Here is a 53314-nt window from a genome sequence, read left to right on the forward strand (position 1 = left end):
TCCCCTATTAGGCTGACAATCTTGTTCAAGACTATCTTGCCTTTAGGTGAAAAGCTGCCGCTGAATACTAAAATATCTCCATCCTTAACAATATCTCTTAACTTTCCGTTTGAATCGAAATAGGTATTGTAGTTATCTTCAGTTACCTGATAAACTGTACCATCTCCCCATTCAGGGGAATAGTCAGTTGCAATAGGATTGATGATGGATTTATCTCCAATACTATTGTTTTCACATAACCATCTTTCAGTGGATGACTGGGCAATATTTATAGCATAATCATTTGAAGTGTAGATAGTGTTATTGTAAATGGAAATGTTATAAGGCCTGTTGGATCTTGATTGGTAAATGGATAAAATACCGATTCCCAATCCTGAACCTTGATTTGCACCGATATTGGATAATGAGTTTACAATGTTGTCATAGACTTCAGTATCTTGAGGAGTACCCTTTATGCTTATTCCAGTACCTGATAAGAAGTCTATTGTGTTGTTGTGAACCCTTGAATTGTGACCTCCTTCAACATCTCCGATTCTAATACCGTCTCCACTGCTGTTTATCTGAATATAATTTCCATAAACATCACTGTTGGAACCTACAAGAATACCGGCACCAATCACATCTGCATTGTAAATGGAGTTATTTGCAATTAAGGTGTCATTACCACCGTAAATACCATAGTCTCCACCAATACCGTTATTTTCATCAAGACCATTTATATCATAAATCTTGTTTCCAATGATATAATTATGCGCATAGCTTGAATGGATACCACGGTACATGCGTATAATGGTATTGTTCTCTATATGATTATAGTTTCCAGTCAAGTAAACACCGTAAGACCAGAATGAAGGAGTTTCGGAAGTTGCCCTAATGGTATTGTTTGCTATAATATTATTGCTTGATGTTGAAGTACCATAACAAAGGTATACTCCATAGGAATTTTCAACTGTGATGTCATTGTTAACAATTGAATTGCCATGTGCATCCCTTAAGCTAATACCAGAATGTTGCCAACTGCTATTGTCTCCTGAATTCTCTTCATCAGGATTGACTTGTGATGAGTCTATTGCAGTGTTTACCGGAACAACTGTCTTGATAATGTTATTTTCTACAATACAATTATAGGTGAAGCCATCAAGGGAAATAGGATAGCCGTTATGTCCTGTAGTGAAAATATCATTATTTAAAATCCTTATGTTTTTAGATCCAATTACCCAAACTGCAGATATGTCTGGAAGGTTTGATTCAATCTTCAAGTTAGAAACGATTGCATCATATGAAAAATTCTCATTTGATACGTTATAGTAGTATATAGGAGAATTCTTCAATATTGCATTGTTTTCAGTACTTGTAATTGTCAAAGGAATATTTATTATAAATTTCTTATTAGAAAAATTACCGGACAAATTAATAGTATCATTAGCTTTCACTAATGAATTGATTAAATTACCATCAGAATCAAAATAACTTGAATAATTTGCTTCTGTAATAGTGTGGATTCTTTTTTCACCATCACCAAGCTTGGATTCAGACTGTGGATTTTCATTTGATGTTTCTTCATTGGAATTATCTGCATTAGATATGATATCATCATCAATTGCATCAGAAATGGAATTAGATTCAGAACCCTCTGAAGCGCCGAGATTATCGATATCTAGGGCATTGGAAACTGGACTGGATTCAAAACTATCTGATAAATTTTGATCTGAATCTATATTTGATGCACTTGCAGTGTTTAATCCGATTAGAAGAAAAGCCATAATGAATATTAAGCTAAATCCGATTATTCTTTTACTTCTCATCAAACACCTCCAGCAATTTTCTTAAGTTCAACAACTATTTTCATATAACTTAAACCTAGATAAAAGTTTTTAAACTAAGTTAAAGTTATTCTTTCATAAATATTTTATAATTAAAGTTTCTTTATAAAATATAAAATATATTTGAAATATATTTAATACATTATTAATTTATAATTGTTAATATTTATAAATATATCCCATTAGTAATGAAAATAAAAAACCAAAAAAGCAGTTCAAAAGTGGAAATGAAAAATTGAAAGCAATACAAGCGTTTTTGATAATATTAAAAAAATAGCATTATATAACATTGTTATATAAATGTTCAATAAAAAATAGCAGGGCCTAGATTTGAACTAGGGCTCTCGGGGTTATGAGCCCCGCGGGATCACCAGACTACCCCACCCTGCTAAACAAATAAACAAGGATAAGTTCCTTTAACATTATAATATTAGACACCATCATATATAAATATTTGCATAAAAAAGGATAATAGTCCTTTCTATTGAAGCTATGATAATGGGAAAATAATTAAAATAACTAAAATAATGAAAATAAGCAATGATAAAATAAGCAATAAGTTAAAGTAAAATAAAAATAGCTAATAAAATAACTAATAAAATAGTTAATATAGCTAATAAAATAGCTAATAAAAATAAAAAAAGTAAAAAAAAGAATAAATATTATTCTTTTTCAGCTTCAACTGCAACTTCTTCTGCTTCATCTAAATCTTTTTCTGCCTCTTCTAAAGCTTTGAGACGTTTATCAAGATCTTCGATTTTAGCATCGGTTGCATTGGTGAACTCACTGAACCTTTTCTCTAAAGCTTCAATGCTGTCACAAGCAGTGGTATACCTTTCTTCTAAGGAGGATAAATCATCAGTAGTCACTAAGGACCAGCTTTCAATCAATTCTTCACTTCTTTCATCCAAGAAGGAATCCAATCTTTTTGAAAATGCATCTGTAGTGTTAGCATAGGATTTATCGATGTCCTTAAAGGTATATTTAATCTTATCACCCATAGATTTCTTTTCTTGAATTTCCTCATCTACAAGAGAATTGAGATTGTCATCTTTTTTAGGTGAAAACTTAAGAATTTCCTTAATGTCGATATTGCCATCATTTGCTGATTTAATGTAATAGTACACTAAAAATACAATAGCAGCAACTAAAATAATGACAGCAATCAATTCAATAATATCCATAATAAAACCTCATTATAAAAATTATTCATTAATCTAAAAAACTTAATAAAATTGAATATATCTATTTCTTGTTAAGTTTTTTCTCTTTTTCTTCAATTTCCTTAAGCATTTTTTCAAGCTTTTTAAGTTCGGTTTGAGCTTCAAGACGAGCCAAACGTTCATTGATTTCACTGTGCAAGTATCCTACATTGCTCATGACTTCAGCAGTGGAATCTCTGATTTGAGTGAGCTGTTCTTGTTGTTCAGCAGGCAATTGAATTGGATTTTCCATAATGCGTTTATTTTCTAAATCCTTTTCAACCATAGCTATTTTCTTAAGTTCAATTTCTTTTTCCATTAATTTTAAAGTATTATTGGATTGACTTACCTTTTTCCATTGGCTTACAACAATGATAACAACAACAGCCAATATAATTACTAAAATAAGCATAAAGATTTGATCTGGAATAAGTTCAGCAGCCATATTTTTTCCTCCATAACATCATATAAATCATATTTTAAAAAATCATTAAAACCGATTAATATAAAAAATTATTCAAATATAAATTAAAGATATTTAAATAAGAATAAGTATATTATATAATTAAGAGTATATAAAAATTTTTATAAAAATGATTAAAAATTTATGAATATTCTGACATCTTATGATTAACTAATACTAAAGATATGAAAAAATTAATTAAAAAATATACTTAAAACCAAAGTGATAATATGGTTGATGAAATTAAATCTTATGAAGAAGCTGGAAAAATCGTGTCAAAAGTAAGATCAGACGCTTCAAAAATGATTCAAAACGGTCTGCCAATTCTTGAACTGGTAGAATTTGTAGAAAGCGAAATACTAAAGTCCGGTGCAGGTATTGCATTTCCTTGCAATGTTTCAATAAATGAAATCACAGCACATTACACCTCTCCTGCAGGAGACACCAATAAAATGGTTACAGGAGACTTGGTAAAGCTTGACCTTGGAGCTGAAGTGAATGGTTATATTGCAGATTCCGCTGTGACAATAATGGTTCCTGGAGACAACCTCGAAGAGCTCTTCGATGAAGAGACATTAGAGCTCAACCAAAGAATCATTGATGCCTCAGCAGCAGGACTTGAAGCTGCAATCAGCACTGTAAGAGCAGGAGTGAAGGTTTGTGATGTTGGAAGAGCAGTTGAAGAGGCAATTGCAGAATACAATCTTAATCCTGTAAGAAACCTTACAGGCCATAGCCTTGAACACTGGAACTTGCATGCAGGAATTTCTGTTCCAAATTATGACAACAATGATCCGACAATTCTTGAGGAAGGACAAGCTGTAGCAATCGAACCTTTTGCAACAAATGGCGAAGGTATCGTAAATGACTGTCCACAGATGTATATCTTTTCATTTTTACAGTCAAAACCATTTAGGATGAAAAATACTCAAAGGATGCTTCAATATATTGAAAAGAATTATCGCTACTTGCCATTTAGTGGACGCTGGCTTACAGAAAACTTCAATGAACATAGAGTGAACTCAGGCCTTAAGCAATTAGGGGATGCTATGGCAATTTATCCATATGCTGCACTTAAGGAAAGAACAGGTGCATGGGTATCACAAAAAGAGCATACTTTGATTGTTGAAAGTGATGGTTGTAATATTACCACACTTTAAATTTCTTTTTTTAATTATTTTTTTATTAAATTTTAATGTCTTTTTTTCATTTATAAAAACAGTGAAATAAATAATATTTAAAATAATCTCTTTTTAAAAATAGTTATCAATTTTAAAAATTAGACAAAAATAGAATCAACAAATGATTTTAAAAAAATAAAAAAAGATCTAGGATTTGAGCATAAGCTCAAACACTAGATAAAATAAACAAACTTATTTTATTTTAATTTTACCAGTCTTTTTAACTGCTTTGTATTGAGTGTCACCTGCAAATTTAACTGTGTACTTAAAGGTTCCTTTTTTAGTTAATTTAACTTTAAAGGTTGCTTTACCTTTTGAGTTGGTTTTTACAGTGTATTTTTTCTTATTAACAGTTAAGGTAATTTTCTTCTTAGCAACAGCTTTACCTTTAGAGTTCTTAAGAGTAATTACAACTTTTTTGGTTTTTGCAGTACGTTTGAAAGTCTTAGTAGGAGCAGTTATTTTGGTTTTCTCCTTGTTAAGTTTTACTTTAGCTGAAACAGTTGATGCAGCGTAAACACTGTCACCTGCAAACTTAATGGTTACAGTATAGGTTTTTGCAGCAGTTAAAGCTAATTTAACAGTTGCAACACCTTTAGCGTTGGTATTTGCAGTGTAAGTTTTACCGTTTACAGTGAAAGTAACTTTCTTGTTAGCAAGGATATTGCCGTTTGCATCTTTCAAGGTTGCAGTGAAAGATTTGGTTTTTGCAGTAGCAAGGTAAGTTTTTGCGGATGCAGTTAAACCAGTTTTGATTGGATCAATAGTGATAGTTGCAGTTGCAAAAGCACCTTTATGTTCCTTATCACCAAGGAATGCAATACTTACAGGATATTTGCCTTTTTTATTAAGGTCAAATGAAAACTCTGCTACACCATTAGCGTCAGTAGTTACTTTTATAACTTCATTATTAAATGAGATAGAAATTTCTCTATTTGCTAAAGGTTGACCTTCAACATCTTTTAAAGTTATTATATAAGTGCCTTGTCCACTAGGAGCAGCAGTCACATTTAAATCAGAACATTCTAATTTAACTCCATTGAATTCAGAAATTGTATTTCCTTCAGTTTGAACATTAGTGTTTCCTTCACCTTCTAATATAGCTGCGTTTGCAGTACCTAAACTATCTGAAGAAGTAATGGAAGTATAATCTCCACCTTCAATATGAATTTCGTTGTTTTCAATAGTGACTCCATTTTGGTTATTGATGCCTATACCTACAGCACCAGTACCCTTAGCGTCAATTTCATTTGCACGGATAATGGTATCAGTACCTGAAGTGGTTGCAGTGATACCGTAAGCTTGGGTAGCAGCATCTACTTTAATATCGTTAGATGCAATTACTGCATCACTTAATTGGTCAGTTGCAACACCATAAGCTGCACCATTGGAAGTGGAATCGATTTCATTTCCATCAATGATGACATCATCACAAGCACTTACATAAATTGCCTCAGCCATTCTTGACCCACCATTAAGGTAGACATAGTTTTCAAAGATGTTTACATTAGTAATTCTAGGTTGTTGAGTTGGATAAGAATTAGCAAATACATCAATACCATAAAGGTATCTGCAAGATCCTTCAATAAAAATCTTGTTATTATTTATACAGATATCTTTACAACCTAAAGCACCACTTTCTACTTCAATAGCGTAGACAGAGGAACCATATTTTGAACCAGTTTTGTCAACAAAGTCAGGAACAACTATCTTGTTGTTTTGAATGGTAACATTAGTTACTTCTTTAATGTAAATAATACCAATGGAACCAGTAGTATCATCACCAGTGAATTCCATATCTAAATCTTCAATTACAGAATTGTCTGCACCTTGAACAAGATTGATTGTAGTGTTGACTAATTTTTTATTAGGAACTCCTCTAATTGTTAATGGGGTATCGATGACTAATTTTTTGCCAGTTAAATCACCTAAAGCAATTACATCTCCAGCACTTATAGGAGCATCATCTTTAATAGTGCCATCATCATTGAAAAAGGTAGAATAAGTAAAATCATCGATTACTTTAGCATTGTTTTCAAAGCTTACATACTCTCTGTAACTTTCACTGTTTATCTCTTCAGCCAAAACATTAGTTGTTACAGTGTTATCTTTAACTACGATGTAATAGTCATCTTCAGCACTAGCAGCATTGAATTGCACACAAAGTGCAGAAGTGTGATTACCTAAAGCATCACCAGTAGTCATATCAGCAGCAGAAGTACCGATAGCAGTTACATCATTGCCTTCAACAGTCATGTTGTAAATTTGACCACCAATACCCATAACACCTTTCTTAGAGACAGCAACCACAGTGTTATTAGCAATAGTAGTATTTAACTCAAATTGATAATAAGCAGGCATAGTGTAATCACCAAATGACATATCAGGATCATAACCATCAACACCAAAGTTTAAAACAGTTATACCATAAACCATAAAGTCACTGCTAACATCCACATTATTGTCTTTAATTAAAACATTCTTAGCAGAAGTAAGAGTACCCTCATAACCTGAAGAAAAGAAAACATACTGTGCATCATCAGCTACTTGAATACCATACGCACAATAATCACCGGTATTGGCCACAGTAATGTTATTAGCTTCAATTAATGCATTTACAGGATTATCCAAATAAATAGCCTCAGGCATACAGCCTTTAACATCTACATTGATATTATTATTAGAAATAACAATATCCTCAGGGTTAGCTAAAGCACCATAAGAACCTAACTGAATACCATAGGAATAAGGAGCATTGCCAGTTACAAAAATATCATTGCCCTCAATGTTCAATCCAGAAATGAATCCATTAGCATTTACACCATAAACACTGAAATAAGGATTATCTTCAGGAGCAACACCTTCAATATTCATAGTATTGTCCTTAATGGTAATCTTAGTAGATAAATCAGTAATCTCCACTGCATTCTTATTAGTATTAGTGAAAGTTAAACCAGAAATAGTAATAGAACCAGCCATACCAGTATAATCACCAATGGTAATAGTACCATTATTAATAATACCTGCACCTTCTTTACCAGTTATATTAATATTAGAACCAGAACTAATCTTAATGTCCTTATTGGTTAAAGTACCAATATTTAAAGAATAATCTCCATCAGCACTTAGAGTATCTTTAGCAGTACCATCATCATTGAAATAAGTAGAATAACTATCATCATCAAGGTCATAACTATTTGTACCTTCACCGATAACAGCACCGCCATCATCATTTACAATCTCATCTGCATTATCTGCAGTACTTAAATCATCTGCAGTGTCTGTAACTTCGACAGATTCCTGAATGTCACCATCTGCGACAGCGACAATTCCTGCATCGTCTACAGACTCCGCACTTACAGCCCCAATAGCTAATATTGAAACCAATAAAACAGCTAAAACGACTGTGAATTTACTAAGCTTCATAATATAAAACCTCTTCATAAATTCGTAATACATATAATAATTTTCTAAAAATTCTTTTACAAAATAATCAAAATACTTGATAAATTTTGATTATTAATATATATCTATATAATTATTAAAAAGGTTTTCTATTATAATTTATAAAATATAAAATATATTTGAAATAAAAATAAAAAAAATTAAAAATAGATATTAGTTTAAAAATTATAAAGATAAAATAATAAGAAAATAAAGAAATTAAAAAGAAGAACAAAGAAAATTTAAAAAAGAAATAATCTAATAAAACTATTTTATTTTAAGTTTAGCTTTTTTAGTGGTCTTTAAATAAGTGCCGTCTCCAGCAAACTTAACTGTGAATTTATAAGTTTTCTTCTTGGATACCTTAACTTTCACAGTTGCGACACCTTTCTTATTTGTTTTTGCTGTGTATTTCTTCCCATTTACAACAAAAGTCAATTTCTTTTTGGCAATAGCCTTTCCACTTTTTGTCTTTAAAGTAGCAGTTAATTTTTTAATCTTTTTAGACTTCTTATAAGATTTGTTTTTCACAATCAATTTTGTAGGGACCTTCTTGACATAAAGCTTTAAGGTTTTGCTCAAAGGACTGTAAACATTATCTCCTCCAAACTTAACTGTCACTGTATAAGTTTTAGCCACTTTAACATTTACTTTAACCTTAGCAACTCCCTTTGAATTTGTGTAAGCAGTATAAGTTTTGCCGCTTATGATGAAACTGATCTTTCTATTTTTAATCAATTTTCCATTGATATCCTTAAATGTTGCTGTCAAATACTTATTGACATTAACATAATAAGACTTGTTTGGAGCGCTTAAACTTGCCTTTTGCTTGTTGACAGTTACTTTTCCTGGTGCAAATGATGCACTATAATCATTATCACCTAAGAAACTGACTAAAAGATTGAAAATTCCATAACTATTTATATTGACTGGAAGTTTAACCTTTCCATTTGAATCTGTGGTTAAGTTATAAATCGCATTATTGTAAGAAATGTAAATGAATTTATTGGACAATCTATTTGCATTTTCATCCATTAATTCCACTTCAAAATACCCAAACCTGTTTCCATAAATATCCTTATCCAAAGCATTACAAACCAAATGGACAGGCAATATAAAAGTTTTCACTCCATTATTGAAATTAACCTCATTGGATTGGGAATCATTGAATGTATAATACTTGACTTGATTCATATTATCAATCAGATTATTGTTTTCAAGATAAATATTATTTAAAGACTCAAGCAATGGCCTTTCTGAAATTACCTTTGCAAGATAAAGGGAATCTTCTCCAACAGCATCATTGTTCTTCAGGAAAGTGTTGTTTATGATATTGACAATTGGAATATTAAGATCTGTAGGATTTGTGGAATTTTTCATTAATGATAGGATGAATAAATCATTATTGTCCAATATTACAGTCATGTTAATCAAATCCACTGTATTTTTGCCGGATATGACAAATAAAGGATTATCGCTTGAGACTAATTGGTTAGAACTTGAATCAATATTATCAAGCAATACTCCGCCAACTATGCTAATTGACTTATTTACAATCATAGAATCTTTGATTGAATAAAGACCATTACCTAAATAAATGATGTCTCCCTCTTTTGCAGCATCAATTGCATTTTGGATATCCTTTGTGGGATTGTTGGAATGGCTAATGCTCACTAAAGCATTGTTTTCATACACAGTATTGTCTGCAATATTGGAATTTGACACTTTATTTAAATAAAGTCCAAATGCAGTGTCTCCAATTACATCAATATTATTAGAATTGATTTTTGGATTATTGCTATTTATTAGATTGATTCCATAACTTAGACCATCTTCACGATTATTTGTTATGGAGATGTTATTATTTAAAATAGATAAATTAGTTGTAATATTTTCATAATTAGTTAATTCTCGATTTAAAACATTAATAGCAATTATAGAGCCTACATTAGCATTTAAATTAAAGATATTATTTGATATTGTATTTTTATCAGCACTATAATCACTGCCTATTAGCTTAATAGCAGATAGCCTATAATCACCAGCAATATTTGAAACATTAAATTGATTATTCTGAATGATTAAATTAGATACCCCATCCTTAATTATGATAAATGAAAAATCATTATTAAGATGGTTATTTTCTAGTTTAAACCTTAAATTGCCAATATTGGTATTGGAAGCTTCACCTTCCAAAATGATTGTACAATTATTTAAAAAGGAACCTTGGAAAGCACTAATATCCAATGGAATATCAATTCTAAATGTTTTATTAGTTAGATTTGCAATTTTTAAAGTATCTCCAATAGTTATATCAAAGTCATCTTTGAATAAACCATTTGAATTAAAGAATTCATAATAATTTTCATCATTAAGTATATAAAAAGTATATTTTACTATGGAATCATGAAGGGACAGAATCTCAAATTCTGACAATGTATTGATTGTATTTTCTCCAAATAAAATATAACTTCCATTATCATTTAAAATTGCAGGCCTATCTCCATTAATAGTAATTAGATTATCTATAATGCTTAATTTTGAATTGCTTAAAGACAAAGCATTTGCCGAATCAATTGTAATTGTATTATTGAATAAACCTATATCCTGTGCATTGATAAATTTAAATGCCTCTTCCTGATTATTCATTGTAATATTCAAATTCTCAATTTTAATGTTATTTGCACTTATAACAAATGGAAGATTAATGATATTTGAGTTTTGACCCATAAGAGAAATATTTCCATTCAGATTAATATAAGGAATGTCTAAATTAGAGAATTCTCCTTTAAAAATTATATTATCTATTTTTATATCCTTTAAAGACCCATCTGGATTGAATAAATTGAAAAATGTGCTGTTTGTAACAATAATACTATTATTGAATAGTGTGATATTTGATTTTGATTCCACTTCAGAATAATCAATAAAAGATTTTGTGCCCTCTAAAATAAGGTTATCTTTAATAGTTACATTGTCAGGATATTTGGATTTTGATAGCATTTTAATTAAAACAGCTGTTCCATTTTTAGAACTAATGCTATTATTTGACACAGTAACATTGGTCATGTTTCCTCTAATGTACATTCCATTTCCAGAGGCCATATTAATAGTGTTGCCTTGGACCAATGTATTTGAAGCTGAAATTGAAAATTCAAAAGCATGCTCTCCAGTTATATTCTTAATTACATTACCAATTGCAGTACAATTTACAGTTACATAAATTGCAGATCCAGTTATCTTGCTGTCATGAATGGTATTATTAATAATTATATTATCATAAGAAGCATGGATTCCATACTCTCCCCCATCAGTACCATTGTTTCCTTCATAATAACTTCCTGCAAGATTAAAAATGTTATTGCCAATGATTTCATTAAAGCTTCCTTCTGAATCCACTCCTCTATACATTAAATAAATAGTATTGTTTATTGCCTTATTGTAATCTCCCATAATATGGACACCATAAGCCCATGCTGAAGGGTTAGGAAGGCCAGTCTCTTCGCTGATTGCAGAAGATCTGATTGTATTGTTATATATGTTATTGTAATTGGATTTTTCCCAACCATAAGTTGTTAGATATATTCCGTTTGAGTCCTTTACAGTTACATCATTGGAATAGATGTTATTGTAATGAGACTCACCTAAGAGGATACCTGCACGTTTCCATGACATATTCATATATCCAGTGAATGTTGTTTCGAAGACATTGTCATGTATGTTGCAATAGGTGGAACCTACCAAAAGGGTCGGATTACTGTTTGCACCAGTTGAATATGCATTACAGTTAAAAACGTTTACATGACTTGAACGAACAATATAAACACATGGATGCTTTTCAATATTTACAGTAAACCTTAAATGGGAAACATCTGAATATGCTGAAGAGTTGATATCAAGATATTGGACTACACAATTGGTGAGATATGCATTTTTTTGACTGCTGGTTATTGAACAAGGGATCGTGAATGTAAAGTTCACCTTATTGAAATTGCCTGATAAGTCAATAGTGTCTCCAGATTTTACAATGTTTGTATTAACATATCCATTATTATTAAAATAATTAGAGTAATTGGAAGGGGTCACCTTATGTACATTTCCACTAGATCCAACAGATAATACATTATTTTGAGAGTTGTCATTATTTATCTCATCAACAACAGCCAGATTATTTTCTTCATTTTCAGATGCTTGGTTAAAATCAGAAAGAGAAGATTGATCTCCCATATCTTCATTTGAAGAGACCTCTTCAATAGGCATTTCCTGAATGCCAATATCATCAATGGAAGATTGGATATTATCATTATCCACCTCTGAAGCACTTACAGCAGAAATGCTTAAAATTATTAGAATAATTGATAATACACAAAACTTACTTAATCTTTTCATAATTTCACCAAACAATATAAATTAAAATTTATTTTTTAACAAATAAAATTTATTAATTATATATTAAGTTTTTTATTTTATTATATATTAATTATTTGATTAGATTGGAAAATGTTGATTATAAAAATAGAAAATATGAAAGATAGTAAAAAATAGTTAATAAATAGATAATAAAAATAGTTAAAAATAATACGAACAAATAAAAAATTCCTAAAAAAAAGTAAAAAGAAAAAGAAAAAATTTGAACCAAAATTGAAATAATTTTGATCAAACTTTTTCTAAAAGTTTGGAAGAGTTTAGAAAGGACTTGGAAGTCCCATGTTGACTCTTCTTTCGATTTCTTTTCTACCTTTGTCTTTCTTACCGTTAGCTAATTTTTCGAGTAATTCTAAACCAGGTTTTACATCATCCATTGGTTTGGTTTCGATTACTCCAGCTTCAACAGCTGCGGTAAAGATGTCTGCTCCGTTGTCAGTTCTGGTAAATACAGTGGACCAGCCATCTGGGGAACCTACAGATCCAGTAGATACATCAGCTAATTCTGCAACATAGTCGAGACAGATGTTACATCCAGCTTGTTCGTATCCGTGGGTTTCTTTTAATGCAAGTCCAGATTCTTTTTCAGGGTCGGTAATCCAGAATTTTCCTTTACCAATGTCCATTTTGTTAACATTGTCTAAGGAAGAGTTCATTTTACCTTCTACGAAGGTTTTTAAGGAATCTCTTGGGAAGTTTTCCATACAGAAAATACCGATGATTAATGCGAGTTTATCTGCTACAAATCTGGTAGCAAATGGGTAGGATTGCATTTTTCTGAGTCCCATAATTTGACAAGGAGTTCCTACAGTTCCGATTTTTTCAAGACCGTATTGTCTTACAGCTTCTTTGAGTCTGATTGCGTTTGGAGAGAAGGTGTATTTGGTACCTGCTGCTGCAATGATTTCTTCTGGAGTCATTGCAATAGTTGGTTCAGGTTTCCATGCGTCTTCAGTATCTCCAGCAACAATAGCTCCTTCAATGATGTTTTCTTCTAAAGCGTAGCATAATAATGCGCTTACGATTCCACCATCTTGTGCGACTTTTTGGATTGCTTTGTCAGTAGCTCTTGCAGATACTACTTCTTTATATGTACCGAATGCCATTTTACTTCCTCCTATAATCCTAAGTCCTTTTTAATTTGTTCAGCAGGGAACCAGGTTCTTGGACAGTGAGTAGTACATGCACCACATTTAATACATCTGTTTTTGTTGTGGGATGGTCTACCTTCTACCATTTCAAGAGCTCTGGTTGGACATGCTAATACACAAGTTCCACAACCAGTACATAATGCTTTGCTTACAACGTTGGTTTGTAAGTCACAACCACATGCTAAGTTGCATGCTGCCATATCTAACATAGGTTGTAAGTAATCCATGTCACCGTTAATTAATGCAACAACTACTTTTGCAATAATTTCAGGGGATGCTGGGCATCCTGGAATAGCACAATCTACTTTAATTAAGTCAGAAATTGGTACAAATGATTCATGTTTTGGTTGAGCTAATTGTCCACCACGTGCGTAACGGGTGAAACAACCAGTCATAGCACAAGATCCAAATGCGCAAACTAATCCTGATTTTTCTCTTACTTCCATAAGTTCTTTTACACTGTGTTCATCTTGTAAACAGACAGACCCTTCGACTAATGCTAAATCCATTTCAGGCATTTCCCATAAATCTACTAAAGTTGTTCCGTAAACAATGTCCACCATATCAGTGAGTAAGGTTGAGAGAATGTCATAGTTTTCAGTTAATGACATACCGTCTCCAGTACAACCACTCATGTGAATATATCCTATTTTTGGTTTGTCAGCCACTTTTTCAACCTCCTGTGTTGAAGATTCTTTACTTATTTGCTCAGATGATTCTGCTTGTTTTTTAGCCTCTTCTTCAGCTGCAGCATCAGCTGCTTTCTTCGCCTCTTCAGCAGGCTTTGATTGAGCTTCTACTTCGCTTTTCATTTCTTGTTTTAATTTAGCTTTTGCTTCATCATCTTCTGCGTCCGGTTTAGCTTCAAGGCCTAAAAATTTTCTTAATTTATTTTTTAATCCATCAAGCATTGCTAAACCCCTTTAAAGTTCATTTAATATCATTTCAATAGCTTTTGGAATAGCCGCCTCCACTGGCTCTGTTAAGCCCATATCAACATCGGGTGCAGTGATTTCTGCCGGCTTGCATCCTACAATGACTACCTCAATGCCCATATCCACTAAATCGTGAAGAGGCTCTTCTACAGGCCAAGTATGAGCATTCTCATATTTGCCCTTAGGCATATCATAAGGTGAAAAAATCTTAAGGGTTCCTGGTTCTGCATTCCATTCAACCACGTCAACAACAATCACTTTTTTCCAATTCTCATCAGGCATGGAAAAAATGAAATGAGTTGCACCGGTTCCTGCATCAATGAACTGAGTGTCTTGCGGCATTTCAATATCATTTTCTTTAAAATAATCTTCTAAAGCATGAATAACCATTGGACCGAAACCATCATCTTTAAACAATACGTTTCCACATCCAACAACTAATCTTCCTGCATCATAAGGCATGATATTCCTCTCTATTAAAATCTATAAAATTAAATTCTCACCATTTCGTTTTTAACAACTGATCCATCTTCGTCGTCAACTACCATTACGTGAGTTGCACAAGATAAACATGGGTCGTAAGCTCTGATTACGTGAGGTCCCCATTCGTGATGGAATCCTTCAGTTGCAGGACCCATAGTTGGGATGTTCCAAGTAGTTGGTACTAATGCACTGTAGAAAGCGGTTTTTCCGTCTTTTACTTGTGCCATGTGAATATCAGTTCCTCTAGGAGCTTCTACTACACCGATACCTAATTTGTTGGTTCCTCTTGGGTCGAAATCTGCGAGGGTATTAGCAGCAGTGTCTAATTCATCTAAGATAGCAATAGCTCTGGAAAGGTAAGTTTTCATTTCACGAGCTCTAGCTAAGTGTTGAGCTACAACACCTTTTTCTTTGTAGCCTTGGAATTTATCTAATCTTGCTCTAGGACCAGTTTCTACTGCTAAACCATCGTATAATGGTACAGTAGTACATGCTCTTTTACCGATTTCTGGGTCATCATACCATAATTCTGGTACAATTTCAGTGAATCTGTCAAGATCGAAGAATTCTCTTTTACCGTAAATGACGTCACTTGCAAATACAGGAGCAGTGATTGCACCTAATCCTTCAGGAATGTCCTTTTCAAGGATTAAGTTGGTCATTAATTCAACGTGGTTGTCTACAACAGGAACTAATGCTTTCATTCTGGTGTATAATTTTTTACGTGCAAGTTCAGATAAGTTTCTTGCCATACCACCGATTCTTACGTCAGATGGGTGGATACCTTCACCAGCTACCATATCTACAACGTATTGTGCAGTTTTTCTAATAGTTCCAACACTGTCTACTGCAGTTTTGAAAAGATCTTCAGGTACAAAGTCAGGAGCAACTAAGAAATGGTGAATTGCGTGACTGTTTAAGTTAGAAGATGCAATTGTTAATTCTCTTAACAATGCAGCTGCTTTTGGAATTTCAATGTCTAAAGAGTCATCCATTGCTTCAACAGATGCCATGGTATGAGGTACAGGACATACCCCACAGATTCTTTGACAAAGAACTGGTGCAGTCTCAGGTGCTTTACCTGTAACCATTTTCTCTAAGCCTCTGACAGGTGTGATACTGAAGTATCTACCTTTGGTAACGATCCCTTCATCGTCAATTTCCATGACTAATTCCGCATGACCTTCTTGACGAGATGTTGGGGATATAACTATTTTATCGCTCAAATGTGTCACCTCTTATTTTATTTAAAATTTTAAAAGTTAGAAACTAACATTAATAATATATAATACTAAACTAATATAAATTAAACTTTTAAAATCAAAAAGAAACATTTAAATACTTTGTTTTATTAGGTTTACCTAAATTTATACAAAAAATCAAAAATTCGTTAAGAATTCTTGAAAAGTTAAAAAAACAAGACCATAGGCACGATATAAAATCAATTAATTAGGTTAAGCAAAAAAATAGGAATGATAAATCATGATAAATACATGATGATAAATTTTTTAATTATTTATGAATTTTTATATAAAAAGTATTACTTTTTTAGAAAAAGGAAATCGGAATTTTTAAAAAAAATAATAAATTTTTAATTGAAAACTTTACTTGAAAAATGAAATTATAGTTAAAAATTTTTAGAATTCTAATTAAAAAAACATTAGAATTGAAAAAATTTTTAGGAAAAGATATATTTAACATAATGAACAATAATAATATACAATTGTATTTTTTAAACTTACATTTAAAAAAATCAATAAAATTAAATAAAATCAAATTTATAAAAATAATGTCTTCTAATAAAGGAGGTGAAGAAATGGATAATTCCAACATAATCATATCTGTAATTATTGTTTTATGTATTGCTGCAGGAGTAACTGCATATGGAATCAGTGAAGGCGATAATGCAGTTTTCAATGATTTAACTGGATTTTCTCCAGACAGTTCAAGCTCTGGCAGTAATGGATTAAACGATATATTCGGCAATGATGCAAATGGTGGGGCTGGTACAAGTGGTTCTTCAGGTTCCGGCTCTGGAAACAATGGTGCTGGTGGCGGAACTAGCTCCGGAGGAAGCGGATCAGGCTCTGGCTCCGGAAGTGGTTCAGGCTCTGGCTCCGGAAGTGGATCCGGTGGAGGATCAGGCTCTTCTAAAATAACTCCTGACAAAGCCAAATCAATTGCTTCCGGTTTTATCGGTGAAGCAGGAGCATATGTCAGCAATGTTAAAGATGACGGAACTATGTACATCTGCTATATCTCAAATTCTACTGGAGATGTAGTTGATGCAATTGGAATTAGTTACTCTGGAGAAAACTTAGGAAAAGTATAACTATTTATTTTAGGAATAACTCTTTTTATTCCTAACTTTTTAATTTTAATTTCCTTTTTTTAAAAACTTTTTTTCAAACTATAAAAAATCTATTTTTGAAAGCTTAAACATCCATGAAAAAGAATAAATTTATAATATAGCGTTACTAAAATATACTATATTATCAATTTAAAAAAATTGATGGTTAATTGATAAAGATATTATATTCATATAAATTTATAGAAAATATTGCAAATCTTTTTGAAATATTCTAAAAGAGGTGGAAATATGGACAATTCAAGTATTATTATTTCTATTGTTATAGTATTGTGTATCGCTGCAGGAGTAACTGCATATGGATTGACAAATGATAGCAATACTGTATTCAATGACCTTTCAGGTTTTACTCCTGATGAACAAGGCAACACCGGAATAGGAAATAATTCTACTGGTCTTGAAGGAGCAAATTCCGGAACCGGCACTGGAACAAGTTCAGGTAGTGGAACTGGCAGTTCTAGTTCAAGCAGTAGTTCAAGTTCTTCAGAAAAACATAATGTTAGCCCGGAAAAAGCTAAAAAAATAGCTGAAGGTGCTGGATGGGAAGGTTCCTGGTGTTACAGTGTAAAATATAATTCCCATGGATATTACACTTGTCTTTTAAAGGACGCTAAAGGCCGTACTGGTTATGTTCTTGTTGGATCAGGTACCGGAACAATCTTGGAAGGTGCTTGGAGTGATGAAGTTGTACCAGATGAAGACAATAAAACTTCTGATTCTGACAACAAATCAAGCAGTTCACAATAATTCAAAAAATTAAATTATTTTTAATTTAATTTTTATTTCTTATTAAAATTTTTATTTTTTATTAAAACATGTTTAGTCATTATAATTAGTATTTAAAAAATTAATTTAATGACTTTGATATGAAAAAGATATTATTACCCATAGTTTTATATACCATAATAAACATAATATTAAATGTTGTATATAGGGCCCGTAGCCTAGCTGGACAGGGCGTCGGACTTCTAATCCGAAGGTCCCGGGTTCAAATCCCGGCGGGTCCGCTCTATTACTATTTTTTACTATTTTTTAATTATTACAAAAGAAAACTACTTAAGATATCTAAATAGAATAAATAATTTATCATAGGCTTGTAGCCCAGTTTGGATAAGGCGTTAGACTCCTAATCTAAAGACCGCGGGTTCAAATCCCGCCAAGCCTGTTTTTTAAAGTGACGTTAAAAATAATCTAAAGTGACTACTTTCTCTTTTTTCTCTTGTTTCTTAAAATCATCCTTAAAGGATATTTCACCATATTTGCCTCCGCCACCTGGAACCACATTCAGTGTCTTATTCCTAAATCCTTCGATTCCAAGAGCGACCTTATCATCTATTTTTGAAATATCATCCAGAGGAACATTTATCAAAACATCGATTTCAGGACCATAGGCATCAATCAGTTTCTGCCAAACCCCTTGAACGGTTTTTGTTGTAATTCCCTTATCATAAATCATGCTGATTATTTCAGCAAGAGGCATTAAATGGACATATGGTGGCCTATGGCTTGGATGATGAGGATCTTTGTAATCAGCTATTTCACTTATTCTAAAATCCACTCCTTTCTTGACCCTGCCACCACAGGAACATCTCATTCCATTGGCTTTTGCAAGTTCAGGGTCTATGATTTTATAGCATTTTGTGCATGCAGTCATGTGATACTTCCCCAAATTAGGAAGAAGGCCATAATTTGCCTTGACAGACTTGTGCTTCAGTGCCTTTTGAAGTGATGTATATGAAATGTCTTCCATCTCTATTTGATTGAATTCCCGACCTAATCTATGAGGCCATGGCGAATGGGCATCAGAATTGGTTAAGAATACAAAATCAGCGAGTTCCTTTACAGTATCCGCCATGTCTGTATCTGCAGATAAACCTAATTCAACGAAATCAGGCGCCTTTTCATAACAATCATAAATGCTGTCATAAGTCTTGTACATGCCAGTCCAAGGAGTGAATGAATGAGCGGGGCCTATCATGCAATCATACTCTTTTACAAGCTCAAGGAGTTCTGCACCGCTTAAAGGACTTCTTGGCCTTCCATCAATATACTTGTTTGGAGAGACCAATTTTTCTGAAAGCTCACGGGCAACTTCGATATTAGGCAAAATAATTACATGATGAATCTTGTGCTGAGCTTCAACTTCAGTTGTCAAGATGAAATCACAGTCTTTATGAGAGTATATTCCATCCCCCTTATATTCAGTGCTTTCAGCTATAATTTCAAGCCATTTAGGATGAAAAGCATCTCCTGTTCCAACTAAGTTCAATCCCTTTTCACGGGATTTTGGAGCTATATTGTTAATCACCATATCCTTTGAGGTAGCTGCTGAGAAGCAACTGTGAGTATGTAAATCTGCATTAACCAACATATAATAATCATTATAGTTTTTTAGTATAAATAATTTTAAAAAATAACAATAGGTAAATAGAATTAAACTATAAAAATATTAATTAAGTGAAAATCAAAAAAGTGATTCCATGACTAAAAGACGTTGCCCTTGGGCTGAAGGTGTAGAGGAAATCTATGTAAACTATCATGATGAGGAATGGGGAGTTCCAACATACGATGATCGGGAACTCTTTGAAATGCTTGTGCTCGAATCATTTCAGGCAGGACTTGCATGGATTACAATACTAAAGAAAAAAGAGAATTTCAGAGATTCCTTTGATAACTTTGATGTTGAAAAAGTAGCGGCTTATGATGAAAAAAAGATAGAAGAGCTGAGAAACAATGCAGGAATAATCAGACATAAGGGAAAGATAAATGCTGCTATAAACAATGCAAGGGTCTTTATGGAAATACAAAAGGAATATGGCTCATTCTCAAACTACATCTGGCACTTTACAGACAATCAAATATTGATTGATACAGAAGAGAACTATCTCACTAACTCCCCCCTTTCAGACAAAATAGCTAAGGACTTGAAGAAAAGGGGAATGAAATTTGTTGGAACCACAATAATCTACTCCTACTTAGAGTCAATTGGAGTGATCAATAATCATATTCATGAATGCTTTAGATACGAGGAATTGAAATGAAAGCACGAGATTTACTTGCAGAAATAAAGGAAAACATAAAGGGTTATGACATTGCCCCCTTTGAGAAAAGAGTAAGAGATGAAAAAACTGATCAAACATCAAGACTACGTGCCAATTTCCATATTCAAAACTATAAAGAGATTATGGCATTGAATATTGATGATGACAGCAATATAGAAATCGATGATAAATTGGTAAATGACATTAAAGATGAATTGGGCAGATTCTTTGAAGGCTGTTCACCTGAAAGTGAAGGTATATTTAAAAAATTCATAACCTATACATGCATTTACTTAAGCTTGATAGCAAAAAGACCATTGCATCCAATTGGAATAGATATGCACAATGGAAAAACTGTATTTGCTAAAGAAAAAGATGGTGAAACAGCATACTATTGCGACATTAAGGAAGAGCAATCAAAGATTGCTAAAGATTATTACACTTGCCAATACTGTGTTTGCAAGCCAAGCTAATAAAATAAAAAAATTAGGAATGTAATTACAACTGAATTACATTCTGTTGGACTTCATCATTGTCCTTTCCTTCATAAAGGATTTCAGCTAATTTTAACAATTTCTCTTGTCCTTTAACCTCATCCTTGAATAAAGGAACTTCTGCAACGACTTGATCCTTGAACTTTTGGTCTATGAGTGCGAGACGTTTTTGCTGCAACATGTATCTTGAATGACAGAAGTCACAATCTGAAATGTCTGGCATGACCTGATTTACAATGATGCTGTCAGTTGTAATGTCATACTTATTCAATGCTTCAATAGCTCTTTCTGATTCATAAATGGACATTTCCTCTGGAATGACAACCATCTTAAATGTGGTTCTTTCAGGGTCAGAGAGAACTGCTTTAGCTTCATCAATTTGCTTTTTGGTCTCTTCCAATTCCTTGCTGGATTGCATGTCATCTGCTGCATCCATAAATGGAATGATATTCTTCAATGCATTTGCTGCAGTGCCTAATTTTGCTTTTGCTTTCATAAGTTTTCCTACCCAAGAGTCCATGATTTCTGGGAATGAAAGCAATCTTAAAGTGTGGCCTGTTGGTGCAGTGTCAAATACCACAACATCATACTCATTGGAAGTCATCACAGATAAGAAGACTTCAAATGCAGCTGCCTCATCAGCACCAGGAGAAGCTGAAGCCAAATCCATTTGCTCACCTAAAAAGTCAAGACCCATCAATTGGTCAGGACTTGCTACAGACTTTTGGCTTTCCAATGCTCTTTGCTTTTCTTCCATTGCCTTATCTGGGTCAATTTCAACTGCATAGAGGTTCTCATTGATTTGAACAGGATAATGTCCAATGGTTACCTCAAGTGAATCAGATAATGAATGAGCAGGATCGGTTGATACGATTAATGTTTTCTTTCCTTGATTTGCTAACCACAATGCAGTAGCTGAAGAGATGGAAGTTTTACCAACCCCTCCTTTTCCCCCTACAAATATGAAAGTGGTTTGTCCTTTTTTAAATTTAAATAAATCTTTAAATGCCATATAATCCCTCCTAAGGATTTTATTATATGATAATTCTTATTCTATTTTTTAATCTAAAATCTTTAAAAAAAGTTTTAGTAACAATAAGTTATTTTATTCTTCTTACATATAAAGTTTATCTTTTTTCAATGCAAATTCCATTAAAATAAAATATAATAAAAAAACAAAAAACTAATTTTTTAATTGATTTTATAATAATTAATGAAAATTTTATATTTAATAAAAATAATAAATATAAATTAATATGATTTATTAATTATTTAATTAATTTCTTAATGCTTATTAATTTTCATATAATTTTTAAATTGTAATATTATAATTATCGAATTATCAAAATTAAAAATGGTGATTTAGTGACTAATAACGAAATTGAAAAGAAATGGCAAAAAATCTGGAGAGAGAACAAGCTATTTCAATCAGACCCTAATGAAAAAGAAAAATTATTCATAACAGTAGCTTATCCATACCCAAGTGGAGCTATGCATATCGGTCACGGTAGAACCTATACCGTACCTGATGTATTTGCAAGATTCAAAAGGATGGAAGGCTACAATGTATTATTCCCTATGGCATGGCACGTAACCGGTGCACCGGTTATAGGAATTGCAGACAGAATCAAAAGGAAAGACCCATGGACCCTTGACTTATATGAAAGAGTTCACAAGGTCCCTCATGACACCCTTCCAAAATTGGAAGACCCAATAAACATTGTAAAATACTTCAGTAATGAGTACCACACTGTAATGGATGATATGGGTTATTCAATCGATTGGAGAAGGGAATTCAGAACTATCGATCCAACTTATCAGAAATTCATTACATGGCAAGCTAAAAAGCTTAAGTCCTTAGGTTTAATCAAGCAAGGTGAGCACCCTGTAAAATACTGTCCTCACGATGAGAACCCTGTAGGAGACCACGACTTGCTTGAGGGTGAAGGCGTAGGCGTAAACGAATTGACATTGATCAAATTTGAAGTTGAACCTGGACAATACATCGTACCTGCAACATTCAGACCAGAAACCATCTTCGCTGCAACCAATGTATGGTTAAACCCAGAAGTTCACTACATTGAAGTTGAAGTGAAATCCGGAGTTAATGCAGGTGAAAAATGGATCATAAGCAATGAAGCTTTCCTAAACCTTTCAAACCAACATGACTTGGAAATTGTTGGAGACATTGACCCTAAACCATTAATCGGAAAATATGTTAAAAATCCTCTTAATGGAGAGCCATTACCAATCTTCCCTGCAAGCTTTGTTGACCCTGAATACGGTTCAGGAACAGTATTCTCTGTACCTGCTCACGCACCTGCAGACTATATCGCACTTAGAGACTTGAAAGAAAATGAAGACTTGATCAAAGAGTTTGATATAGCTGATGAAGTTGCTAAAGCAAATCCTATCAATGTTGTAACTGTAAAAGGATATGGTGAATTCCCAGCTGTTGAAGTGGTTGAAAGAATGGGAATCGAAAACCAAAACGATCCTAAAGTGCAAGATGCAACTGATGAATTGTACAAGGCAGAACACAGCAAAGGATACATCAGCGACCACATTGAAAAGTACGCAGGAAAAAGAGTCGCATATATCAGAGATGAAATAAAAGCTGACATGATTGAAGAAGGCAGTGCAGACATCATGTACGACTTTGCTGAAAGACCTGTAATCTGCAGATGTGGTAACAAATGTGTTGTCAAGATTATGGACGACCAATGGTTCATCAGATATGGTGATGAGGAATGGACTGAAAAGACCCAAAAGTTACTTGCTCAAGAAACAATCATTCCTGGAGAAATCCGCTCCAACTTTGAATACTACCTTAACTGGCTAGACGATTGGGCATGTTCCAGAAGAGTAGGTCTTGGAACCAGAGTTCCATGGGACGACCAATGGTTAATCGAGCCTTTATCTGACTCAACAATGTACATGTCCTACTATTCAATCGCTAAATACCTTAAGGATATGGACCCTGAAGACTTGAATGAAGCATTCTTTGAAAAGGTCTTCTTAGGAGTGGACAGCGATGAAATCACTGTTGCACCTGAAATCATCGATGAGATTCAAGCTGAATTCAATTACTGGTACCCATTGGATTGGAGATTATCTGCAAAGGACCTTGTTGGTAACCACTTAAGCTTCTTGATGTTTACACATGCAGCGATTTACCCTGAAGAGAAATGGCCAAAAGGAACTGTTGTATTCGGTATGGGACTTCTTGAAGGAAACAAGATGTCCTCTTCAAAAGGTAATGTAATTCTCCTTGCAGACGCAATTGAGGAATACAGTGCAGATGTGGTAAGACTCTTCCTTATGGCATCAGCTGAACCATGGCAAGACTTCGATTGGAGAGAAAAAGAAGTTAGAGGAACCCAAAGAAGACTCGAATGGTTTAGAGAATTTGCACAAAAAGTTGAAGACATCAAAGGTGAAAAATTAGACCTTTCCAATATTGAAGAAGTGGCTCTTGAACGCAGCATTGACAAATGGATGATCAGCCAATTGAATGTACATATCAAAGCTGCAACAGAAGCACTTGAAGTTTTCCAAACCAGACAAGCATTGCAACATGCATTGTTCTTGCTTAAAAAAGACTTGGACCACTACATGTACAGAGTCAAAGACCTTGTTGACAAGCAAGACCCTGCTGTTATCTATGTATTGTCTACCGTATTAAGCAATTGGATTAGATTACTTGCTCCATTTACTCCACATACCTCTGAAGAGCTTTGGGAGAAATTCAGTGGAGAGGGATTCGTTTCCTTTGCTAAATGGCCTGAATATGATGATGAACTCATCAGCGAAGAGATTGAAAGATCCGAATCCCTTGTTCAAAACATTGTTAAAGATATCAATGAAATCAAAAACATTGTTGACACCGTTCCGGAAAAAATACACCTTTACTTAGCTCCGGATTGGAAATGGGAATTATACAAAATAGCTGATGAAGTTGGAAAACCTGACATCGGCCAAATAATGGGTAGAGCAATTGGTCAAAACATCTATGATAACAAAAAGGAAATAGCAAATGTCGCTAAAAAGATATCAAAAGAAATGACCAAAACAAGATACATCGGTAAGATTGATGAAGCTACCATCTTAAATGATGCAAAAGACTTCATTGAAGCTGAAGTGGAATCAGAAGTAATCATTCATACTGATGACAGCTATGACCCACAAAACAAGGCAAGAAATGCAATGCCTTATAAACCAGCTATTTTCATGGAATAACCAAGCTTTTGCTTCGCAAAACCTTGACCAAAACTTTTTCCATGTTTTGTAAGAACATGAAAATAGATAAAAAATAAACAAAAATAAGTAATTAATAGCTATTTTAAATAGCTATTCTTCTTTTCTTTTTTTAAAAAAAATAATAAATTATATACTCGCTATCACCCTTTTTTACTGTTTTACAACAATACAGAATCAATAGCTTCTTTACAGATTCTTAAAGATTCATCAAGCTCTTCTTTTGTAATTACCAAAGGCGGATTGAAGTACATTACGTTACCTAAAGGCCTAAGCATCAATCCTTGTTTCAATGCTTCTCTATAGATTTTATATCCGATTCTTTCTGATGAATCAAATCCTTTTTTAGACTCCTTATCCTCAACAAGTTCAATTGCATTGATGAGTCCCATCTGTCTGATTTCACCTACATTTGGATGGCTATCGAATATTTCATGGAAGCGACCGTTAAGCCAAATCGCCTTTTCATTTGCCTCTTCAAGAATATTGTCTCTTTCCATAATCTTCAATGTTGCATTTGCAACACTTGCAGCAAGAGGGTTTCCAGCATAAGTGTGGCTATGCATAAATGCAACATTATCCTCGTAATCTCCATAAAATCCATTATAGATCTCATCTGTACTTACACAAACTGCCATTGCCATATACCCATTTGTAAGCCCTTTGGATATGCACATTATATCCGGACTTATTCCTGCATGGTCCACTGCAAACATCTTACCGGTTCTTCCAAAGCCAGTAGCTATCTCATCTGCAATCAAGAGAACATCATACAAGTCACAAAGCTCCCTAAGTTTCTTGAGATATAATGGAGGATAGATCTTCATTCCTGCGCTGCCTTGAATCAATGGCTCAATAATCATTGCGCAGGTTTCATGACCATATTCTGCAAAAGCCTTCTCTGCATGTTCAAAGCATTCACAGTCACAGTTATCCCTATTCTTATTGTATGGACATCTGTAACAATCCGGTGCCTGCACCTTGATTGTATCAATCATTATAGGTTCAAATACCTTAGAATATTCATCCAACGCACCTACAGACAATGCACCTAAAGTTTCACCGTGATAAGCATCAGTGAAGCACATGAAGCGTTTCTTATGATCCTTTCCATTTTGTGCACAATATTGGAAAGCCATTTTGAGTGCACATTCAATGGATGCTGAACCGTTGTCAACAAAACTGAACTTGTTAAGTCCCTCTGGCATTACCTTGATTAAACGCTCTGACAATTCTATAATTGTTTTGTGTGAAAAGTTAGCAAAAAGAACATGATCCAATTGGTCCACTTGACTTTTAAGAGCATCACTAACCTCATCATTGCAGTGCCCAAGCAAATTGCACCACCAAGAGCTGATAATGTCTAAATACTCCTTGCCATCTACATCGTATAGCTTAACACCTTTTCCATGGTCAATTATTATTGGTGGAAAATCTTCATAGTCTTTCATCTGAGAAGCAGGATGCCAAATATGAGCTAAATCCTTTTTTGCACATTTTTCACTTTCATTCATATTAAAACCTGTATTTTATAATAATTTTTCTAAAAATAGTTTTTTAAAATTTTAATTCTAAAACTCTAATATAAGATTAGACTTTATATTAAATAAATTTTTAATTTTTTTAAATGAATAAAAAATATACAGTATACAAAATAATTTTATCATAAAAAAATTATAAAAATGAAATTTTTTAAAAAAATTAATGAGAATTATCATCAATGAAACAAGTATAACTTTAATTGATATGAAATATAAAATAAAAAAAGAAATTTAGATAAACCATAAAATAATTATAGCTATCTTCAATATAATTAAAAGCATTATTTAAAATATGAAATCAATTCTTTAGTATCTATCATTGGTTGTAGATTTGTATCATTTTGATAAACTTTTGCTATAACTGGAACATTGCAAAGATCCTCAACCATCTTGATATTGTCATTTTCCATAAGTTCATCCTTGTAATTATTCATGATGATTCCGCATACATGAATATTTCTGTTTTTCAAGTATTCAACTGTGGTGACAATTGAGTTTATGGTTCCAAGTCCAGCATCTGCAATGAGTATGGCATCAAGATCTAAAAATTTGATTATGTCCTCAAGCATGATATTATTTTCATCATCTTTTCCTTCGTAACGTATAGGGCAAACTATTCCCCCACTTCCTTCCATCACTATGTAGTCATATTTTTGGGATACCTTTTCATAAGCATCTTTCACTACATCTAAATTTACTGGATTTCCTTCAATCTGACTTGCAAGATGTGGTGAAACTGCAGTTTCATAAATGTATGGAACTAGGAAATCTGTATCTTCCTCTAAACTGGCCATTGTCAATACCTCTACAGCATCTCCAGGAATTAAAGAACCATTTTTGTCTCTTATAGCCCCACTTAAAGCTGCCTTAAAGTAAGCGGCATCATATCCATTGTCACGAATATACTTTAGCAATAATCCAGTGACATATGTTTTTCCAATATCTGTTCCAGTTCCAATTACAAACAGTCCTTTAGACAAAGTATCACAATCCATCTATTGAGTAGGTTATTTCAAAACCCAATTCTTCTAAAAGTTTCAAGTCATTATCCAATTCCACACCTTTAGTGGTTAGCATATTTCCTAAAATTCCAGCATTTGCACCTGACTCAAATGCCTTTCTACCATTGTCTCCTAAAAGCGCTCTTCCACCTGCCATACGAATATAGGCATCAGGATTGATGAATCTGAATATTGCAATTATCCTACATGTCTCATCATTGGACAATATCTCATTGTTCTCTACAGGAGTTCCCTTGATTGGATTCAAGACATTTATTGGAATTGATTTGACTCCAAACTCTCTCAATTGAAGCGCCAAGTCAATCCTATCCTCAAAGCTTTCACCCATTCCAAAAATTCCTCCACTGCAGATCATGACATTTTCATCGTGAATCATTTCTATAGTGTCGAGCTTTTCATCATAGGAATGAGTGGTGCATATTTCCTTGAAGTAATTCCTTGAACTTTCCAGATTGTTATGGATTCTATCTACACCTGCTTCATTTAATGTTGATATCTGGTCTTTTGTTAAAAGTCCTAATGAAACGCAAATCTTGATATCACTGTTTTCCTCTTTCAACTCTTCAATGAGATCAGACATTATTTCAAAATCCTTTTGAGTCACTTTTCTGCCTGAAGCGACATAGGATATTCTCTTGAAACCGGAATTGTAGATAGCCAATGACCTTTCCTTCAGTTCCTCCTTGGATAAAAGAGGATAAATTTCTATATCAGTATCATAATGATTGGATTGGGCACAAAACTTGCAGTTTTCACTGCATCTGCCGCTTTTTACATTGATTAACATACAAACATCGAATTTATTTCCACAAAATGACTTTCTTATTTCATTTGCTGCATATGTCAAATCATCTAAAGGAACATCAATGAGATTCATTGCATCTTCCTTAGTGACTTTGTAACAATCCAACACCTTGTTCTTTAATTCATTTACATCAAACATGATACCACATAAACATTACAATTGTTATAAAAATAAACTGTTATAACTGATAAGAATATAAATCTAAAAATTAAAAATTTTAGATAAAAAGTTTGGCTAAAGCTTTCTAGCAAAAACCAAATATCCGCTATGACCAACCATTCTTGTTTTTGGTCTTGTACCTTGAGGCCTTATTTCCATTTCTCTTTCAAGGGTTTCAAGGATTGTAAGATCTCTAAATCCTAATTTCTTTGCGATTCTATAAGCTGTTTCAGCTTGATCTATATATGGGGCATAAACTGCTAACCATCCTCCAAGCCTCAATGCCTTTTTAACATCTTCAAAAATCTCAAATGGCTTTGGAAGGTCTAGGAAAACCAAATCAATTTCCTCTTCATCGATTCCGTCCTTGATGTTTTGGTTTTTAACTTCAATATTCTTTATTCCAAAATCATCAATGTTCTTTTTAGCGACCTCTGCAAAGTCCTCTCTAATTTCATATGTAAAGACCTTACCTTTTTCTCCAACAACATTTCCAAAGTTCAATGCAATAGCTCCTGCACCTGTACCTGCATCGATTACCCTATCACCTGAACCGAGACCAGTGCGTGCAAGAACAGTTCCAATATCCTTTTGGATAAGGATTGAACAGCGTCTGTCCATTAAGTCAATGAAATCATTAACAGTTGGCTTAATGACTTTAAACTCCTTATTTAAATGAGTGATTATTGTATCACCAATAGTAGCTCTTTCCATTTGCTCTTTTTTAATAATACCTAAATCAGTTTGGAACTCTCTGTCTTCCTTGATCAAGTATTTTTTTCCTCTTTCATCCATTAAAATCTTCAAATAATCACCATCTAAATGAAATTTGTTAAAGTAATTGAAATAAAAATTATGTAAATAAAAATTATGTAAATAAAAATTATTTAAAACTAATACTTATTTTTAGTATTTATTATATATAATAATTTTTTAAAATAGGTTAAGAATAAAAAAAATATTAAAAATATACTAAATAAATTATTAAAAAAAATTAAAAATAAAAAAACAAGAAAACTTAATAATTATTTAAGTTTCCTTTGATTGTCATCTTTTTTGAAGTAGAGATATTTTCCTTCAACAACTTCCCTAATGTTTTTAGCTGTTTTCTTACCGATTCCTTCTACTTCCTGCAATTTTTTCTCATCAGCTTCCAAAACAGCTTTGACTGAACCGAAATGTTCCAATAATCTTTTAGCGTGAACAGGACCAATGTTTGGCAATGATTCAATAATGAACAATTGCTGTTCCCAAAGGTTTTGCGGTTTTCTTTCTGTTCTGATTTGAATGCTGCGTTTCTCACCTTTTTGCTCTCTGATTGCAATTCTCTTAAGCATTGCAGCAGTGTCTTCTGCAGTTCTAGTTGGAATGATGCTGATTCCATAATCAAGTGCAATTGATGTCATGGCACCTCTGATTGCATTTGGATTGATGAATCCTGAGTAAAAATCATCTCCTTCAAGAATCATGATTGGCTTTTTAAACTCTTCCATCATCATTCTTGCCTGTTTGAACAATCTCTTATCAACAATGGAATCTACAAAGTCCTTGGCAGTTTTTCTCTCTATTGCAACTTCTTCACTTACCTGATAATCTGCAACAGCCATTGTATTTACTTTAACCTTAACTCCAAGGGTATCCAATGCCCTTATGACTTTTGAGTTTCCTTCTCTTGTATCAACATAAACAACTAATTCCTGATTTTGAGGATTTTTGGCAAGCTCTTCATAAATGGCATCCTCTAAAGCCTGTTCCTCTTTAGATTCCTTTTCCTTGAGCTCCTCCAGCTTGCTTTCATTTTCATTTTCCAAATCAATTTCTTCGATATCCTCATCACTTACTTCCTCTTCCAATGAATCATCAATATCAGAAGTGACTGGTTCCTCTACAATTGATTTTTCCTTTTTGCCTAAAACCTTAGCGGTACGTTCAGCTTCAATCTTTTCAACAGCATTGAGCTTTAACTCTTCAATAGCTTCCTGTGTTGCAAGCTGTGTCTTCATTCTAGACTCCCTTCTAACGCTGGTCCAGTAATAACCTTCATCTATTGTTTTTTTGGTTATCAATACCTTCATTCTACCTGAGGATTTACGTCCGGTTCTTCCTCTTCTTTGTATCATACGGATTTCAGATGGAACCGGCTCATATAAAATAACCAAATCAACTGCAGGTATGTCTATACCCTCTTCCGCAACACTTGTTGAAATCAAAACATCATAATTTCCTGTCTTAAATGATTTGATGATGTTTTTCTGTTCTTTTTGAGTTAATCCTTTCTTACCGTCACTGGTTCCTTGACCATAGAACCTGACGCTTTTGATACCTTCTTTCTCACATCTTTCATGAATCATATCTAAAGTGTCTCTGAATTGTGTAAACACTATGATTTTAGGACTTTCCTCATTTTGACCATCATCCCTCAAGGATTTCAATCTGGTTTGGCCATCCAAACCTAATTCCAATTTAAGTAGCTCTATAAGCTTTTTCATTTTAGGATGCTCAAGTCCATATTCCTCTGCCTCTTTTGCAAGATAAACTGCTTTTGAAAAGTTTGGATCAAGTAGGATATTCTTTGCAGCTCTTGTAGTTTTCTTTCTGAGTCTTCCTACATAATCATTGAATGGAGCCACTCCTTGACTTTCCAATAATCCTAATGCATGCTGCAAGTTGATTACGGCGGAAAGAATGGATATTGCCTGGAAACATTCCTTAGGTGGATTTACAGATTGGCCTATTCTCCTTTGAACTTTAGACCTTGCCTTCAAGATGTCCCTTTTATTTACAGACACTGTGTTGATGATTCCTAAATCCTTCAGTCCTTTCAGACGAACCTTCAATGCCTTGTTTACCAAATCCCTAATCTTTTCAAGACGAGGTCCCATTTCCACCTTAATCCAGTCAATATTGATTGGATTGAAATATGGCTTTACATCTGGATCTTCTTCAGTCTTGATAGTGATATCCTGAATGAAAAGGTTTTCACAAACTTCCTTAATCTTGTTCTTGTCATGCCCTGGAGAAGCGGTAAGCCCTAAAATGAGATGGTTTTGACATTCCTTGACATATCTGGAAGCGAGGTAAACATAGGAGTAGGAACCTACTGCATGGTGACATTCATCAAAAACAACTAGGGAAACATCATCTAAACTGTATCTTTCATTCAATAAGTCTGATTCAACGGTTTGTGGTGTTGCACAAATAACTTGGGATTCCTTCCATCGCTTTTCCCTTTCATCTGTCTTTACAGCACCAGTGATTGAGGTGCAAGGAACATTTAAAAAGTGCTTGAAGTTTTCCTCGTGCTGTATGGTTAATGGTTTACTTGGAGCTAAAATAAGAATTTTTGATCCTTTGAATTTCTGAAGCCTATCTGCAGCTACGAGTATTGCAATGATTGTCTTACCTAAAGCTGTTGGAGCTACAATCATTGTATTTCCATTCTTAAGTACATCTGCTGCTAAAACCTGTTGATAAATCCTGGCTTCTGCTGAATTCGGCCTAATTAAAGGATGTTCAATATAAGTAACCATGAAATAATATATGTATTTAGATATTATTTAAATATTTATAGAGAGCAGTTGAAAATTAATCAACTGAATATAATCTTGATTTGAAATAAAAATTAAATAAATAAAATAAAAATTAAATAAAGATAGAATAAAAATAAATAAAATATAAAGATAAAATAAAGTAAAGTAAAAAAAGAATGGATTAAAAGCATTTAATCCTTATCGCATAATTCACTGATAGCTGAATTGAATTTGAATGCAGCTTCACCAATAGCTATAACAATGTTTGCATCTGTTTTTAATGCAACCTTGACACCTTCAACCACTTGCTCTTGGTTAGCTCCTAAAGTAAAATTAGAAGCTTGCTCTGGAGCCTCTTCAGTGAAAACAAAGGTTTTTTCTAAAGTTTCATAATCAAAATCAGCATTTCCTTCCTTTGCAGATGCCAATAATTCATCTACAACAAGTCTTGAATCATGAGAAGCTGGAACAATATATTTGACATTATCCAAGGCCTTTTCTAAAATTTCAATGTCTCCCTCATGACCTGATTCAGAAGTAACTGTAATTACAACAGTTGTATCACCATATATTTTAGTGATTTCCTTTAATACAGTTTCAACACCTGCTGGATTATGAGCATAATCAACCATAATGGTTTTATCTCCAACTTTACCCATAATTTCCATTCTTCCAGCTGTACCCTTAAAGCTTAAAAGTCCTATTTGGATCTCTTCATCAGAAAGTTTTAGGAATCTTCTGGCTGCGATAATGGCTCCAACTGCATTGTAAACATTGTGCAATCCATCAAGGGAAATGGTGAAATCAGTTTCTCCTTCAGGAGATTCAAGAGTGAATGTCCTATCCTTTAGAGAAATGTTTTTAGCCAAATACATTGGCTTTTCATACTTTATGCCACATTCACATTCAAAGGTTCCACAACCTGAGATAAGCTCATTAATTTGAATTTCTCTACCACACCAGCATGGCTTGGTTGATACTCTGCATGGCTCATCTTCAAGTCCAAAACTAATTGCATCACCTTTAAAGTCAATTTCCTTGAATAATCCTACAATTGTTGGATCATCACTATTGTAAATTAAGGTACCATCATTCTCTTCAATACCTTTTACAAGCTCTCCTTTGACTTTAGCATACTCTAAAAAGCTTCTTGTGATAAAGTCAGTCTCATCATTTTCATGAGGATCCTGCAAGTGGTCAACTGTAATGTTTGTCAAGATTCCAAAATTGGCATGGGTCAAGTCAATGATAGACTTCAATCCTCCAGGTGTACCGTCTGTACCTGTCTCTAAAATAGCCAAATCACCATTCAATCTGGTTTGGAGTGATGGAATGAATTCATTGTTACCTTGCATGCCTTTCAGATTATGCTCACAAGGATTGATACCTGCAGAATATGCAATATGCTTTAAAAGAGTTGTTGTAGTGGTTTTACCATTGGTTCCACCGATGCACATAACAGGCTTTTCTGGTGTGAATAGCTTAAAAATGTCTCCAAGCTCAATGATTTTAATGCCTTGATTAGAAGCCATCTCTAAAACCTTAGCATTCTTAGGCATGCTTGGAGGGGGAACGATGAAATCGATTTTTTTAAAGAATTCTTCAGGATGGCCTCCAAAGAATATTTCAATGTCATAGCCTTCAAATGAAGAGTGGAATCTGCAATCCTCTTTAGAGGAGATATCTGTTCCAACAACAGAATAGCCTCTATCCATAAGGATTCTTGCAACCAAGTTTCCTACAACTCCACAAACACCAATTACACCAAAGGTTTTATTTTCTAAATCTAATGAAGCCAATTCCCCATCAGACATAGAAGAGAGCTCTAAACTATTCAATTTAACACCTTCATGAAAAGATAAAAATTAATTAAAAAAAGAAAAATATCATTACTCCATAATAGAGGAAAAATTTTTGGTTAAGGTTTTGCGTTGCCGGAGGCAACGGAAAAGCTTAGTCATATTTTTTACAGCCTTCTTCCAAACCAGTTACTATTTTTTCCATGATTCCTTCAGGATCCTGCATGAGTTGAGGACCTAAGTGAAGGATAGTGTCTCCAGGTTTAGAATATTTAATGGCTAGTTCTGCACCTTCTTCCATAGTTCCTGCAATTACCTTAACTGCGTCAGAGTCTACAGCAGCATCAAGCAATTCCTGAGCAGGTTCCAAGTCAACTCTTTGGTAAACCTCATTGAATCCAGTAGCTACCATTACATTAGCATACTTACCCATAAGCTTACCGGTTTCCTTCTTATCCCTATAAGTTGAAGTATCAAAGTTATCAAGCAATAGAACAAGACTTCTATCACCTAAGAAGTCAAGTGCAGCTGTAATACCTTCTATTAAGTAGGAAGCATCAATGTAAACTTCCCTACCATTGTAGTCTCCAATGTATTCCATATGAACTGAAAGTCCTTTGAAGTTTGCAAGACCTTCCTTGATGATTTCTACAGGCAATCCATAAGCCATTGCAATAGCTGTTGCAGCAACTGCATTTTCATAGTAATAGCTCATCATATGGAAGTCAGAGGTAAAGTTGCCTTTTTTAAGTTCATTGGATTTGTTTCTGAATTTATAAGCGATATCAATAGCGCCTTTAGCGCTATCCCCAATAAAATTACATACTTGACCTTCACCAATAGCAACTTCCTCAAAGTTTGCTACCTTATCAAAGTATTCGGATTTTTTGGATGGATCATATCCAGGTAAATCTTTAACCATTGCGTAAAAGATTGCATCAGGTCTTGCTTCTTTTACAGTGTCTTTACAATGAATGCTTGTAATGAAGTTTTCACTATTTTTAGCAATGAACATTTTTCTTTGAGTGTAACGTTCCATTGAACCGCCAAACTCAGACAAATGCTCTTCATAAATATTAAGTAATGCACCAACCTTAAGCTGTAGTTCAGCCATTAACCCTGCAGTTCCATGAGGAAGCTCCAAAACAGCAATGTCTGATTTTTCTGGAATTCCTTTAATGATTCCATCAACAATGACTTCACTAACAAGGTTTTGGGTCATGGAGGAACATATCCAAACTTGATATCCGGCAGTTCTGAAGATTTCAGTTACCATATGGGTGGTACTGGTTTTACCTACACTGCCTGTGATTCCAATAATGTCAATATCGATGAAGCTGTCTGCCAATCTACCGAAATCATCATTGGAAAAGACATTGAGATTAGCTTCTTTTATGATTTTATAAGCTGGAGCATTTTCCGGTACAGTTGGAGATAAGTAAACTGTATCGATTCCATCAAGATTTGGTTCAAATACGCCTAAATCTAATTCAACTCCTTCGCTTTCCATAAGTCTTAAAGTCTTTTGAACATCCATGTGGAAGTCTTCAATTTTCTTTGGATCAGTTATCTTTACCGTGTGGCCAGCATAGTTTAATAATCTTGCAACAGGACGACCTGCATTTCCTGCTCCTACAACAATAACATTCATTAATTAACACTCCTTGAAGGTTTATGTAATTTTATTAGAATTTTAAATAATTTTTTTCAATTTACAAATCATTTTGTCAAAAATATAAGCTAGTGAATGATTCATAAATGATTCATAAATTTATATGATATTATTTATAATTTTTATATAACTTAAAGTTTATTAAAAAAAGATGGGAAAATAAATTCCTGTACACTAAAATTTATTAAAAAAATTAAGCAAAATAGGATAAAATTAATAAAAAATAGTTATGATTGAAATTAGTAATAAAAATAAAAATTAATTGAAAAATAAGAAAAAAAGAGAAGAAAAAATAGATTTATTCAAAATCTAATAGGTTTTCAATGTCATTGTAGATAACTTTCAATCCACACATTGAAGGGACATAATTAGCTGCCTTTGCAGAGTTTACTCCAATCACTTCATAGCCCATTTGCTCTATTGGAGCAACTACCATACAAGTATCACAGCAGATCTTACCTCCTGCATTCTCAATGGCATCAAGATAACCTAAACGTTTAGCAGCTTCCTTAATGTTTATTGAAGTGCAAACCCAAAGCTCATTTTTAATCTTTTTGCCTTTGACTATTTCTGCAACTTCCTTAACTTCCTCTAGGGAAGCATGTGGACAGCCTAAGCATACAAGGTCTGCATATCCTTCTGCACTGCTAAGTTTTTCTCTTGTTTCGATAATATCATCTTTAGTGATAGTTATTTTGTCTTCTACATTTCCAATGTCAGCAAACTTGTACTCTGGAGTGATGTCTTCAACATGGTATAAAGCCACTGCACCAGAAGATGCAAGCGCTGCACCAAGAGCTTTCAAATTACCGTTTTCTATCTTGTAAGGCTTGTTTTGCATTTTAAAGTAAGGAACTCCATCCTTAACCACTTGACCTACTGCATAACCTAAAGCGCCAAAATCGGCCCTTTCAAGTTCACATTCAACATCAACAAGCAAACTAGCGGTTCTGTTTTCATCCAAATGGAATCCATATAAAGGAGTCTTTCCTACAATAGCTGCAGTTAATGCTCCAGGACCTCCCTCACGATTTGTTCTTGCACCGATTACAGAGTTTACATAAGCAACTGCAGAGGATTCAGACCATGAAACATGGTCCCCGAATCTTGGAACGTTTCCAATCAAATACGGAGTGCATGTACAGGTAGTGCTTATACCAAGAGCTCCATAAGCATTGCATATATCCACTTGCTTTTTAGCAAACTCTGGAGGAAAACCGAAATCTTCCCAATTGTCAAGATCAGTTCCTGCAGGGTTAAGAGTTGCAGATATTGTTGCAATTCCACTTTTATCGCTTATTGTACCATTTTCATTATAAATGATTTCAGCAGTTCTAGCCAAGTCTTCAAGATATTCAAGACCTGCTTGGCCTATGGTCTTATAGGATACTCCAGACACTTGAGCAGACTTTATGTCTACGAATTTCTCTGCACCGTAAATGTCTCCTAATGCAATTAAGATATCCATACTCTTTCTAATGGTTTCTCCATATTCACCACTAGCCATCTTTTCTTCTTCTTTAGTTAAAAACATGAAATTCCCCTTTTCTATGAAATTTTGTGAAATTAATATGCAGTTTTAGTTAAATAACTTCAAAACCTATAAGCTTGATATGATTGGAAATCAATTTAGAATCTTCATCAATAGGTTCAGACAATTTGGTTGTTATGTACTTCTTGTTGTCATCTGGGAAGACTGTTGCAATCTTCAAGTCATCATTGTCCATAATAACACTTGCCAAGAAGTTTGCACCACTGGAAATACCTATTCCTAATCCTAATTCCTGAGCAATTCTTTTAGACATGTTTATTGCATCACAATCATGAATCAAAACAATATCATCAATCAATTCCTCATCAACGATTCCTGGAATAAAGTCATCACCAATACCTTCAATCAAATGGCTTCCTTCATCCATTCCCATCTTAAGAATGGATAATGTGCTTGGTTCCAATGCAAAGACTTTAGCATCAGGATTATGATCCTTTAGTCTTTTACCGATTCCCATAAGTGTTCCACCGGTTCCGATTCCTGAAACAAATGCATTGACATCTGGAATGGCATCAATGATTTCTTGACCTGTTTTCTTATATTGGGCTTCCACATTCAATTCATTGTCGAACTGAAGAGGCTTATAAGCGCCAATTTCATCTGCAAAATCATCTACAAGTTCAAGAGCTCCCTTGAATCCACCATCTTCTCTGGATACAAGATGAACCTCTGCACCATACATTTGAATAAGTTTCCTTCTTTCAAGAGATACCCAGTCAGGCATGAAAATATGTACATCATGACCTAAAAGCGCTCCAATCGCACTGAAAGCAATTCCAGTGTTTCCGCTTGTAACCTCTATGATAGGTTGGCCATCCTTTAAGTTTCCTCTTTCCTTTTCCTTTTGGATAATGTATAATGCTATTCTGTCTTTAATGCTTCCAGAATAGTTGTAATATTCAACTTTAGAATAAATGCTTCCTTTTTTGCCTTCATATTCATAATCAATCTTAATCATTGGGGTATTGCCAACTAATTTATCAACATTCATAAGATTCCACCAATCAATAATAAAATAATATTAGCAATGATAATAATCATTAGTAAATTAATAAAATTCGTGATTAATTAAATTTTTTAATTAATAAAAATTAATATAACACTATTATTTTTGTATTTTAATTATAAAATACTTTTTAAAAAAATAGGCTAAAAAATTGTATATTAAAGAAAAATTTGTAAAATAGTTGATTATGAAAAAGTTAAAAATAGAAAACTCATAAAAACTTTTTAAAAATTTGATTAAAAAAAGAAATTGATTAAAAAAATAATAGCTAAGAATTATCTTAACTATTTAATTGAGCCTCAATAGCTTGGTCAACTAAATGTAAGAATTGATCCTTAGCTTCATATGGTATCATAGCACCAGCTGCGATATCGTGTCCACCACCTTGCCCGCCAAAGTTAACTGCGACTTCGCTTAAAGCTTTGCCTAAATTAACTCCACGTGCAACCATTGGTCGTGTTGCCCTGCCGGAAACCTTAATGTCCTTATGAAGTCTTGATAATCCTAAAATAGGCTTATCATCATTTAAGATTTTAGCAGACATACCGACACCTGCAATTGTCCCCATAATGCTTTTAAGAACCTTATCCTCACTGTAAAGGTATTGAATATAATTCAATTGTTGGGCACCTTCACGGCTAATCCAATCAAACCCTTTAGTTAGGTCGTTCCTATAAGTCTTTTGGAGATTGAGAGCCTTATCTAAAGCTTCTTCTCTCTCACCAAGAACAATGCTAAGTGCTAATCCATATTCCTTGTTTTTACCACAAGCATCCAAGATTGCAGAATACTCCTCTAAATTACGTAAGACTGGATGTTCACGAGGAACACTGTAAACATCCCCAAATATTTGAGGATTGACCTTTACAAGTTCATCTTTAACAACATCCTTTTCCTCATCTTCTAATTCAATGAACTTAATACCATAGGAAACACCCATTTTTTCAAGGAGTTCCTGTGATTTCTCCAAACTGCCAGTTAATCCTGGAAGTGGGGGATTTAATGTATAAGCAATTGATTTGAATAAAGGCTCTTGTGCTTTAGAGACTATCTTTAAGTCTTCATGGATTTCTAAATTGCCTGCTTCCATCCCATCCTTCAAAATTAATTGGTTTACACCAACAAATCTGTTCTGGCACTGCATATCGCCAAATGCTCCAATAAGCGCCATATATGCCAAATGCTTTTTGTCCATGTCTCTAACTGACAAATAGCTAGATCCCGCACCACTTATTTCACGACTTCCGTCAACACCAAATAAGTGTGGGTTTACATGAACAAGATTGTCTTTAGGTTCATGAGCGCTTGGCTGGTGATGGTCTGCAACAATAACATCCACCTTTAGAGAATTAAGTTGCTTGATACAGGCACTGCCCATATCTGAAAAAACATACAATTCATATTTTTCCTTTGCAACATCCCTAATCACATCTGCCTTAAGTCGAGGGACAATTGTAATGTGGAATTGTCCTCCCTCTTCCTTAATGGCATTAGCTATAATACCTGCTGATGACAATCCATCAGCATCATTATGAGAAATTAATCTAATAATGTTGTCATTTTCGATATGCTTCTTTAGCATATCAGAAGCTTCACATCCTCTACTTAATAGAGAATCAAATTTTTCATTATCTCTATTTAACGAGAAGTGCTGCTTTTGTTGGATCGTATCTCCATCCTTCTGGTAATTGACCATTCTTTGCATAGTATCTACCTAATCTACGGATTCTAGATTCAATGATAGTTAATCCTCTTTTACCATGAAGGTCTTTTGGGTTTTCTTCTAAGTGATCTCTGATATTTACTGCTCTTCTGATTAAATTCATTAAATCTTCAGGGTACTCTTCAGCTTGACCGTTTCTTTTTAAGATTTGGGTAATTTTTTCACCAGTGACTTCTTTTACACTAGGAATACCGTATTGGTCTCTTAAAATTACTCCGATTTGACTTGCAGATTTACCTTCTCTTTTGAATTTTACAATAAATTCTTCGATTTCTTCGTTACTGTATGCGATCCATTCTGGTCTTGCCATAAATATCCTCTCCAATAAGTTTTTTGATTATTTATAGTAAGGTCCTTTGTAAAATAATTATTAATGCAAAGTGTCATGCTAAAATCTATATAAAAATATCATAATCATGACCATTAAAAATTATTTTAAATTCATTTTTGAAAAAACCTTTAAAAAATTACCGAATAGCCAAACAAAATAAAAATAATAAGTTTCAAATTTCATCAATTAAACTAAAATAAAACAGCAATCTTAGATAAAATTGGCCATTCTAATTTTGTCAATTAAAAAATATTTAAAAATTTATTATTCATCATTTTGGTTTACATACCAATTGATAAATTTTTCTAAAGAATTTCTTCTATGTGAATACTGGTTTTTCTCTTCAGTAGTAAGTTCTCCAAAGGTCTTGCCCTCTTCCTCTATTATAAATAGTGGATCATAAGCAAAACCAAGATTGCCTCTTTCTTCAAAAGCTATTTGACCTTCGACACGCCCTAAAAAGACCTTGGGCTCAGAATTGGGTGTGCAATAGCCAATAACTGACCTGAATTCAGCGTATCGATCATCAACTCCATCCATAAGTTTTAATATGTTTTGGTTTCCAAGTGAATTCTGAACAAATTTTGAGTAGGTTCCTGGAAAACCATTTAAAGCTCTTATGAATAAACCAGCATCTTCAACAATCACAGAGCGATTTAACTCTTGGCAAGCATATTTAGCACCGAATTTTGCTACATCCTCAAGAGTTCCTTGAGGTTCCATGTAACCTAAATCAATATGCTCAAGTTCAACACCAAAAAGTTTGAAAATATTCTCTGCTTCTATTACTTTATGTTCGTTCCCAGTTATAAATGTTATCATAGTTTTTATTATATAAAAAAGTTTTAATATATTTATCTGAAAAATAAGAACAAAATGAAAAATGAAAAATCAGTGAAGTTAAACGCTGCCATCAAGGAAAAAATTTTGGTCAAGGTTTTGCACCCGAAGGGGTGGAAAAGCTTGTGTTAGTGGGTATATCTTCCTCTGCCTTCAATTTCTGCTATCTTATTTGCCATTTTAGATTGATTATTGGAATCATAAGCTTCCAAAATCCAATCAAATGTTTGAATGGCTATATCATAATCTATGCTTTGGAATGATTTCTTTAAAACCAAAAGATCCGCTGCCTTATCTTCCAAAAGGTCAGAATATTTACCAAGACCAAAGTCAAAAATAGCCAGATTATCTCTTATATTGTCTAAATCATCATCAATCAAAATCATGTTTGAACCTGTTAAGTCACCATGAATAATATCGCCGTCATGGAATGCCTTGATGTTTTCACCTATTGCGATAGCCAATTCCCTTCTTTTATCCTCTCCAATATTATGCATGATATCCTTCACTAAAGATCCATTGATCTTTTCCATGACAATTGACTTGCCTTCAAAGTCAACATCATATAAAATAGGAGCTCTGACACCAGTCTTTTTAACATCTGACAATATTTTTGCTTCACTTTTGGTTCTAAGCTTTCTGATTTTATTGTCAATTTCAGGAATCCTATAGGATTTGGGAACTCTGTTTTTTACAATAGCTTCCCTTCCAAGCCAAGTTGCCTCATAAATATCTGATTCCGCTCCTTTAGCTCTAAGATCTTTAGGTAAGTTCAACTTATATTTTGTATTGTCAACCCATGGAGCATCCACTTCATCGGTTCTGAATCTTTGAATGATATTGGTGTCCTCTATCTTAAGTGGTCCATAGGCCTTATACATCAATTGGCCGAGCCATGCAATCATAACGCCATTGTCACCAGAGTATTTCATCTCAGGCATGTAGAATTTTGCATAATGCTCCTCTGCCATTATCTTCATCATTTCCCTAAGTCTGCTGTTTGCAGAAACTCCGCCACATAAGAGAACTTCATCCTTTTCTGTATGTGCAAGTGCCCTTTCAGTCACTTCAACAAGCATTGCAAAAGCAGTTTCCTGAAGTGAAAAGCAGATATCCTCAATTCTTTCTCCTTTTTTATGAGCCCTTAAAGCAGCACTTAAAAGACCTGAAAATGAGAAATCCATGCCCTTTACAACATAAGGCAAATCAATGTAGGAACCTTCCTTAGCGAGTTTTTCAACAACTGGCCCTCCAGGATGACCAAGTCCTGTTTCACGACCGAAATGGTCAAGGCAGTTTCCAATGGCTATATCCAATGTTTCACCAAAGATTCTGTATCTGCCAGATTCATAAGCAATCACTTGACTGTTTCCTCCACTTACATAAAGGGTAACCGGATTTCGAGCACCAGTATCCAATTTTCCAATTTCAACGTGACCAATGCAATGGTTTACACCAACGATTGGAACATTAAGGCTCAATGCAAGTGTTCTTGCAGAAGTGGCTACGGTTCTAAGTGCTGGACCAAGACCTGGACCTTGTGAAAAAGAGATGAAATCAATATCCTTATAGCTAAGGCCTGCCTCTTCCATAGCTTGTGGAATGAGTTGAGGAATCCATTTGGCATGATGTTCAGCTGCTTCCCTTGGATGTATACCTCCCTCTTCTGGATACAATTGTTTTCCAGCCATAGCCAATACATTACCATCACTGTCTACAATACCGATTCCAGTCTTTTCTGCAGTTCCTTCAATTCCTAAAGATATCAATTTCAATGCACCATTTCAATAATTTTAAAAATGAATAAAATCAGTTCATATTAAGTATATTAATATTAAATATATTAAATACATTTATATAATTTTTATCAATAATATATTTATAGAACAAGTTAATTAATTTAATCAAGAATTACAATATTCTAAATTAATTTATCAAAAATGCTTTAAAAAATTTAATGAATTTAAGATGATAAGATGATAGAAGGATTAAAAACTTATGGATCAGAGAAATTGGTAAAAGAATTGCCAAACTTAAAAAACCCGATTTTTATTTGTACAATAGCTACAACTGAAACCTCAAAGATTCCGGGACTTACTGGTGCTGGAGCTACTCCAGAACTTACAAAATATACTCCCGCTGGAGATGCTGAACTTATTTTGGATGGAGAAGTCAAATGTATGACAGACATCCCTCAAACAATCATTGGAGAAGTAGTAACTCCTACCCCCTCAATGATTACAAAAGGTTCCCTTGCACTTTGTGACTGTCCTGTTATGGTTTTAGATGCAGGAAGTGAAATCAAGGCAAACTCTGATGTATTTGACATAAGCGATGGAAAGCATGGAAAAGACATTAGAACAGGTAATGCTGTTGAAGACCCTGAAGAGCTTTTTGAAAAAGGATTTGAACTTGCTGAAATCCTATCTGAAAAGCATGATTACATTGTAATTGGGGAAAGCCTACCTGCAGGTACAACCACCGCTCTTGGAGTATTGGTTGGACTTGGCTATGATGCAAAAGGAAAAGTCAGCGGTTGCATGGACACAAATCCTCATGAAATGAAAAATGCAATTGTTGAAGAGGGATTGAAAAATGCGGGATTGGAAGAATCCAAAGAAAATGATCCTTTTGATGTGGTTAGGGCAGTTGGAGATCCTATGCTTCCAGCTGTTGCAGGAGTTCTTATGGGTGCGAAAGTGCCTGTTGTATTGGCAGGGGGAACTCAACTCACCGCTGCATGTGCAATTGCAAAGGCATTGGACCCAGACTTTGATTTCTCAAACAGTTGCCTTGCAACTACCGCATTTGTAGTGAAAGATAACACTGCAGACATGCTTAATATTGTAGAGCAAATAGGGGATATCACTGTAAATGCTGTAAACCCTAACTTTGAAATTTCCAGTGTAGAAGGGCTTAAGAACTATACACAAGGATTCATCAAGGAGGGTGCTGGTGCTGGAGGAGCTATGTTCTTGGCTCTTATGCTTGGAAACAGCATCGATGAAATCAGAGAATCCATTGAAGATGCTTGTAGTTAAATTATAATTAATTTAACTATATTTTTTTAAAAAAAGTAATTATTCGTAAATATTAAAACAAATTATAAAAATCTAAAATTTACGTGAAAAAAGTAAAACTAGAAAAAATAGAGAAAAACAATAGATAAAAAATAAGAAAAAAAGAAAATACACTTATTCCTGAATGGAAATAAATGCAATTTTTCCGCCTTTAATAACTTTTAAACCTTCACCATCATCCAAAACTAAGTTTAAAAAGTTATCAATGGTAATTATTTTTCCTTCTACTTCTTCCCAGTTTTTTAAACCAATGAGAACATCTTTGCCTTTGAATCTAGCAAATTGTTTGTTTACTTGGAAATTGTCACTCATTTTATAGCCTCATAAAATTATAAAAATTAAATAATAATATACGTAAAATACTATTTATCCTTAATATCTTATAAACTTATTTAATGAACTGATTTAAAATTATCAAAATTTAATTTAAGTTTAATTCATTTAAAAGTTTATCTCTTTCTTTTCTAAGCTCTTTTAATAATTTTTCATCGTTACACCCTTCTTTTTCTAATTTTGCTAAAGTGTGTGTAACAGCTTGTAATGTAGCTTCAAGTTGATTTACAGACATGTTTTCTCTCCCTAAATTTTTATGAATTGAATTTAAATAATTTTTGATTATAATTAATCTTATTATGATAATTACTCTTATTATGTATCTTATATTATATATTGTTTGTGTATTATGAAATAAATTTTAATCATTTGCCATACCATTCCTTTAAGGCATCCAAATCATGAGCCATATCCAATATCAAAGGGGTTAATGTAGGCAAATTCTCCTCTAAAAGGACATAATCATCACTGTCTTTAGGATTTCCTTCGTAAAAAACGCCATCAATCCAATAATAAGGTCTTCCCCTTGGGTCTATACGCATTTCAACAACAGGCTCATACATTCTTGTAGCCAATGGACATATTTTAGGTTCATAGGAATCAGGATTAGCGGGAACATTCAAGTTCAATATGTCAACACCTTCTGGAAATCCATTATCAATGACTTTTTGGATAAGTTCCCTTAAGACCTTTTGACTTGATGAAAAATCAATTTCAATATGTCCTTCATCAAACTTGATATTGTCATCAGGAGTGTGCTGGCTCACTGCAATTGTAGGAATTCCAAGAGAAGCGGCCTCTGTTGCAGCACCGATTGTACCAGAGGTGGATAGTTCTCCTTTACCTGTGTTTCTACCAGTGTTGATTCCAGAAATCACCAAGTCAGGCCAATCGTCCATTATTTCATAAATGCCTATAGTCACTGCATCTGTAGGAGTTCCAGTCACTCCATATCCAATGTCACCATCTCTCAAATTGACTTCATTCACCCTGATAGGTTCAACGAGTGTCAATGCATGACCAATCCCACTTTGCTGTTTAGAAGGTGCAACCACAAAGGTTTCTCCAAATTCATCAGCAACTTGCTTGGCTGCTAAAATTCCTGATGCATCTACGCCATCATCATTAGATAATAAAATTTTCATACGAATCAACAACGATAAAAATTAAAAAAATATTGATAAAATAAATTTTCTTCAATAAAATATAAAAGAATAAAAAAAGAAGCTAATTTAAAAAACATTAGCTCTAAGATTATTTATTTGCGGAAATCAATCTTCTAGCTGCTCTCATATCATTGCTGTATATGTGACCAGAAGTGGAATGGTAATGAAGACCGCCAAAGTTGAGTTTATCTCCCATGATTTCCTTATTTACTTCCTCTTTCATTTTAATTCCAATATAAGTTATGAAGAACATGTTGGAATAGAATGCTCCAAAAATGTCATTGGAACGGAAGAAACAGTGAATGGTTAATTCTCCATCCCTAACAAGAATCTGCAATACCTGCAAGCATGGAATGTCTTCCCTATCTCCATCCAATGCAGGGTCAATTGTAACAGCAACTGCACGATTACTTCCAGTAGCGGTTAGGATTCTTTGTTTCATGGTTTCAAATTGGTCTACACCGAAATGCTCCAAGATACGATTAGGATAAGTGTAAACAAAACCTTGATCATCCCTTATTTCAAAGGATTTTACATATTCATACAATGCATCCCCTTTGATAGGACATGATGGAATATCAAATTTTCCGCTTTTAATCTCTTCCAACATCAATTCAGGAGTCATGTGTTGATATTTTGCTCTGAATTTTAAATCCAATGGATCATCAATATAATAATAATTACCAAGACTTTCTTTTAAATGATGATCACTGTCCTTATAGGTTTCCTTTCCTTCTTTTAAGATTTTATCAACAAAATCTAAGTAACATTGACCAATAGATAACATAATAAACGTTCCTTAAAATTATAATTAAAAAATAATCTAAACTTTTAAAAAATTAATGTTTGAAATTAATGTTTAAAATTAATGTTTAAAATTATATTTCATTAGATTATATAACTAATATTAATATATTTTTTCATTATTATAAATATTATGAAAAAATTTGAAAAAATGAAAAAAATTATGGAAAATGAGTGAGAATATAAGCGAATTTGATTAATTTTTTAGAAAAATTTAATAAAAATTATATATTGAGAAAATATAAATATATTATATTAAAATTAAGATAAGGTGAAACCGTGGAAAAGCCACAATTAGTGAATTTTATAGCTAAAGTTCTTGAAGATTCTGGCTTTAAAGTTTATAAAAATTTTAAGACATCACAACAGGTTGTAGACATATATGCAATCCTTCAAACATCAATGGGTGATTTTGGTTTAGTGGTTGCATGTAAAAACTACGATAAGGACTGGGAAGTCGGAATCGATGTTTTAAAGGAAATGGAAGTCATTGGTAAAAAACTTAGAGCCTCCAAAGTAGCTGTTGTAACCAGTTCCGGTTTTTCCTCTCAAGCTAAAAGATATGCTGAAGAGAGAAAGATCAAATTGATTGATAGAAACAACCTTGTCACTTTAGCTAAAAAATATTCAAATAAAAACAAGGAAACTAAGTCAAGATTAGACCGTGGAGCAAGCAGATTAACAGATATTGATAGTGATTCATTCTACAATAGGGATGTTAATAGAGATTATATTGACAATACATCAAATTATAATAGGGATTATGAGGATGACAGGTCATATAATAGGCTTCAAGGTGCTTATGAAGGTTATGAGGAATTCTCTGAAGATATGGAATATTATGAGGATGAAGTCGGCGGATTGGAATTAAGTCATTATAGTGAGTATGATGACGACCTATACCGTGCTGAGTTTTTAAATAAAACTCCTAGAGACAACTATTCAGGTCCAACTAGCACATTATTTGCAAGCCGCCACCAACAAGCTCCAAAAAGACGAAGAAGAGCTCCTTCTCTTTCAGGAAATAGAAGAGCCGGCTCCCTTAGCCAAAGAAGCAATAGGCCTGCAAACAATCATAGCTTCTTCTCATCTTCTGATAATGCTTTAAGTAATTTTGGCGGACATGTACCTCAAAAGCCAAGCAAGCCTTGGGGAGAGATTATAAAACCTATATTAAGCAACCCTATAGCATCTGTTGCTGTGGTAGTCATTATTTCATATTTAATTGGATTTATCCTTGGAAAAATAGTAAAAGTGCCTACAGGATACTTAGGTATTGCTGAACTAGTGATGGCATTGATTTTGTCTTATGGTATCGTATTATACTCAGACAAAGAAGCGGATGTTTTAGTAAAAGGATCAATCGTGTTCTTTATATCATTAGTAATAATTATGATATTGATTGTTGCTTTCTAGATTAGTGCTTTTACACAAAAGCGTTTCAACCCAATCTTAATTTAATTTTTTAAATCACCATTTTTCTTTTTTCATTATTTTTATTTAAAAAATTACTTATTTCATCTTTTTTATCTGATTTTAAAAATTAGTTTTTTTAAAAAAAAATAATTATTCTAACATTAACGAACAGATGAATGAGAACTAAAAATGAGAACTAAAAATGAGAACTAAAAATAGCTAATTAAAAAGAAATGAATGATGAAAAATTTCAAAATAAAAAAAAAAAGTTGAGAAGTGGTTCCGACGAGATTCGAACTCGTGATCCTCTCGTTGTAAGCGAGATATCATACCCCTAGACCACGGAACCATTGCAAAAAAGTAGAATTAAAGTTTTTTAAAAAAATTAATTCAAAAAATAAAGTAAAAAGAAAATTTTCTCAAAAAATGAGAAAAAATTTTGGTCAAGGTTTTTGACCGAAGGTCAAAAAGCTTGGGAGTGGTTCCGACGAGATTCGAACTCGTGATCCTCTCGTTGTAAGCGAGATATCATACCCCTAGACCACGGAACCATACTACATAATAAATATTGTTAACATCTTATTTAAAACTTTCGATGGAAAAGATTTAAAATAAAAATCTTTGATGTAATCTTGAAAAAATAAGATATAAATGAATAAAATACAAAAATATCTAATGAAAAATCTTTAAAATAAGCAATATATTTAAAATATAAAAAATAAATAGTTAATAAAGGAATTATTTTTTAAAAACTATTAATCAAGCATAAAGTGCTGATTAAATAAAACAATTCTTAACTAACTACATTGACATTAAAATTTGACATTAAACAAATACTTTTAAAAAACAAAAAGGTGAAAAAATGGCATTTGATGAAAATTTAAAAGTTTGGATGGATGGAGAATTTGTAGCATTAAAAGATGCTAAAATCAGCGTTCTCTCTCACGTAGTCCACTATGGAACTGCAGTATTTGAAGGTATAAGATGTTATGAAACTGAAAATGGACCTGCTGTATTCCGTTTAAAAGAACACGTACAAAGATTATTTGATTCCGCTAAAATTTACAAAATGGAAATTCCATTTACTCAAGAGGAAATCTGTGATGCAATCATAGAAACCATTAAGGAAAACAACTTAAAAGGCTGTTACATCAGACCAATTACCTACAGAGGATTTGGTGAATTAGGTGTAAACCCATTAAACTGTCCTGTAAACACCACCATTGCTGTATGGGAATGGGGAGCATACATTGGAGAAGAGGAAATGGAACAAGGTGCAAACATCGGTATTTCCACTTGGAGAAAACCTGCACCAGGAACATTACCTGTTCTTGCAAAAGCTGCAGCTAACTACATGAACTCCCAACTTGCTAACTTGGAAGCAGGAGAACATGGATACGATGAAGCAATCCAATTAGATTATCATGGACATGTTGCAGAAGGTAGTGGAGAAAACATTTTCATCGTAGAAGATGGAAAAATTATCACTCCTGATTTAGGTTCTTCCATTCTTAGAGGAATTACCAGAGACAGCATCATGACCATTGCAAAAGACTTAGGTTATGAAGTTTCTGAAGAAACCATCTCAAGAGAAAGATTATACTTAGCTGATGAAGTATTCTTTACTGGAAGTGCAGCAGAAGTTACTCCAATCCGTGCAATCGACAACAGACAAATCGGTATCGGATCAAGAGGACCTGTAACTAAAGAATTGCAAGAGAAATACTTCGATGCAGTATATGGAAGATCTGAAGACATTCATAATTGGTTAACTTATGTCGAATAGACATGAGTTAATTAAATTTTTTTTAAAACTTTTTAAGACTTAACTAAATTAAAAATCTTATAAAAAAATAAACGAGTTGAAATAATGGATATTTTTCAAGCAATAATCATTGGACTTGTCCAAGGATTAACTGAATTTCTGCCTGTAAGCAGTTCTGCTCATTTGATCTTTGCTCAACAGGCATTAGGTGTTGGTGATGTAGGACTCGCTTTTGATGTGTTGATGCATGTAGGAACCCTTGTGGCTGTAATAGTCTATTTCTTTAATGATATTGTAAATATGATTAAAGGATTCCTTTTAAGTCTTGTTGACTTAAAGGATGGAAATTTCATAAGAGAAATCAAAAAAGACCCTTATAAGAAATTGGCTTGGCTTACAATATTAGCTACCATTCCTGTAGGTGTTGTAGGAGTATTGTTTAACGATATAATCGAATCAATGTTTCAGGGATTGACCATACCTGCATTCCTACTTTTAGTGACAGGTTGTCTTTTATATGTTTCCCAAAGAATGAACACCGGCAGAATAGATGTTAGAAACATTACCATTAAAGAAGCTCTTATCATGGGATGCGGACAAGCATTAGCTATATTGCCAGGACTTTCCCGTTCAGGTACCACAATAGCTGCGGGATTGTTTGCAGGATTGGATAAGGAATTTGCTGCAAAATTCAGTTTCATCTTATCAATTCCAGCAATTTTAGGTGCGGCGGTTTTCCAACTCAAGGATTTAAGCGGAGGAAATATTGAAATAGGTGCTTGCATTGCAGGATTTGTCGTAGCAGTTATTTCAGGATACTTGGCTATAAGCGTATTGCTTAAAATCGTTAGAGAAAAAAGCTTGGACATATTCGCATACTACTGTTGGATTGTAGGATTAATCGTCTTGATTGGAAGTTTAATACTCTAATCAACTTAAAAAAAAAAGTTTAGAGAATATTTCTCTAAATTTTACTATTTTTATTTTTTATTTATTCCAGAAATTTATTGTTACTCATTTTAAAAATTAGCGCATATCTATTTTAAAATAACTATTTTTAATTTTCTATTGTAGAAAAAATTTTAGATAAAAAAGTAAAATAATAAGTTTTTTAATAAAATAAAAATTTTAAACTCTTTTTTTAAAAAAATTCAAAATCAAAAAATAAAGAAAAAATAGTTTAAAAAAAAATATATTGTATACAATTTGTATACAATTAAAGCTCAACTTTTATACCCATGATTTCTCTTTTTCCATGAGCAATATCCCTTGCTATTTGTGCCGCACCAATAGCTCCGGATTCACTGGAAATGATTTTGGTTGGGTACTTGCTCTTGAAGTACTTGTTCAACTCTTTTTCAAAATCAACAGGATCTTTCATAGACCCCATAGAACCAGTTAAAACAATTCCTTCAATTTCATTTTTGCTCACTGCAATCAAGCCTGCAATTTCCATAGCTACAGTCATGATCATAGTGTCAATAGCTAATTTAGCCTTTTCATCCCCATTTCTATAATTATTTAAAAGTTCATCCTTCATGAATGCAACCTTATTGTCAATGCCAGCAATTTTTATAGCCCCTGCATGTGAGAAGCATTCATTGGCAGTGCGTTTTCCATCATCAATGTCCCTAATCATTTCCAAGTCAAGAGGGCCATGAACAACACCCATTGCACCGCAACAGGCATCAATGGCTCCTTTAATTATTCCATCTTCAACAAGCAAGTCAACGCTATTTGAACTGATGTCCGCCACAATCATGTTTTCCCAATTGGTTTCAAGATAAGCGTTATAGACAATGCTAATCTTTTCAGGGCTTGCATGATGGGAATAGGCTGCTCTGAACAATGGGTCTAGCCAATCGCAATTCTTATGGATTCCTGGAATCATCAAGACAGGCAAATTGGCATTTTCAATTTCTGAATATACTGATGTTCCTCCACCAGTTACCTTACCTGCACCTCCAATTGAAAGGATTCCTCTGTTTTCAACTCTTTCCATTGGAAGAATGGTGCTGATTCCATCTCCCATAGCATAAGTGATAATCATTAATTCAATATCGTCCAAATTCACACGTTTAGACAATTCTTCAATGGCTGACACTTTCCCAGCCTTACTATCTTCACGAGATATCTTAAAAACATCAAGAACTTGCCTCTCATTCATTATAGCAAATGAAATACCGGTAGTTCCGTGATCCATACCTACAAATACCATTCTAATCACAATAAATTTTTTAAAATTTTAAAGAATAATAATCTAAAATTTGAAATTATAATAGACTTTTCATTAGTTAATTTAGATATATTTGGCATAGTTTAAAAACTTTTATATAATATTTAAAAAACAAGAAGTATTTAAAAAGTTTGAAAGAAAAATTTGATAAAAATAGATAATATTGTAAAAATAACTAAAAAAAGAAAAAATAAAAAAGAAAGAAGAAACTAGTATAGTAACTAGTAAAAAATTTTGGTCAAGGTTTTTAGCCGAAGGCTAAAAAGCTTGGTTATTCATCTTCTTTTTGTAATCCACAAGCAATTCTTAATCTTTTACCGACAATTTCGATGTCTTCTTTTTCTTCAGCAGCTCTCATTTCTTTTAAGTTTGCTGCATCAGTTGCGTTTTCATCTGCAAATTGTTTTTTGAAGGTTCCATCTTGGATTTCAGTTAAGATTGCTTTCATTTCAGCTTTGGTTGCATCAGTAATTATTCTGCCACCTCTGGTTAATCCACCATATTCAGCAGTGTTACTTACATCATGCCACATTCCAGCCATACCGTTTTCGTAGATGTCATCTACAATGAGCTTAACTTCGTGACAGGTTTCAAAGTAAGCGATTTCAGGTTGGTAACCTGCTTCAACTAAAGTTTCAAATCCTGCTTTGATAAGTGCACTGAGTCCACCACATAATACAGCTTGTTCACCGAATAAGTCAGTTTCAGTTTCTTCTTGGAAGGTGGTTTCAATTACACCTGCTCTGGTAAGGCCAACAGCTTTTGCCATACCTAATGCAATTTGCAAAGCGTCTCCAGTAGCGTCTTGTTCAATAGCTACTAAACCAGGAATACCGAAACCGTCTAAGTAAGTGGTTCTTACTCTAGATCCAGGTCCTTTAGGTGCAAACATTACAATGTTTACATCTTCTCCAGGTTGGATTAATCCAAAGTGAATGTTGTAACCGTGAGAGAATGAAATAGTGTTTCCAGCTTCAACATAAGGAGCAATTTGTTCTTTGTAAACTTTTTCTTGGGTTTCATCAGGTAATAAGATGTGGATAATGTCTGCAGCTTCAGCAGCTTCTTCAATAGTTTTTACATTCATTCCATCATCAACAGCTTTTTGCCAGGATGAACCGCCTTCTCTAAGACCAACAATTACGTTTAATCCACTGTCAGCCATGTTTCTAGATTGACCACGTCCTTGACTTCCGTATCCGATTACAGCAATGGTTTTGTCTGCAACGACTTCTGCGTCAACATCGTCATCATAATACATTTTCAT

At 33.5% G+C, this 53314-nt stretch carries 40 protein-coding genes and 5 tRNA genes; 12 read left to right on the top strand and 33 right to left on the bottom strand.

Annotation, left to right across the window (positions count from 1 at the left end; all coding sequences use genetic code 11):
- The 4 genes from ACJMLB_RS04715 to ACJMLB_RS04730 form a co-directional block, all read right to left on the bottom strand.
- Positions 1 to 1805, bottom strand: a 1805-nt coding sequence (locus ACJMLB_RS04715) for a right-handed parallel beta-helix repeat-containing protein (RefSeq protein ID WP_405324087.1), incomplete at its 3' end; no start/stop codon positions are given.
- A gap of 333 nt (positions 1806 to 2138) precedes the next feature.
- Positions 2139 to 2213: transfer RNA gene (locus tag ACJMLB_RS04720), tRNA-Met, on the bottom strand.
- A gap of 272 nt (positions 2214 to 2485) precedes the next feature.
- A complete protein-coding gene (locus ACJMLB_RS04725; RefSeq protein WP_405324089.1) occupies positions 2486 to 3007 on the bottom strand; it encodes a hypothetical protein in 522 nt (173 codons plus the stop codon).
- A 61-nt stretch (positions 3008 to 3068) separates the two neighbouring features.
- Positions 3069 to 3470, bottom strand: a complete 402-nt coding sequence (locus ACJMLB_RS04730) for a hypothetical protein (protein WP_296855628.1) — start codon at positions 3468 to 3470, stop codon at positions 3069 to 3071.
- Between the two features lie 248 nt (positions 3471 to 3718).
- On the opposite strand from ACJMLB_RS04730, the gene map reads away from it, so the two are divergent.
- Positions 3719 to 4648, top strand: a complete 930-nt coding sequence (gene map, locus ACJMLB_RS04735) for a type II methionyl aminopeptidase (RefSeq protein ID WP_405324091.1) — start codon at positions 3719 to 3721, stop codon at positions 4646 to 4648.
- Between the two features lie 213 nt (positions 4649 to 4861).
- On the opposite strand, the gene ACJMLB_RS04740 is transcribed toward map, so the two are convergent.
- The 6 genes from ACJMLB_RS04740 to frhA all read right to left on the bottom strand — a co-directional run bounded on the left by ACJMLB_RS04740 (position 4862) and on the right by frhA (position 16333).
- On the bottom strand, positions 4862 to 8095 hold the full coding sequence (locus ACJMLB_RS04740) for an Ig-like domain-containing protein (protein ID WP_405324093.1): 3234 nt from the start codon (positions 8093 to 8095) through the stop codon (positions 4862 to 4864).
- Positions 8096 to 8380: 285 nt separating this feature from the next.
- Positions 8381 to 12502: a hypothetical protein gene (locus ACJMLB_RS04745; protein ID WP_405324095.1), complete on the bottom strand. Its 4122-nt coding sequence runs from the start codon at positions 12500 to 12502 to the stop codon at positions 8381 to 8383.
- 296 nt (positions 12503 to 12798) lie between these two features.
- Positions 12799 to 13644, bottom strand: a complete 846-nt coding sequence (gene frhB / locus ACJMLB_RS04750) for a coenzyme F420 hydrogenase subunit beta (RefSeq protein WP_405289315.1) — start codon at positions 13642 to 13644, stop codon at positions 12799 to 12801.
- 11 nt (positions 13645 to 13655) lie between these two features.
- Entirely contained in the window at positions 13656 to 14600 is a 945-nt protein-coding gene (frhG, locus tag ACJMLB_RS04755) for a coenzyme F420 hydrogenase subunit gamma (protein ID WP_405289316.1), read from the bottom strand.
- 12 nt (positions 14601 to 14612) lie between these two features.
- Complete coding sequence (gene frhD, locus ACJMLB_RS04760; RefSeq protein ID WP_405324098.1) at positions 14613 to 15086, bottom strand: coenzyme F420-reducing hydrogenase, FrhD protein; 474 nt, start codon at positions 15084 to 15086, stop codon at positions 14613 to 14615.
- Between the two features lie 29 nt (positions 15087 to 15115).
- Complete coding sequence (frhA, locus tag ACJMLB_RS04765; protein ID WP_405324100.1) at positions 15116 to 16333, bottom strand: coenzyme F420 hydrogenase subunit alpha; 1218 nt, start codon at positions 16331 to 16333, stop codon at positions 15116 to 15118.
- Positions 16334 to 16923: 590 nt separating this feature from the next.
- Here frhA and ACJMLB_RS04770 point away from each other — a divergent pair.
- The 4 genes from ACJMLB_RS04770 to ACJMLB_RS04785 all read left to right on the top strand — a co-directional run bounded on the left by ACJMLB_RS04770 (position 16924) and on the right by ACJMLB_RS04785 (position 18640).
- On the top strand, positions 16924 to 17439 hold the full coding sequence (locus ACJMLB_RS04770; RefSeq protein ID WP_405324102.1) for an endoglucanase: 516 nt from the start codon (positions 16924 to 16926) through the stop codon (positions 17437 to 17439).
- 267 nt (positions 17440 to 17706) lie between these two features.
- A complete protein-coding gene (locus ACJMLB_RS04775; RefSeq protein ID WP_405324104.1) occupies positions 17707 to 18222 on the top strand; it encodes a hypothetical protein in 516 nt (171 codons plus the stop codon).
- A gap of 186 nt (positions 18223 to 18408) precedes the next feature.
- A tRNA-Arg gene (locus ACJMLB_RS04780) sits at positions 18409 to 18482 on the top strand.
- Between the two features lie 83 nt (positions 18483 to 18565).
- Positions 18566 to 18640, top strand: a tRNA-Arg gene (locus tag ACJMLB_RS04785).
- Positions 18641 to 18655: 15 nt separating this feature from the next.
- Here the strand turns inward: ACJMLB_RS04785 and ACJMLB_RS04790 are convergent.
- Positions 18656 to 19846, bottom strand: coding sequence for a TIGR00375 family protein (locus tag ACJMLB_RS04790; protein WP_405324106.1), 1191 nt, complete (start codon positions 19844 to 19846; stop codon positions 18656 to 18658).
- 109 nt (positions 19847 to 19955) lie between these two features.
- On the opposite strand from ACJMLB_RS04790, the gene ACJMLB_RS04795 reads away from it, so the two are divergent.
- Together ACJMLB_RS04795 and ACJMLB_RS04800 are read left to right on the top strand one after the other, a co-directional pair.
- The gene (locus ACJMLB_RS04795; RefSeq protein WP_405324108.1) at positions 19956 to 20516 is read left to right on the top strand and encodes a DNA-3-methyladenine glycosylase I; all 561 of its coding nucleotides are present in this window, start codon (positions 19956 to 19958) and stop codon (positions 20514 to 20516) included.
- Positions 20513 to 20989: a DUF2115 family protein gene (locus ACJMLB_RS04800; protein WP_405324110.1), complete on the top strand. Its 477-nt coding sequence runs from the start codon at positions 20513 to 20515 to the stop codon at positions 20987 to 20989. The genes ACJMLB_RS04795 and ACJMLB_RS04800 overlap by 4 nt, the downstream gene beginning before the upstream one ends.
- A gap of 25 nt (positions 20990 to 21014) precedes the next feature.
- Here ACJMLB_RS04800 and ACJMLB_RS04805 read toward each other — a convergent pair whose 3' ends face one another.
- Positions 21015 to 22022 (bottom strand): ArsA family ATPase, encoded by a 1008-nt coding sequence (locus ACJMLB_RS04805; RefSeq protein ID WP_405324112.1) that lies wholly within the window; start codon positions 22020 to 22022, stop codon positions 21015 to 21017.
- A gap of 353 nt (positions 22023 to 22375) precedes the next feature.
- On the opposite strand from ACJMLB_RS04805, the gene leuS reads away from it, so the two are divergent.
- The gene (leuS, locus tag ACJMLB_RS04810) at positions 22376 to 25249 is read left to right on the top strand and encodes a leucine--tRNA ligase (protein ID WP_405324114.1); all 2874 of its coding nucleotides are present in this window, start codon (positions 22376 to 22378) and stop codon (positions 25247 to 25249) included.
- 179 nt (positions 25250 to 25428) lie between these two features.
- Here the strand turns inward: leuS and bioA are convergent, their stop codons facing one another.
- The 13 genes from bioA to ACJMLB_RS04875 form a co-directional block, all read right to left on the bottom strand.
- Positions 25429 to 26781, bottom strand: a complete 1353-nt coding sequence (gene bioA, locus ACJMLB_RS04815) for an adenosylmethionine--8-amino-7-oxononanoate transaminase (protein WP_405324116.1) — start codon at positions 26779 to 26781, stop codon at positions 25429 to 25431.
- A 308-nt stretch (positions 26782 to 27089) separates the two neighbouring features.
- Positions 27090 to 27803, bottom strand: coding sequence for a dethiobiotin synthase (gene bioD, locus ACJMLB_RS04820; RefSeq protein ID WP_405324118.1), 714 nt, complete (start codon positions 27801 to 27803; stop codon positions 27090 to 27092).
- A complete protein-coding gene (bioB, locus tag ACJMLB_RS04825; RefSeq protein ID WP_405324120.1) occupies positions 27793 to 28773 on the bottom strand; it encodes a biotin synthase BioB in 981 nt (326 codons plus the stop codon). The genes bioD and bioB overlap by 11 nt, the downstream gene beginning before the upstream one ends.
- A 96-nt stretch (positions 28774 to 28869) precedes the next feature.
- On the bottom strand, positions 28870 to 29601 hold the full coding sequence (locus ACJMLB_RS04830; RefSeq protein WP_295608134.1) for a tRNA (adenine-N1)-methyltransferase: 732 nt from the start codon (positions 29599 to 29601) through the stop codon (positions 28870 to 28872).
- 218 nt (positions 29602 to 29819) lie between these two features.
- Complete coding sequence (locus tag ACJMLB_RS04835; protein ID WP_405324122.1) at positions 29820 to 32324, bottom strand: DEAD/DEAH box helicase; 2505 nt, start codon at positions 32322 to 32324, stop codon at positions 29820 to 29822.
- Between the two features lie 191 nt (positions 32325 to 32515).
- The gene (locus ACJMLB_RS04840; RefSeq protein WP_405324124.1) at positions 32516 to 34162 is read right to left on the bottom strand and encodes a Mur ligase family protein; all 1647 of its coding nucleotides are present in this window, start codon (positions 34160 to 34162) and stop codon (positions 32516 to 32518) included.
- 115 nt (positions 34163 to 34277) lie between these two features.
- Complete coding sequence (locus ACJMLB_RS04845; RefSeq protein WP_405324126.1) at positions 34278 to 35774, bottom strand: Mur ligase family protein; 1497 nt, start codon at positions 35772 to 35774, stop codon at positions 34278 to 34280.
- Between the two features lie 319 nt (positions 35775 to 36093).
- A complete protein-coding gene (locus tag ACJMLB_RS04850; protein WP_405324128.1) occupies positions 36094 to 37329 on the bottom strand; it encodes an aconitase X in 1236 nt (411 codons plus the stop codon).
- Between the two features lie 49 nt (positions 37330 to 37378).
- On the bottom strand, positions 37379 to 38338 hold the full coding sequence (locus tag ACJMLB_RS04855; protein ID WP_405288542.1) for a PLP-dependent cysteine synthase family protein: 960 nt from the start codon (positions 38336 to 38338) through the stop codon (positions 37379 to 37381).
- Positions 38339 to 38633: 295 nt separating this feature from the next.
- Positions 38634 to 39935, bottom strand: coding sequence for a DHHA1 domain-containing protein (locus tag ACJMLB_RS04860; RefSeq protein ID WP_405324144.1), 1302 nt, complete (start codon positions 39933 to 39935; stop codon positions 38634 to 38636).
- 52 nt (positions 39936 to 39987) lie between these two features.
- A complete protein-coding gene (locus tag ACJMLB_RS04865; protein ID WP_292788541.1) occupies positions 39988 to 40386 on the bottom strand; it encodes a 30S ribosomal protein S15 in 399 nt (132 codons plus the stop codon).
- 285 nt (positions 40387 to 40671) lie between these two features.
- Positions 40672 to 41229: an XTP/dITP diphosphatase gene (locus ACJMLB_RS04870; protein ID WP_405324131.1), complete on the bottom strand. Its 558-nt coding sequence runs from the start codon at positions 41227 to 41229 to the stop codon at positions 40672 to 40674.
- A 146-nt stretch (positions 41230 to 41375) separates the two neighbouring features.
- Positions 41376 to 43016: a bifunctional N(6)-L-threonylcarbamoyladenine synthase/serine/threonine protein kinase gene (locus ACJMLB_RS04875; protein ID WP_405324146.1), complete on the bottom strand. Its 1641-nt coding sequence runs from the start codon at positions 43014 to 43016 to the stop codon at positions 41376 to 41378.
- A 207-nt stretch (positions 43017 to 43223) separates the two neighbouring features.
- Here ACJMLB_RS04875 and cobT point away from each other — a divergent pair, with 207 nt between their 5' ends.
- Positions 43224 to 44288, top strand: a complete 1065-nt coding sequence (gene cobT, locus ACJMLB_RS04880) for a nicotinate mononucleotide-dependent phosphoribosyltransferase CobT (RefSeq protein WP_405324133.1) — start codon at positions 43224 to 43226, stop codon at positions 44286 to 44288.
- 153 nt (positions 44289 to 44441) lie between these two features.
- Here the strand turns inward: cobT and ACJMLB_RS04885 are convergent, their stop codons facing one another.
- The 4 genes from ACJMLB_RS04885 to ACJMLB_RS04900 form a co-directional block, all read right to left on the bottom strand.
- Positions 44442 to 44639 (bottom strand): LSM domain-containing protein, encoded by a 198-nt coding sequence (locus ACJMLB_RS04885; RefSeq protein ID WP_292779312.1) that lies wholly within the window; start codon positions 44637 to 44639, stop codon positions 44442 to 44444.
- Positions 44640 to 44748: 109 nt separating this feature from the next.
- On the bottom strand, positions 44749 to 44895 hold the full coding sequence (locus ACJMLB_RS04890; protein WP_295608065.1) for a hypothetical protein: 147 nt from the start codon (positions 44893 to 44895) through the stop codon (positions 44749 to 44751).
- Between the two features lie 130 nt (positions 44896 to 45025).
- The gene (gene surE, locus ACJMLB_RS04895) at positions 45026 to 45805 is read right to left on the bottom strand and encodes a 5'/3'-nucleotidase SurE (protein ID WP_405324136.1); all 780 of its coding nucleotides are present in this window, start codon (positions 45803 to 45805) and stop codon (positions 45026 to 45028) included.
- A 109-nt stretch (positions 45806 to 45914) separates the two neighbouring features.
- Entirely contained in the window at positions 45915 to 46613 is a 699-nt protein-coding gene (locus tag ACJMLB_RS04900) for a thymidylate synthase (protein ID WP_292787060.1), read from the bottom strand.
- 296 nt (positions 46614 to 46909) lie between these two features.
- Here ACJMLB_RS04900 and ACJMLB_RS04905 point away from each other — a divergent pair, with 296 nt between their 5' ends.
- On the top strand, positions 46910 to 48046 hold the full coding sequence (locus ACJMLB_RS04905; RefSeq protein ID WP_405324138.1) for a restriction endonuclease: 1137 nt from the start codon (positions 46910 to 46912) through the stop codon (positions 48044 to 48046).
- Between the two features lie 277 nt (positions 48047 to 48323).
- Here ACJMLB_RS04905 and ACJMLB_RS04910 read toward each other — a convergent pair.
- Positions 48324 to 48395, bottom strand: a tRNA-Val gene (locus ACJMLB_RS04910).
- Between the two features lie 130 nt (positions 48396 to 48525).
- Positions 48526 to 48597: transfer RNA gene (locus ACJMLB_RS04915), tRNA-Val, on the bottom strand.
- Positions 48598 to 48908: 311 nt separating this feature from the next.
- Between ACJMLB_RS04915 and ACJMLB_RS04920 the strand changes: the two genes are divergently transcribed.
- Both ACJMLB_RS04920 and ACJMLB_RS04925 read left to right on the top strand, forming a co-directional pair.
- Positions 48909 to 49832, top strand: a complete 924-nt coding sequence (locus tag ACJMLB_RS04920; RefSeq protein WP_298534654.1) for a branched-chain amino acid transaminase — start codon at positions 48909 to 48911, stop codon at positions 49830 to 49832.
- Between the two features lie 84 nt (positions 49833 to 49916).
- A complete protein-coding gene (locus ACJMLB_RS04925; RefSeq protein ID WP_405324141.1) occupies positions 49917 to 50741 on the top strand; it encodes an undecaprenyl-diphosphate phosphatase in 825 nt (274 codons plus the stop codon).
- 286 nt (positions 50742 to 51027) lie between these two features.
- Here the strand turns inward: ACJMLB_RS04925 and ACJMLB_RS04930 are convergent, their stop codons facing one another.
- Complete coding sequence (locus ACJMLB_RS04930; RefSeq protein ID WP_405324143.1) at positions 51028 to 52029, bottom strand: methanogenesis marker 12 protein; 1002 nt, start codon at positions 52027 to 52029, stop codon at positions 51028 to 51030.
- Between the two features lie 289 nt (positions 52030 to 52318).
- A partial coding sequence (gene ilvC, locus ACJMLB_RS04935) for a ketol-acid reductoisomerase (RefSeq protein ID WP_292786243.1) occupies positions 52319 to 53314 on the bottom strand: 996 nt, incomplete at its 5' end.

Source organism: Methanobrevibacter sp. (genome assembly GCF_045114555.1).
Taxonomy (GTDB): Archaea; Methanobacteriota; Methanobacteria; order Methanobacteriales; family Methanobacteriaceae; genus Methanobrevibacter.

Excerpts from the sequence above, each read along its gene's own strand:
- ACJMLB_RS04805 (WP_405324112.1), bottom strand. The coding sequence starts at position 22,022 with ATGGCATTTAAAGATTTATTTAAATTTAAAAAAGGACAAACCACTTTC.
- bioD (WP_405324118.1), bottom strand. The coding sequence starts at position 27,803 with ATGGATTGTGATACTTTGTCTAAAGGACTGTTTGTAATTGGAACTGGA.
- ACJMLB_RS04885 (WP_292779312.1), bottom strand. The coding sequence starts at position 44,639 with ATGAGTGACAATTTCCAAGTAAACAAACAATTTGCTAGATTCAAAGGC.
- ACJMLB_RS04835 (WP_405324122.1), bottom strand. The coding sequence starts at position 32,324 with ATGGTTACTTATATTGAACATCCTTTAATTAGGCCGAATTCAGCAGAA.
- ACJMLB_RS04800 (WP_405324110.1), top strand. The coding sequence starts at position 20,513 with ATGAAAGCACGAGATTTACTTGCAGAAATAAAGGAAAACATAAAGGGT.
- ACJMLB_RS04850 (WP_405324128.1), bottom strand. The coding sequence starts at position 37,329 with ATGTTTTTAACTAAAGAAGAAGAAAAGATGGCTAGTGGTGAATATGGA.
- ACJMLB_RS04845 (WP_405324126.1), bottom strand. The coding sequence starts at position 35,774 with ATGAATGTTATTGTTGTAGGAGCAGGAAATGCAGGTCGTCCTGTTGCA.
- ACJMLB_RS04855 (WP_405288542.1), bottom strand. The coding sequence starts at position 38,338 with ATGAATGTTGATAAATTAGTTGGCAATACCCCAATGATTAAGATTGAT.
- ACJMLB_RS04795 (WP_405324108.1), top strand. The coding sequence starts at position 19,956 with ATGACTAAAAGACGTTGCCCTTGGGCTGAAGGTGTAGAGGAAATCTAT.
- ACJMLB_RS04890 (WP_295608065.1), bottom strand. The coding sequence starts at position 44,895 with ATGTCTGTAAATCAACTTGAAGCTACATTACAAGCTGTTACACACACT.
- ACJMLB_RS04925 (WP_405324141.1), top strand. The coding sequence starts at position 49,917 with ATGGATATTTTTCAAGCAATAATCATTGGACTTGTCCAAGGATTAACT.
- ACJMLB_RS04900 (WP_292787060.1), bottom strand. The coding sequence starts at position 46,613 with ATGTTATCTATTGGTCAATGTTACTTAGATTTTGTTGATAAAATCTTA.
- ACJMLB_RS04770 (WP_405324102.1), top strand. The coding sequence starts at position 16,924 with ATGGATAATTCCAACATAATCATATCTGTAATTATTGTTTTATGTATT.
- surE (WP_405324136.1), bottom strand. The coding sequence starts at position 45,805 with ATGAAAATTTTATTATCTAATGATGATGGCGTAGATGCATCAGGAATT.
- ACJMLB_RS04725 (WP_405324089.1), bottom strand. The coding sequence starts at position 3,007 with ATGGATATTATTGAATTGATTGCTGTCATTATTTTAGTTGCTGCTATT.
- frhD (WP_405324098.1), bottom strand. The coding sequence starts at position 15,086 with ATGCCTTATGATGCAGGAAGATTAGTTGTTGGATGTGGAAACGTATTG.
- frhB (WP_405289315.1), bottom strand. The coding sequence starts at position 13,644 with ATGGCATTCGGTACATATAAAGAAGTAGTATCTGCAAGAGCTACTGAC.
- ACJMLB_RS04920 (WP_298534654.1), top strand. The coding sequence starts at position 48,909 with ATGGCATTTGATGAAAATTTAAAAGTTTGGATGGATGGAGAATTTGTA.
- ACJMLB_RS04745 (WP_405324095.1), bottom strand. The coding sequence starts at position 12,502 with ATGAAAAGATTAAGTAAGTTTTGTGTATTATCAATTATTCTAATAATT.
- ACJMLB_RS04865 (WP_292788541.1), bottom strand. The coding sequence starts at position 40,386 with ATGGCAAGACCAGAATGGATCGCATACAGTAACGAAGAAATCGAAGAA.
- ACJMLB_RS04870 (WP_405324131.1), bottom strand. The coding sequence starts at position 41,229 with ATGATAACATTTATAACTGGGAACGAACATAAAGTAATAGAAGCAGAG.
- ACJMLB_RS04740 (WP_405324093.1), bottom strand. The coding sequence starts at position 8,095 with ATGAAGCTTAGTAAATTCACAGTCGTTTTAGCTGTTTTATTGGTTTCA.
- bioB (WP_405324120.1), bottom strand. The coding sequence starts at position 28,773 with ATGTTTGATGTAAATGAATTAAAGAACAAGGTGTTGGATTGTTACAAA.
- ACJMLB_RS04775 (WP_405324104.1), top strand. The coding sequence starts at position 17,707 with ATGGACAATTCAAGTATTATTATTTCTATTGTTATAGTATTGTGTATC.
- ACJMLB_RS04730 (WP_296855628.1), bottom strand. The coding sequence starts at position 3,470 with ATGGCTGCTGAACTTATTCCAGATCAAATCTTTATGCTTATTTTAGTA.
- bioA (WP_405324116.1), bottom strand. The coding sequence starts at position 26,781 with ATGAATGAAAGTGAAAAATGTGCAAAAAAGGATTTAGCTCATATTTGG.
- ACJMLB_RS04930 (WP_405324143.1), bottom strand. The coding sequence starts at position 52,029 with ATGGTATTTGTAGGTATGGATCACGGAACTACCGGTATTTCATTTGCT.
- frhG (WP_405289316.1), bottom strand. The coding sequence starts at position 14,600 with ATGCTTGATGGATTAAAAAATAAATTAAGAAAATTTTTAGGCCTTGAA.
- ACJMLB_RS04860 (WP_405324144.1), bottom strand. The coding sequence starts at position 39,935 with ATGCTAAAGAAGCATATCGAAAATGACAACATTATTAGATTAATTTCT.
- map (WP_405324091.1), top strand. The coding sequence starts at position 3,719 with ATGGTTGATGAAATTAAATCTTATGAAGAAGCTGGAAAAATCGTGTCA.
- ACJMLB_RS04790 (WP_405324106.1), bottom strand. The coding sequence starts at position 19,846 with ATGTTGGTTAATGCAGATTTACATACTCACAGTTGCTTCTCAGCAGCT.
- cobT (WP_405324133.1), top strand. The coding sequence starts at position 43,224 with ATGATAGAAGGATTAAAAACTTATGGATCAGAGAAATTGGTAAAAGAA.